Raw genomic sequence first — 57,671 nt, 5'->3', positions numbered from 1 at the left:
TTATGAAAAACTAGGTGTAGATGACCTTGCTATTCAACACTATTCCAAAACTGTGCATGAAGATCCATTATTAGATAAAGGATGGATAGCTATCACTGATTTCTACATGCGTAAACGTGATTATCAAAAAGCACTATACTATACAAACAAAGCTATAAACATCGATGGCGAAAATGTTTTATACTGGAAACGTTACGCAAAAATAAACAATAGACTTGCATTTTTTGAAGAGGCAGAACGAGGATATAGAAAAGCTATCGAATTAGGGAATTATGAACTAGAAACCTGGTTAAATCGTTCGGACATCCTTAGGTTTATAGGAGAATCAAATGCTGCAATACAAAATTTACACCAAGCTATAGAATTTTATCCCGATAATGCAGAAATTCAATATAGACTTGCTGGTTTATACTATGAACTACAAGATTATCAAAAAGGGGAGTATCATATAAGAAAAGCCTTAGATCTTGACTATGAATATCATATCGTTTTGGAAGAACTTTTTGAAAAGATTTTTAATCTAACTCTTGTTAGAAACATTATTTCTGAATACCAATAATTCTAAAAAAGACTGTTTTTTTTCTAATTGATTACATTGCAAAAATCCATACATTTGTTTTAACTTAAAACACCAAAAACAATAAGAATGCAAAGAAATCTTAAGGATTACCTTATCATCTCTGCAAAAGGATTAGCAATGGGAGCGGCAGATGTAGTTCCTGGAGTTTCTGGAGGAACTATTGCATTTATATCTGGCATATATGAAGAATTAATTGAAACTATTAATGGACTAGATCTTGGTTTTTTCTCGGTTTGGAGAAAAGAAGGATTTAAAACTTCCTGGAAAAAATATAATCTATCTTTCTTAACGGCCCTTTTTTTAGGTATTGTAACCAGTATTCTTTCTCTTGCAAAACTTATAAAGTGGTTGCTTCATAATGAACCTCTATTACTTTGGGGATTTTTCTTTGGATTAGTTCTTGCCAGTATCGTTTATATTGGAAAACAAATCACTGCCTGGAAACCAAAAGTAATCATTGGCATTATTCTGGCAGCAGTACTTTCTTATTTTATCACTATAGCAGAACCTCTGGCTTCACCAGATAGTAACTGGTATCTTATGTTTTGTGGATTCATTGCAATCATTGCCATGATATTACCAGGAGTATCAGGAGCTTTCATACTACTTATTCTTGGGGTTTACCAAACAGCTATTGATATTCTGAACCAATTACGTAATGGAATTGTACAAATGGATTTTGATATTTTGTGGCAGGCTATTTATAAAATATTAATCATGGCTATTGGTGCCGCTATAGGGTTGAAATTGTTTTCTAAAGCACTTAATTGGATGTTTAAACATCATAAAAATATGACTTTAGCTATACTTACCGGCTTTATGATAGGCTCACTAAATAAGTTATGGCCCTGGAAAAAAGTAGAATCCTGGAGAACAAACTCTGAAGGAACCGAAGTTCCTTTCATAGAAAAGAGCATTCTACCAAGTCAATTTGAAGGTGATGTTAAAATGATTTGGGTTTTACTTTTTGTAGTTATAGGTTTTCTATTAATCCTTATCTTAGAACGCCTTTCTGTAAAAAAACCAGACTAACCAATGCAACAAAGTACCCGAACCTTTACTGATAGACTTTTCCTTGTTATTAAAGGTCTTGCAATGGGTGCAGCAAATAAAGTCCCTGGTGTTTCTGGCGGTGTAGTTGCATTTGTTGCCGGGTTTTATGAAGAATTTATCTATTCTCTTCAGAAAATAAATTTTAAAGCATTTAAGCTTTTTATCAATTTTAGGTTTAAAAGCTTCTGGCGATATATAAATGGACGATTTCTTGGCCTTTTAATCTTAGGAATGTTAATTAGCTATTTTAGTGTTTCTAAAATTCTGGATTACCTTATTATTCATTATGAACTATATGTATGGGCAGCATTTTTTGGGATGATCATGGGCTCTATTTATTATATAGTAAAAGATTTTAACGATTGGAATAGAAGAAACATTTGTCTTATTATTATAGGTATCGTTGTTGGGGTTAGTATTAGTTTATTGGCTCCTGCAAAAGAAAATGACAATCTTTGGTTTGTATTTATCTGTGGTATTATTGGTGTATCAGGTATGACATTACCTGGATTATCTGGTTCTTTTATTCTTATTTTACTAGGTAATTACGTTCTTTTACTGGTTGATTCTGTAAATGCATTATATGATACAATAGCCGATCTAATACGCTGGGACCTTTCATTTATAGAAGATACTCACAGAATTAGATTACTAAAAGTACTTATTGTATTTAGTCTTGGTTCATTAACTGGTTTAGTTACCTTATCCCATTTTTTAGGATATGTTTTAAAACACTATAAAAATGCAACTTTTGCAGCGATCATTGGATTCATAACTGGTTCTCTAGGTGTCGTTTGGCCCTGGAAGAATAAAATTTATAAAGTTGATACTCTAGGAAACACACAAATTGATGCATTGGGTAATCCAATACTCGATAATTATGATCGCTATTTTCCTGATTTTACAACTATCGAAACTTATATTGGGATTTTTTATATTCTCGTAGGTATTGGCATCGTTTTATGGTTAGAATGGTATGGCCAAAAAACGCTAAAAACTTCAAAATGAAAAAAATTTACGGTTTATTAGGTAGAAACATCAGTTATTCCTTCTCTAAAGGTTATTTTTCTGAAAAATTTGAAAAAGAAAATCTAGATTGTGAATATAACAACTTTGATCTTACCCAAATTAAAGATTTTATTGAAGTTACCAAAGATCCTGATGTACAAGGTTTAAATGTAACCATACCTTATAAAGAAGAAGTAATTCAATATATGGATGATCTGGACCCAATAGCCAAAGAAATTGGGGCAATAAATGTCATAAAGTTTGATAAGGGTCAAAAATTAAAAGGATATAATAGCGATTATTATGGTTTTACAGAATCTTTAAAGCCTTTACTTAACAAAACGATAAAAAAGGCATTAATTCTTGGTACAGGAGGTGCTTCAAAAGCTATTGCTTATGCATTAAATCATTTAAATATCGACTATACATTTGTATCACGTAATCCTGATTTTAATGAACTAAGTTATAGCGATCTCGATGAAGATATTATACAAGCATACAAACTAATAATAAACTGTACCCCCCTGGGAACCCATCCGAATATTCATAATTACCCAGATATTCCTTATGAATACATTACCAAAAATCATGTTTTATATGATTTGATTTATAATCCAGATGAAACTACTTTTATGAGCAAAGGAAAAGAAAAAGGAGCTACTGTTTCTAACGGATTACAAATGTTAATACTGCAAGCAGAAAAGGCTTGGGAAATCTGGAATATGTAATTTTTGGCTCATTTTGTCATAAAATTCTTACCAAAACTCTTTTTAAGTAGTCTTAAAACCTTTCAATAACTTTGAGTTTTTCTAATATGTTAGTATCTTAGTCAGGCATTAAACTCAGACAAACAAAAACGCTCACACAATGTCCACACGTGATAACCTGCCTCAGGCAGATGGAAATGAAGAAAATAAGACTAAGATTTTAGATGTAAACTTAGAAACTGAAAATCTAGAAGCCGTTAAATCAGAAGATTCTGATGAAGTAACTACTGAAAACACAGAACATTCTGTAAATGAAGAATCTAAAACATCGGTTAATCCACAGATTACCGATGCCATAGAAGAAGATTCTGAGTCTGAAAACAGTAGTGCAACTACAGAAGAAACACTAGATGTTGATAATGCCGTACAAGAAAACGCGCCCACTGCAGATGAAGCTACCTCAGAAAATAATACAACGCCATCTGTAGACGAGAGTAGCAATACAACTACTTCACAAAAAGAAGAATCAAAACCTAAAACTCCAGCTGGTGAGGATCAAATTCAAGATCAAATGGATGAAGCTGTCGCTGAGCATAGCGAAGATGAGAGCACCATAGAGCGTCATAATATCGAGAAGAAGGATTATCATGCAATGAATAAAGAAGAATTGGTCAAAGAATTACGAGAGTTGATCAAAAATGAAAAAATTCAGGCAATTAGAGAGCATGTTGAGGAAATTAAAAGTGAGTTTAATGAAAAATTTAATGAAGAAGTAGAACAAAAAAAGGAAGAATTCTTGGCTGATGGTGGTGATATTATAGATTTCTATTATTCTACACCAATAAAAAAAGAATTTAATTCTGTTTATTTTGATTATAAAGAAAAACGAAATTCATATTATCAAAATCTTAAAAAAGATCTTCAGGAAAATCTAAAAAGAAGATTAGAATTGATTGATGAATTAAAAGGCTTACTTAATGTAGACGAAAACATAAATACAACATACAATCATTTTAAAAGTATTCAGGAAAGGTGGCGCAATGCGGGCCCTATACCAAGGGATAAATACAATACTGTATGGAATACCTATCATCATCACACTGAGAATTTTTATGATTTTCTGCATTTAAACAGAGAATTTAGAGATCTTGATTTTAAACATAATCTTGAGCAAAAACTTAAGATTATTGAGCGTGCCACAGAATTAGCACAAGAAACCGATGTTAATAGAGCATTTAGAGAATTACAGCTGCTTCATAAAATGTGGAAAGAAGACTTGGGACCTGTTGGAAAAGAATATAGAGAACCTATCTGGGAAAAATTTAGTGCATTAACCAAAAAAATTCATGAAAATCGCCAGAGGTATTTTAAAGATCAGGATAAGATCTATGAACAAAATCTAGAAGTTAAAAGAGAGATCATTGCAAAAATTATTGAAGTTAGCCAGGATCATCCTAAAAATCATAATGGTTGGCAGCAAAAAATAAAAGAAATTGAGGCGTTAAGAGATGATTTTTTTAAAGCAGGAAAAGTACCTTCTAATCTAAATGAACAAACTTGGAGTGAGTTTAAAACTGCTGTAAGAGATTTTAATCGTAATAAAAACGCATTTTATAAAGGCCTTAAAAAAGATCAGTTTGATAATTTAAATAAAAAAATGGAACTGATTCAGATTGCAGAAGATAATAAGGATAGTGATGACTTTACTGCTATTACTCCACTTATGAAAAAAATTCAATCTGATTGGAAAAAGATTGGTCACGTACCTCGAAAAGATAGTGATAGAATCTGGAAAAGGTTTAAAGACGCATGTAATTCTTATTTTGATAGACTTCATGCAGAGAGAAATGAAGCTAATAAAGAAGAGCTCATTTCTTTAGAAAAGAAACAGGAACATATCGAAGCTCTTAAAAAACTAGAGCTTTCTGGGGATACTGAAGCCGATCTTAAAACTATAAAAGACAACATTGCTACCTGGAAAACTTTGGGTAGAGTGCCATATAAAAAGAAAAACATAGAGGCAGAATATAATAAAATTCTGGATAGTTTCTTTCAGCAACTTAATTTGGGTCGTAAAGAAACAGAGCTCATTAAATACGAAAACAAACTAAATACTTTATCCGGTCAGAGTGATGATCGAGCTCTTAGAAACGAGCAGAGCTTTATTCGTAAAAAAATTGATGAAGTTAATGGTGAAATCCGCCAATTAGAAAACAATCTTCAGTTCTTTAAACATGCCAAAGATGATAATCCAATGGTAAGAGATGTACGAAAGAATATCGAAAAACATAAAGAAAACCTAGATGTTTGGAAAGCTAAACTAAACAAGATTAAGCAACTTTAATCATATATATGATTTTCTGTAATTTAGAAATCTAGTTATTCTAAAGACATAGGAACACATACATTCTTATTATAGCTAAACTTTTCTCTCTCTGAGTATAGACAAAAGCAGTAACCAATTGTTTCTAAATAACATCAATAATTCTGCTGTACATATTCTATCGACTTTAAGTTGTGGTGATATAAAAGGAATTTTCTCATGTAGATGCACCTTAACTTTTTGTAGATAATATAAAATATCGTTAGAATACTCTAAAAAGAATAAACAGATAAGTTAAAAAATAAATTACCCGCCAACCATGAGCTGACGGGTAATTTTGTTTATATAACAAACAGTGTATTTCCAATTAATAACCAGGATTCTGTTGTCCAGCTATAGTTGGATTTGCATTAATCTCTGCTGTTGGAATAGGGAACTGGAATCTAAAATCTCCTGCTGCAAGAGTTGGAGCTTCAGGAGCTGTTCCTGTACCATCAATAATATCACCTCTAGTTGCATTTCTAGATATGCTTTCTCCTCTTCTCTTAAGATCAAAGAATCTATGACCTTCACAAGCTAATTCAACTCTTCTGTTAAATTGGATAGCATCTTCAAGAGCAGCACCTGTTTCACCTCCGGTAAAAGAAGTAAAGCGCTCATTTCTTAACTCATCTAAAGTAGCTAATGCCTGAGCTCCCTGACCTAGTTCAAATTGTGCTTCAGCCTTATTTAAAAGAACCTCTGCATAACGAAGTACTTTTACATCTACTCTACCGTTAACCTGACCTTCTTCACCCAAAAACTTTTTGATTGCATTATAGTCATTACCTTGGTTTGTTCCTACAAATTGTAAAACATCTCTTCTTACATCATTAGCATCTATACTATTGAAGAAATCAAAATCTAGTACATATTCTGAAATAGTTGCAGTACTAGAAGATTGGCTGTAAAGAACTCCAACATTATTACCGTTAGATTCTGAAGTAGTATTAATAGAAAGTTCTATCACTACACCAGCATTAGTTTTATCGATATATACATCAGGAAGTTGTGCTGCTGTTGCCAATGTAGCAGAAACTGCATCAGCCGCATCTATAACTTTTTGATATTCTCCATTATATAAATATACTCTGGATAATAATGCATTTACACCATTTTTATTTAACCTGCCTTCACCATTATCATCATCTATTAGTGTCTTTGCACGTTCTAAATCACCGATAATTTCAGCATAATTTGACCCTACAGTTTCTCTTGCAGGTTGTGCAAACGGATCTCCTGTATCGCCATCTTCTACTTTAAGGTATACTGCACCTAATGAACCATTAGCATCACCACTTTGTGTTGGGATTTTACCAAAGATTCTTGCCAAATCAAAATGTGCCCAGGCTCTTGCAGCCAATGCCTGTCCAAGAATATTATCCTTTTCGGGCCCATCGTTAAGGTTATTTATTTGACCTATTACCAAATTGGCAACATTAACTGCCTCATACGCCTCACTCCAGTATAACGGAATAGGACCAAGAGTACTAGCTACATATCTAAGATCATGGTAATCATCATTAGATCTTCTACCAGTCTGTGCCTGTATTACATTATCAGAAACTATATCCGGAATTCCTTGCAAACCAGAGTTAGGGTTAGAATAATACAACCATAACTGTCGATAAATACCATCTACACCGTTTTGAAAAGCGGCTGGGCTATTAAAGAAAGTATCTGGATTACCTTCTGTAAAAGGTTGCGCATTATCTAATTCATCGTCGCAGGCAAAAAACCCTAACGATAGAAATAAAATAACTACTATATAAATTTTATTGTTCATCTCTCTTTTTTTTTAATTAAAATCCTACTTCAACTCCAAACGTGTAAGATCTCGTTTGTGGGTAACTAAACAAACTAAACTCTCCAGGAACAAAACCTGCGTTCCCTTGATCTCCTGATTCCGCAGAACCTAAACCAATTTCAGGATCGCCATTGTAATCTGTTATTGTCCAAATATTCTGACCAGTAACAAATAGCCTAAGTGATTCTAATTTTATAACATCCAAGAACTTTCTAGGCATATTATAATCAAGAGTTAATGTTCTCAATCTAATAAAATCACCTTTCTCTAAGAATCTTGTTGTTCCACCTTGATCTGCAGTAGCTTGAAATAATGGACTTGGTAATACATTTGTATCACCTGGTTGTCTCCAGTAGTTAAAAGCTTCTGTTCTTAGGTTTCTGTTAATATTTCCTATTGCGATACCTTGCTGACGTTGGTTGTTTAATATATAATTTCCTCCTCTGTATACAAAATCACCTCTTAAACCAAATCCTTTATATTTTACAGAAGTATAGAATCCTCCTTCATACTTAGCAATTGGAGATTTTCCTTCCTGAATCTTTTGGAAACTATCATTATATGTTTCTGTAACATTTCCATCAAGGTCTATATATTGTGGAGCACCATTTGCAGGATTCACTCCAGCATATTCTACTAGATAGTAAGAGTTAATATCTTGCCCTTCTCTAAGAATAATATTTCCAAAAGTACCTGTAACAATATCCTGACTATTGATTAGTTTATTAACTTTTGTATCCAACAGTGTAATATTTCCTCCCATAGATAAAAGGAAGTTCTCAGTTCTTATTACATCAGCATTTAAAGTGATTTCAAAACCACTGTTTTCTACCTCACCAATATTCTGGAAAATCGCATTATCTTCATCTCCAACAGTAAAAGAAATAGGTCTATTAAGAAGAAGATCTTTTGAAGTCTTCTTAAAGTAATCTACAACACCACTAATTCTATTATTTAAGAACGCAAATTCTAATCCAATATCCAAGATAGCTTGAGACTCCCACTGGATAGCTGGATTTGGTGCTCTTAAAGGTACAGCTGTTGTCTGACCGTTATACGTATTATTAAACCCAAGTACGGGTAAAAATTGGAAGTTTGGAATATTCTGGTTACCTGCTGTTCCGTAAGAAGCACGAAGTCTCAAGTCATTAAAAAATGAATCATCCATAAAACTTTCTTTAGCTATGTTCCAAGCTAAACTTCCACTTACAAAAGTACCATACTTATTGTCTGGTCCAAATCTTGAAGATCCATCACGTCTTACCGAAGCAGAAGCGATATATCTACCATCAAAATCATAATCAACAAATAATGCCTGAGAAAATAAAATTCTTCTATCTTCTTCTGATCCAGCAGCTGTAGCTTCGGCAGCAACATCTAAATATGGAATATTTGGAGAAGGAAACCCTCTAGCTGTTGCAAATAAATCTGTTCTGATATTTTCATTATATTCTAATAAGAAACTAGCAGATACATTATGTAGGTCATTAAAAGTATCGTTATAGCTTAGTAGGTTCGATACATTATATTCAAAATCAAGGGCAAAATTTTCTGTTTGAGTTCCAGGGAAATTAGCATCACCAATAAATCCTTGTAATACTCCACCTGCAATCGATCTATTTGTTCTGTTAAAACGGTTACTTACTAAACCAACAGCGAAACGATTTGAAAATTTCTCTGATAGCGTAAGATCTGCGCCTACATTACCTAAAATTAAAAAGTTACGATTGTTTTCTGGCTCTGTTTGTAAAGCTAAAGCAATCGGGAAAAATGTAGTTGTTGGATTATACACAGGATTTCCTTGAGAATCTAACAAAATACTTCCATCTGTATCTCTAGAAAAAAGTGGATCATAAGGGTTATAATCATACAATGCTCTAAATGGATTCTGAACATTGTTTCTATCTCTAGGAAGATCTGTAGTACTTCTTGCAAAAGAAACATTAGCATCTATGCTAAGCCAGTCTTTTGCCTGATATGTAGTGTTTAAACGAGCTGTAATTCGCTCGAAACCTTTAATTCTATCAATTATACCAGTATCCTTGTTATATCCAAGAGAGAAAAAATAGCTCAAACGATCACCAGCACCAGATATAGATAAAGAATTAGATTGGATTACTGATTTTCTTAAAAGCTCATCTTCCCAATTTGTATCTAAATCAATAAATGCCTGACGTTGCTCAGGAGTAGTAGCTGTAGCACCAGGTAAACTTTGTGCAGCACCAACACCTAAAGCAGCATATTGACGCTCTATTTCTAGCTTCTGAGCTGCATTCATTAAATCAAAAGAATCTGGAATACGCTCTCCGAAACCATAAGAAGAGATAAATTTAATTTTAGCATCTCCTTTTTTACCTTTCTTGGTAGTAATTAAAACTACACCATTCGCCCCTCTGGATCCATATTTAGAAGCCGAAGCAGCATCTTTAAGTATAGACAAAGATTCTATATCATTAGGGTTTAAGTTTCCTAATGGGTTAAAGTTATTATTTAAGGTATTATCTGTAATAGGAACAGGAACTCCATCTATTACATAAAGAGGAGTTGTACTAGCATTAATCGAACCAACACCACGTATTTGAACAAATGCAGTATTTCCTGGTCGTCCATTCGCAGCAGTAACCTGCACACCAGCAGCTTGCCCCTGAAGAATGTTATCAATACTTGTAGAAGGTACAAAATCTTGTAAATCCTGCGCACCTACTGTTGATATCGCAGAAGTTACATTTGATCTTCTAGAAACACCATATGCAGTAACAACAACTTCTTCTAACTCGGCAGCAGAAGTAGCTAACTGAATATTTATTGTAGTATTCTGAGCAACTACAACGTCTTTGGTTTCAAAACCAACATAACTAAAAGAAATTACAGCACCTCTACTAGCAGAGATTGTGTAATTTCCATCAAAATCGGTTTGAGTTCCGTTATTTGTATTTTTGATAAGGACATTCACTCCTGGAAGCGGTAATCCCTTATCATCTGTAACTGTTCCTGATATGCTTTCTCCTTGTGCAAAGGAAATACTACACACAAAGAAAAATAACATTAGAAACTTGTAATAATGTACTTTCATAGATAAAAAAGTTTTCAAAAAATTAATACTTAACATAGTTATTAGATATAACCATAAAAGGAAGGATTAGAATATTTTGATGGCTAACTCAAATTTACTTTCACAAAACTTGAACAAAGTTTAAATGGAAATAATACATTCATCCCTCCTATTTATGATTATAGCCCAAAGAAACATTTTACAGGCATAAAAAAAGGTAACCCCTATAAGCCTTTACCCTTTACCGAAGAAAATTTACCCGTATACAAAGCCCTTTACCTTTAGGATTTAACGTATTCTGATGGTGTAATTCGATTGTATTTCTTGAATGACTTATTGAAAGTCACTTTGTTATTAAAACCGACCTCATAAGCCACATCTATAATATTGAAATCCTCATATTGATGTTGCTTATTTTTTAATATTTTTTTTGCTTCTTCAATTCTATACTTATTAATCAATTCAAAAAAGTTAAGATTAAAGTGTTCGTTTATAATTTGAGAAGTATTATGTCTTGAAGTATTAAGTAATTCTGAAAGCTTTTGAAGACTCATATCATTTCTTCGATATATTTCATCCTTTTCTAATAATTCTAGTAACTTTTCTTTTAATTCTAGGGAAAGTTGTTCTGTAAGACCGGATTTTTTATATTTCTTCAATCCATTATTTAATCCTTTCTGCATTTCATTTTTAATCATTTTTAATCCACTAAATACACCTGGCTCAACAAATGCAGTATAGCTAATGTATAAGATCAATAATGCAATTGACAGAATTTGAAAATTAATAGGAAAATCATTGGCTACACGTCTTATCATCAGGATATCATAAAAAACATATGATATTATATGTAGTGAACATAAAATAATAATATTCCTATGCCAGTGATATTGTATTCTTGGTATAGCCATATTACTCTTAACCGATTTCATATATATTCTTATCACCAAAATCATATATATCAATAATGATAAAAGCTTAGAATCTGATATTAAGGTTATATACGGGCGTTTATCATTTAACATTACCCACAACTTCTCTTCTCCTGATAAATTATATACCGGCAGTAATAAAAGAAGAAGGAATAGTGTAGGAATCAAATGTGCCAAATCTATAGATTTAAACCTATATTTTTGAACTACTCTTTTAAAGTAAAAATAAATAAGTGGCCCATACAAAAATGAAAATAGCGTTGACAGATATAATGAATGCGGAAAATAAAATTCATAATTTGTAGGCAATAAGCTAATATTAATAATAAAAATTGAGTGTTGAAACAAAAAAACACTCATTAAGAGATTAGCTATTTTATCTGCGCACCTTCTAAAATTTAATACTATTGAAATAAACACACCTACAAATCCAACATATAAGCAAAACAGCCACCAAAAGTCAAATTTTTGATGGTATTTATCCTCTAATCGAATATAAGAATCTGAATCATGAATTAGATCAAAATTACTATGCTTTACAAAAGAAACATCCAGACTTATTTGTATGTACTTTTCTATATATCGGCAAGCTAATTTTGCTTTATTAGCTTTGGCGTAAGAAAATGCTAATTCTTTAAATAAAGCTATCGAATCAACATTTTTGTCTTTTGATATTTGTTGGGAGTTTAATTTATATGACTTTAGTTCGTATTTAGGAGTAGAAAATAAAGGGCTGTACTCACTAGTATCCTTATGTTTTATATTTATTTCTTCTGTATAACAATACATGTTTGAAGAAATAAGTAAAACAAGGACAATCCATACTAGAACCGATGTTTGTATTTTCTGAGTTAGCCGCATAATTATTCTCGAGATAATTATGATCAATATGGTATTATACGTTTTAAAACCTTATTAATAACTATAGTCGGTCTAAATCCATAAAAATTACATCCCCTGTATATTTAAAAACAATTTTTTAGGGTTATGACTACCTCTATCAATAACATCTATAATAGCAAAAACCATCAATTTTATTTTGAAATATAAGCAGATCATGAAATAGTCATCAAAGAAGTGTAAAAATTAAATTGCCCACCAATAGTATTGGTGGGCAATTTTACTTATATAAAATTAAGTGTATTATTCTATATTAAAAATAGTTTAATACCCTGGATTTTGCTCTAACAAATCATTTCTATCTCTTGCTTGTTGAGGCACAGGAAAAACCAATTTATTATCATTATAAGGTAATCCTCCTATATTACGCTGTGTTCTCTTGTAATCATGTAAAACAAACCCTTCAAAACCTAGTTCTAGTTCTCTCTCATTTAAAATTAGATCAATGGTTAAAGCACCAAGTGCAGGAGCAGAAGATCTTGCCCTTAAAGCGTTTATTTCTGCCAATGGAGCCTGGCCAGTAGATGTACCTTCTCTAAAGTTAGATTCGGCTCTTATCAAATGCATTTCTGCCAATCTGATCTGCTGCGTATTAGCAAACTGTCTTACAAACTTAGAGCTTAATGTTAATCCTCCGTCTGTATAGGTATAGTTTCTTCTTTCATCTGCGGCAGAATCAAACTTATCTATATAGGCTTGAGCAATCGATATATCTCCTCCTCTACCTCCTAAAGCTTCGCTTGCAAAGTGCACTACATGCCAATTGGTTCCTTCTTGAGTATTAACGACAAATGAAAAAATACTTTCTGCTGTGTTATCATCAGAATCAAAAACCGCATTAAAATCAGGCATCAAACTATGCCCACTATTTTGTATCACATCATCTGCGGCATCTCTTGCAGCGGCATAATTACCTTGTTGTAAATATACTCTAGCTAATACTGCCTGAGCTGCATATTTATCGGCTCTGTCTCCATTAGTATCAGGTAATTTACTATAAGCACTTGTTAAATCCTGAATGATTTGAGTATATACCTCTTCTACAGAATTTCTAGGAACTAATCGTTCAAGACTTGGAGGATCCAAAACAATAGGAACCCCGAGTTGAGTATTTCCGCCACCCGCATTATATTGTTGACCATACAAACGTATTATATCAAAATATGCGAGTCCTCTTAAAAACATTGCCTCTCCTTCAACTCTGTTTTTTTGATCCTCATCTTCAAACTTATCTAAGTTTGCCAATACTGTATTAACAGCACCAAATAACAAGTAAGCATCACGCCACATTCCATTAGCACTAGTATTAACATTATCCAGCTCTTTATTAAATAACTCTCTTAAGTTAGCAAATGTCCCATTCCATTCTATTTGATCTGTATTACCGTATAAGACAGCAATATTTGCCAAATCTCCATCATAATTTCCACCTCCAAAAGTAGGATCTCCACTTCTTGCAGAATCATAAGCACCAGTAAGAATTGCTTCAATATTTGCTGCTGTTGCTGTCGCTACTTCAGTAGAAACACTTTGTTGTGGTTCTATATCCAGTTCATTCTCGCACGATATATTACTGAATATCACAATTAATATCAAAAATTTCAAAAATTTCATAATCTATCTTTTTTTTAAAATGTTAAATTAACACCCAGTGTATATACTTTTGCCGGTGGTGCAGAATAAAAAGTACTACCTACATTAGTATTAGTATTAGCATCATCATTAGTTGATTCTGGGTCATACCCTCTAAAGTCTGTAAAAGTTAGAAGATTTAATCCAGATACATAGAGTCTTATTTTATTCATTCCTAATTTATCCAATGCGCTTTGCGGTAAGGAATATCCGAGTGTTATATTTCTCAATCTTATAAAATCTGCATCTTGCAAATATCTGGTACTATTAGAATGTCCATTATTTAAAAACAATCTTGCCTGAGGTACATCTGTTATATCTCCAGGGTTCTGCCACCTATTTTCATAAATATAGACATCTTGATTATCTAAACCGTTTCCGAAACCTGTTTCCTGGTATTGTCCAGCACCATTATATAATTGAGCTCCCCATTGTCCTTGAAAAGTAAAAGAAAAGTCAACTGTTTTATAATTCAGTGTACTTGTAAGACCTCCAAACAAATCTGGGTTAGGGTTTCCGACGATAATTCGTTCTGCCTGTGAAAAATCGTTAGTTCTACCTCTATTTATAGTACCATCAGCATTGGTTGTATTCAAAATATATTCTGCATCACCATTAGCTGGATTCACACCTGCATACTCTACCATATAGAAAGAATTAATAGGCTCTCCTTCTCTAAGAATATTTTGGCCTGTGATCAAATCATCACCATTTGGTAAACTAACAATTTCATTTTTATTTGTAGCAATATTAAAACTAGTTTCCCATGTAAGGTTATCTGTTTGAACATTTATCGTATTTAACACAAATTCAAAACCTTTATTTTCTAGATTTCCAATATTCTTAAGTATTCCAGCATTATTAGGAGCACCTGTTTCATATGGAAGTCGCTGATTAAATATCAAGTCATCTGTTTTCTTAATATAATAATCGATCTCACCAGTTATTCTATTATTTAGAAATCCAAAATCAAGACCAAAATTTTGCTGTGCAGTTTCTTCCCATTTTAAATCAGGGTTATCTATTTGCGTAAAAGCAATACCCGAAACACCTCCATAATTAGTACCTCCGTAAAGAGCCAAAGAACCAAAATTAGCAGTAGGAGTATTACCATTAACCCCCCAACTGGCTCTAAGTTTTAAATTTGATAATATACTAGAATCATGCAAAAAGTTTTCTTCAGACACAATCCAACCTACCGAAACTGCAGGGAAAAATGCATTTCTTTTATCTTTACCAAATCGAGAGGATGAATCATGACGAAGAGTAGCATTTATAAGGTATCTCTTTTTAAAATCATATGATGCTCTGGCAAAATAAGCCAGCTGTGCCCAATTTGTAAAAGTACCAGCACCAGCCGAAATGGTTGCTGCACTAGAAATAGATCTAAAACTATCGGTAGGAAAACCATCTCCAGTTACCGAATTAAATCTATTTTTTAGCCTAGTATACGTCATCCCTAAAACAAAATTTAGACTAGATGCTCCACCCGATGAATAGTCATAAGTAAAATAATTATTTGTAGATAGTATTTCTGTACCATCATCTGAAGCAAAACTTTGACCATTTGTAGATTGAAATGGCGCTAATCTACCTGTATTTCTATCCACTGTCTGATATAAATAGTCATAACCAAACTCTGATCTTAAGGTTAATGATGGTAAGATATCTATATCTCCAAATACCTTCGCTAAAATCCTTCTAATCGAAGTCTTACGGAAAGAGTGTTTATCTTGCAATAAAAAATTACTATATAGTGTTCTTGTACCTGTACCATTAGTTCCATTTGGCTCACCATTTAAAAGATAAGCTGGTGATGTAGGCACTTGCGCAATAGCTTGCATAGGAGTAACAAATGCATTATCCCCTGCTATTCTATTAATTATAGTACTCGAATAACTTGCATTCACACCAACGCTAAGGCTTTTGCTAACATTGTGATCAATATTTGCTCTCATACTATAACGATTTAAACCGTTACCTCTAATAATACCTTCTGAATCATTGGCCGATCCTGATATAAAGCTCACCGTCTTTTCATTTCCACCAGAAATAGACACATTAATATCATTAATATAGCTATCTTGAAAAGCTTCCTCTTGCCAATCTGTATCGAGAGTTCTCCAATCCTGATCTCCTTCATATCTTGGCAATCTATTGTCTACCCAATCATCGGCAACAACCTGATCTCCAAATCTGTTGAATGCAGATTCTCGAAGTAATTCTTCATACTGACTTGCATTTAGCCAATCTCTTTTATTTGTTGGTTTTCCAAACGCGGTAGAAAGATCTACAGAAACCTGTGATTTTCCCTCTTTACCTCTTTTGGTTGTAATCAATATAACTCCATTCGTTCCTTTTGCGCCATAAATAGCTGTAGCCGATGCATCTTTCAAAATATCAATTGATGCTATATCATTTGGGTTTACCGTTAATAAAGGATTCAAATTTGCACCAATCGAGGACGAATTTCTATTATTCATCTCAATTCCATCAATAACATATAATGGTTCTTGAGAAGCCGATATCGAAGAAAGTCCTCTAATAATTACCTTTACACCACCTTCTAACTTACCATTAATTTGTGTAATTTGCACACCTGGTGCCTTGGCTATTAATGCATTTTGTACACTAGGTGTAGAAATACCACCTATTTGACCTGCCTCAATTTTTGACACATTACCAGTTAGCAACCGTTTTGATTGGGTACCGAATCCAACCACAACTACTTCTTCTAATACTCCTACATCTTCTTTCAGCACTACATTAATTTCATTTTGTCCCGATACAGCAATCTGCTGGGTAACAAAACCTAAATATGAATACACAAGTACTTCGCCTATATCGGCATTAATTGTGTATTGCCCGTCAAAATCTGTTTGTGTACCTGTAGATTTACCTTGTATTATAATGTTAACCCCAGGTAATGGTAGCCCTCCTTCTCCCTGGACAGTTCCAGAGATTTGTTGTTGGGCAGACATCATGCCCGATACTAAAAAAGCGAGCACAAATAGTTTGTAATGATGTAACCTCATAAATAGAATTTTTAAAAAAGATTAAACTTAAATAGTTAGTTTTATCACAAAAGGAAGAAGAGAATTACATGTATAATTACGCTTACGTTTTTACGAATTGATATAAAATTTCATAAAAAAACAACATATACTCAATTTATCTATTCTTTTATTTATGATATCATAAATATAAGCATTGTTTATTAACAATCCTTAAATTTTTAAAAATACATCATATATTGAAAGTGATTTGAATACTAAAATCAACTTGTAGATTACATTTTTAACACAAAAAAGATATTTTTTTACAAGTAAAAAATCAATATTTTAAAAAAGATTAAAAAAAATGAATCATTTGATCTAAAAAAACGTAGAAAAGAGTAAATTCTAAAAAATAAATATCAAAATTTATGCCTTTTAAAGAAAACTAATATGCAAAATCAGGGCTATTATTTTCCTTTCTTTTATTCTAAATATCGATATACCCAACAGCATACCTTATTGGTTTTCAAACAAATAAACGAGTGCGAATAAAGATAAAACGCGTTTCTGAAAAGAAAAAAACTCGCCTCTGATCTAAGATTTCTTGCGCTATGCTATGCTACAAATCGTTTTAAATATTCTGAGGGAGTAATTTGGTTATATTTTTTAAATGATTTATTAAAGGTAACTTTATTATTAAAGCCTACTTCATAGGCTACATCGATGATATTAAAACCTTTATACTTTTCTCCTTTTAAAATTTCTTTGGCTTCTTCTATTCTATATTTATTAATTAATTCAAAAAAATTAAGTCCGAAATGTTCATTTATAATCTGAGAAGTATTGTGCCTCGTAGTATCTAGTAATAGCGAAACTTTATGAAGAGTAATATCATTTTGTTTATAAATTTTCTCTTCTTTTAGCAAATACAACAGCTTTACTTTAAGCTCTAGTGACAAACTAGGTGTTAGTCCTGATTTTTCGTATTTATTATTTTTATTTTTTAGTATTTTTTCTTCTTTTTCATCTTCCGACTTTACTATTCTCAATTTTCCGAATAGTGAAGGTTGAACAAATGCAGAGTAGCTAATATATAGAACCATAACTGCTAACGAAACTACCTGTACATTAAACAAAAACCCACTACCTAAATGCAATACATTTAAAAGTGCATATATCGCATATGACAATACATATACAGCACAAAATACCATTATGTTTCGCTGCCAATTAAGTAATTGTTTCGAAAAATACAACCTCTTCTTATCCCTTCGGACATAAACATTAACCATTAAAACACCATAAATTAACAATGATAATAGCTTAGAAATTGAAATCAAAGTAAGGTATGGTCGTTCATAATTTATGACCATTCTAAGTTTTTCTTCTGCTGGTAATAAATAAACGGGCAATAACAATATTACTAGAAAAATGGTAGGAATCAAGTGTAATAGGTCCAAACGTTTGAACTTATAGTTTTGTGATGCTCTTTTAAAATAAAAATATATAATGGGGCCATATAACAGCCCAAACGTAGAGAACATAAATAACGTATGCGGCCAATAATATTCATAATTCATAAAATACAATCCCAAATGGGCCATAAAACATGAATTCAGGAGTACAAAAATACTCATTAGTAAACTAGCAGCTTTATCTGTGCCTTTACGAAAATTTAATACTATAGTTATAAAAAACCCTACAAAAGAAATATAAAAACAAAAGAGGGCAAACCACCCAAATTGTTTTAGATACTTCTCTGCAAGTTGTTTATAGGATTCTGATGTGCTTATTTGGTCAAAATTACTATGATCAACAAAAGTTACATCAAGAGTTGATTTAATATACTTTTCGATAAACTCACACGCTAATTTGGGTTGATCAATTTTGGCATAAGAAAATGCCAGTTCTTTAAATATAGCAGTAGAGTCTGCTATCTTTTCTCCTACTATAGCTTGATCAGCTTCTGTAATATATACAAAATCTGCTCCATTAGAAAACTGATCTTTAGAAAATAACAGTTTATAGGAGGTTCCATCCTCATTTCTCTCACTTGTTTCAATAATGAAACAATATCCTTTTAAAGGAATGAACAAAATAAAGATGAAAAACAAGTATGTTAATATTGTTCTTCTTTGAGTTAGCCTCACGATTGATTGATTGATGATGAATTTAACCACTAATTTACGATTTCTTTCTGTTAAAAAATTGTTATAGAAGAGTATCCCGATAATATTTTACCTAAAAAACTAGTGTTTATAGGCTTTTCGGGGTAATAAAATAAGTGAAAACCATAAAAAAAAAGTGCAAAAACAGTATTCATAAATCTATTTATCATCAAAAAAAGCTGATTATTGCTATGTTTTAGCATACAAATAAAAACTTAGAAAGAATATATAAGATTAGATAATTTCAAAATCCTCAATTGAACGTTTTTATCCTCTAAAAAATGACATTTTTCTAAAAATTTCAACAAAAATTTCAATTTTGGTAAACTTTCTCATACTATATATTTTCTTCAATAATAGTATATAAGGTAACAAGCATAAATATGATTATAGCTTTTTTGCTTCTTCCCAAAAAACATCCATTTCGGCAAGTGTCATATCTCTAAGGCTTTTATTATTTTCTTTTGCTTTTGACTCTAAATACTGAAACCTCTTTATAAATTTTTTGTTCGTACGTTCTAATGAATCTTCTGGGTTTACCTTAAGAAAACGAGCATAATTAATCATAGAAAAAAGAACATCTCCAAATTCTGATTCTATTTTTTCCTGGTCCTCTACTTCTATTTCGTGTTGTAATTCATCAAGTTCTTCTTTAAGTTTTTCAAATACCTGATAAGGTTCTTCCCAGTCAAACCCTACTCCAGCCACTTTATCCTGAATTCTGCTTGCCTTTACCATTGCTGGTAAAGATTGAGGAACTCCTTCGAGAACACTATTTTTTCCTTCTTTAAGTTTTAAATTTTCCCAATTACGCTTTACATCTTCCTCATTATCAACAGTAACATCTCCATAAATATGAGGATGCCTATGGACTAATTTTTCGCAAATCTCGTTGGCTACATCTGCAATATCAAAAGCTTTTGTTTCGCTCCCAATTTTAGCATAAAACACGATATGTAATAACAAATCTCCAAGCTCTTTTTTTATTTCTTCCAGATCATTATCTAAAATTGCATCACCAAGCTCATAAGTCTCTTCTATAGTTAAATGTCTTAACGACTGAAATGTTTGTTTTTTATCCCACGGACATTGCTCACGAAGCTCATCCATGATAGTTAATAATCTATCAAAAGCTTGAAGCTGATCTTCTCTTGAGTTCATTTATCTTTTTATTTCAAAAGTAATGTTTTATCAAAAATTAGGTTTAGTTTTAATATATTATAATTTTACCCTCCTAAAAAAACATATCTTAATGACACTGATGTCTCAAAAAAAAATCCTTTTCGCATGTATACCTGCGGATGGGCATTTTAATCCTATGACAGCTATAGCTATTCACCTCAAAGCAAAAGGATATGATGTAAGATGGTATACTGGAGAGGGGTATAAAAATAAGCTACACCAAATGGGAATACCGTATTTACCATTTCGAAATGCACAGGAGCTTAAAATAGAAGAAATAGATCAAATGTATCCTGATCGAAAAATGCTAAAAGGAATTGCACACATTAAGTTCGATATCATTAATCTGTTTATTAATAGAATGAAAGGTTACTATGAAGATATAGCAGAAATACATGAAATTTTTCCATTTGACATTTTGGTATGTGACAACACTTTTCCCGGATCTATTGTTAAGAAAAAACTTAACGTGCCTATTGCTAGTATAGGGGTTGTACCTTTAGCACTTTCTGCGCCCGACATTCCCTTATATGGCATTGGTCATCAGCCTGCTACAACATTTTTCGGCAAGAGAAAACAGAATTTTATAAAGCTAATGGCAGACAAGCTTATTTTTAACGAAACAAGAGTTGCATATAATCAGTTATTGCGTTCATTGGATTTACCTGAAGAAGAAAACCTAACTATTTTTGATGTCGCCCCTTTACAATCGGATGTTTTTTTGCAAAACGGGATTCCTGAAATCGATTATCCAAGGTATAGTCTTCCGGCTTCTATAAAATATGTTGGTGTACTACAAGTACAAACTAACAATAAAAATCAAAAGGTAAAAAAAGATTGGAGCACTATTCTAGACACCTCTAAAAAAGTCATATTGGTATCTCAGGGAACTGTAGAAAAAAATCTAGATAAACTTATCATTCCATCTCTAGAAGCTTTTAAAGATTCAGATTACATAGTTCTGGTAGCCACGGGCTATACCAATACTAAAGATTTACAAAAACGATATCCTCAACAACATTATTATATCGAAGATTTTATAGCTTATGATTCTGTAATGCCTCATATAGATGTTTTTATTATGAATGGAGGATACGGCAGTGCCTTACTTAGCATTAAACACGGTGTGCCAATGATAACTGCAGGAGTTAATGAAGGTAAAAATGAGATCTGTTCCAGAATGGATTATTCTGGGATTAGTATCGATCTAAAAACAGAAAAACCTCGAGTAATTACAATACAAAATGCTACCGAAAAAATATTAGGAACAGATAAATATCTAGAAACGATACTGACCATACAGCAACGTATGAATTCTTATGATACCCTAAATATCTGCGAGCAACATATTACTTGTCTTATTTCAGAATGAAAAAAGATTTTTATAAGGAAACACCGTTCATTTTATGCTGTATAGTATTGAATTCAATTATCATATCTTCCAGTATAGCAGCTACTGGTTTAATGTCATGAATTAATCCTGACACTTGTCCTATCTCTAATTCTCCTTCAATTAGATCTCCTTCAAACATACCTCTTTTCGCCCGGGCACGCCCTAATAGTGTTTTTAACTCATCTACCGAAGGCGCCGTAGCATATAATGCTTCTACATCCTGATAAAATTTATTTTTAAGTAGCCTTACCGGGGCTAACTCCTTTAGAGTAAGTTGCGTATCTCCTTCTTTTGCCTCTACCACCATATTTTTAAAATTGATATGTGAAGATGCTTCCTCACTTGCCACAAAACGACTTCCTATCTGAACACCATCTGCTCCCAGAGCCATAACAGCATACATAGCCGCACCTGTAGCAATACCTCCGGCTGCGATTAAAGGAACATTTATTCTTTCTTTGACCATAGGAATCAATGCTAATGTAGTAGTCTCATCTCTTCCATTATGCCCTCCTGCTTCAAATCCTTCTGCTACCACTGCATCAACACCAGCCTCTTGTGCTTTTAAAGCAAATTTAAGGCTGCTTACTACATGTACTACTGTAATTCCTTTTTCTTTAAGGTAAGAAGTATATATTTTTGGATTCCCGGCAGAGGTAAATACTATTTTTACACCTTCTTCGATAATAATCTGTATAGCCTCTTCCAAATTAGGATATAACATCGGAATATTTACTCCGAAAGGTTTACTGGTTGCTTTTTTACATTTCTGAATATGCTCTCTAAGTACATCTGGATACATAGATCCCGATCCTATAAGCCCCAAGCCTCCTGAGTTACTCACTGCACTTGCTAACCTCCAACCACTTGCCCATATCATCCCCCCTTGTATTATTGGGTATTGAATATCAAATAGCTCTTTAATTTTGTTCATACTATATAAATATGTGTAGTTTAATTTTTATGAGATTACTCCAGACCCAACTAATTCATCTTCGATATACCATGCTACAAATTGACCTTCGGTTATTGCGCTTTGATCATTTTCAAAAACCACATATACTCCAGAATCAACCCTATACAATGTAGCTTTCTCTAATGGTTGTCTATATCGAATTCTCGCCATTACTTCTAGCTCTTCATCTATCATTAATTTAAGATCATCTCTCACCCAATGCAGCTCTTCTATAGCTATAAACAAAGCTTTTCTATATAATCCAGGATGTTTTTTTCCCTGACCTGTATAAATAGTATTCGTTTCTACATCGGTTTCTATTACGAAAAGTGGTTCTGGAGTACCTCCAACCGCCAAACCTTTACGTTGTCCTTTAGTATAAAAATGTGCACCCTGATGTTTTCCTACTACCTTACCATCATTAATATCATACGTATATTTGTTAGATAAAAACTCTAATTCGTCTCTTTTGGATACAAATTGAGGGCGTTCTCGTTGGTATTTTTTTTCTGAAGGAGATATTTCAATAATATTTCCTTGTTTTGGTTGTAATTTTTGTTGAAGAAATTCTGGCAGTCTAACTTTCCCAATAAAGCATAATCCCTGAGAGTCCTTTTTATTTGCAGTTGCTAAGCCTTGCGCTTTGGCAATATCTCTAACTTCGGGTTTCAGTAATTCACCTACAGGAAAAAGTGTTTTTGCCAGTTGTTCCTGAGATAGTTGACATAAAAAATAAGATTGATCTTTATTAGGGTCTTTTCCTTCTAATAAACGATATACTTCTTTTCCTTCTTTTATAATAGTATCTTTTCTACAATAATGTCCTGTAGCTACATAATCTGCTCCAAGCGATAATGCAATTTTTAGGAAAACATCAAATTTGATTTCACGATTACATAATACATCCGGATTTGGTGTACGTCCTTTCTCATATTCATTGAACATATAATCAACTATACGTTCCTTATACTCTTCACTAAGATCAACAGTCTGAAATGGTATTCCTAATTTTTCTGCTACCAATAATGCATCATTACTATCATCTAACCAAGGGCATTCATCAGATATTGTAACCGAGTCATCATGCCAGTTTTTCATAAACAAGCCAATAACTTCATACCCCTGTTCTTTAAGTAAATATGCGGCTACACTAGAATCAACTCCACCCGATAATCCTACGATTACTCTCTTCATCAAAAATGCTGTATTTAATCTTTAAAATTTTTATGCAAAAGTAATAAATAAAAAAAGCAATGCTAGTGCAATGCTTTATGGTTTTATCTATAATGGTATTTTATATATCAATCCTAAAACCCTCTTTTTTGAACCGGAAATAATTTTTGTTCAGAGAGTTTTCCTTCTTTATAGTAGTTCCACATACCATCTTTACGTCCTCTTTTATAATTTCCTTCGATAATCAATATTCCGTTTGTATCATAATACTTAGTAATCCCATGTAACTGGTCATTTTCATAGGTAAATTCTTTTATGATCACACCTGTATCAGAATACATAATTCTTTTTCCGTTTTGCTTGCCATTGATATACAGAGCTTTTTCGGTTAACTGGCCATTTTCAAAATAGGTAAGTTGTTCTCCTTCTAATTTTCCAGATTGGTATTGTTCGGTCATCATAATCTTATCAGATCCTTTATGGTAATATTTCCATATTCCTATTCGGTTTTTACCAATCATCTGACCCTCACTTATTACTTTCCCTTTTTGAGTAAAGTATTTAACGCCAACTGTATCGTTATCTTTTGAGAACGTTTTAATTGCAGTAGGAAACTCCCCATTAATAGGTTTGTAAAATTTAAATTCTCCTATTTCTTTTCCGTGATCAAATTTTCCTTCATAGCGAAGCTGGTCGCTATCTTTGTATTTTTTTTGCCATTTACCATGCCGTTTACCATTAGCATCAAATGCATTATATTTTTGACCTAAAACAGAGCAACATACAAGAAAAGATAAACTACAAAATAAAAATATACTTCGCATAACTACAATTTAATTTGGGACATTATTTCAACAAATCTAATCTCCAAAAAGTATACCAATAATATAAAATCAAATTCACAAAACGAAGGTTAAATTAAAAAAAAGCTCCTTATTCAGGAGCTTTTCTAAAATATATGAACATTAAGGTTATTTCTTTTTTGTCTTTTGTTGTTGTTCTGCCTGTTCCATTAATTCCTTCATTTTTTTCTGAAACTTACCTTGTTTCTTAGGTTTCTTCTTATTTTCTTGAATCTTGGCATGAATCTTATCTTCATCAATAATTACATTTTTAATGACTAACATAATCCCTATAGTAATTAGGTTAGAAATAAAATAGTACAATGATAAACCACTTGCATAGTTATTAAAGAAAAACAACATCATTAATGGAGATAAATACATAATAAATTTCATATTAGGCATCCCTGGTTGTTGTGTTTGCATTGTTTGCCCTGTAGTCATCATCATGTAGATAAAAATAGCTACCGATGCCAGTATAGGAAACAAACTGATATGATCTCCATAAAAAGGTATAGTAAATGGCAGCTCTGCTATAGTATCATAACTAGATAAATCATCTGCCCACAAGAAACTTTTTTGTCGTAATTGAAATGCACTTGGGAAGAAATTGAATAAGGCATAAAAAACAGGAATCTGCATTACCGCAGGTAAACAACCGCTCATCGGGTTAACCCCTGCTTTGCCATAAAGAGCCATTGTTTCTTGTTGCCTCTTCATCGCATTATCCTTATGTTTTTCGTTAATTTCTGTAATCTCTGGTCGTAAAACTTTCATTTTAGCCTGTGATAAATATGACTTGTACGTAACGGGAGATAAAATGATACGTACAATAATGGTCATCACAATAATAGCGATCCCATAAGGCAGAAAACCACTTAAAAATGCAAAAAACGGTATAAACAAATACTTATTTATTATCCCAAAAATTCCCCAACCTAGAGGTACTATCTCATCAAGATTACGCTCATAAGTATTTAAAATTCTATAATCAGTAGGACCATAATACCAATCCATTGAATAATTAAGTTCTCCTCCTTGTAGCTCTAAAGGCATAGAGGCAGAAAATTCTTTGGTTACTTTTATATCTTTATCATCCAACTCGCTTGAGTTTGCTATATTTTTAGAAGTAAAAGATGCTTTTTTGAATGGAGTATCTGTTAGCAGCACAGAAGTAAAGAAATGTTGTTTAAAAGCTATCCAACTCACATCTTGCTCTTCGTCATCTGCAAACTCTCCTTGCCCTAAATAGTCATCTTTATCACCATCATATTCATATAAAACCTCGGTATATCGATTTTCATATGTTGCGCTTTTAGCATGTCTTATCCCCTGAAGTTTCCAATCCAGGTTTACTGTTTGACTACTATTAATTACTTGTTGTAACCCTTGAGATCGAACTGTAAAATCAACCATATACTCATCTGGTTTCAGTTCATATCGATATTCTAGAAATTTGGTGTTCGAAACCTTTAGTTTCATAGATAAGATTGTATTCTCTCCATTTTTGGTTACCGTAGGTTCAAAGAATAAATCTTTTGTATTTAAGATTCTATTATCTGTAGTTCCAAAATTAATATTGAAAGAAGCATTTTTCCCGTCCTTAATCAGATAAACAGGAACCGAATCATAGGTTTTAAAGTTTTTTAATAATGCTTCAGAGATATACCCTCCTCTATTATTTACTTTAAGGCTCAAAACTTCATTCTCAATCTTGGTGAATTCATCTTTGGCCGAAGGTAAACTAGCAGAATACGAAAATGCTCCTAATTGCGATTTTGCATTAGATAATGCAACCGAATCTAATGGATTTGCTATGATAGCTTCGCTTTCTTTTACAAAATCTGTAGTTTTTTCCTTGTCTGTTTTTGTCTCTGACTCTAACTGTTCTTTTTTAGCTTTTTCTGCCTCAATTTCTTCTGGAGTTGGTTGATTTAGGTAGAACATCCAAACGATGATTCCAAAAATAAGTGCAAATCCAATTATCGAATTAAGATCAAATTTCTTTTCTTCCATGTATTGATGTATAAAAAGCCTTTATCTGATATCTCAGAAAGGCTTTTAGAATTATATATTGTTATTTTGTTGTCAATTATCTAGCCAATTACTATCCTTGTGACACTTTGGCACTCTTATCACTTTTTGAATATTCTACAGCGGCTCTTATAAAAGCAATAAACAAAGGATGTGGGTTTGCAACTGTACTCTTATACTCTGGATGGTATTGAACCCCAACAAACCAAGGATGATCTGGGATCTCTACAATTTCTACCAATCCAGTTTTTGGATTAACCCCTGTAGTACTAAGTCCTGCTTTTTCTAATTGTTCTTTATAATTATTATTATATTCATACCTATGGCGATGGCGTTCGGCTATCATAGATTTCCCGTATGCTTCAAACACTTTACTGTTTTCTTTCAATTCACAATCCCAAGAACCTAATCGCATAGTACCTCCCATATCGGTAATATTCTTTTGCTCTTCCATAATATCAATTACTGGATGTAGAGTATTTTCATCTACTTCTACAGAAGAAGCTTCTTTAATTCCCATAACATTACGAGAATACTCAATAACTGCCATTTGCATTCCTAAACAAATTCCAAAAAATGGGAGTTTATTTTCTCTAGCAAATTGCACTGCTTTTATTTTTCCTTCTGTCCCACGTTCACCAAATCCCGGTGCTACCAAAATACCATCTAAGTGAGCTATTTCATTTTCTATTGTATCGTTAGTAATATACTCAGAATGTATACTTACCACATTTACTTTCACTTCATTTTCTGCACCTGCATGAATGAAAGCTTCTAAAATCGATTTATAAGAATCTTGTAGTTCTACATATTTACCTATAAGTCCAATAGTGACCTGGCATTTTGGATTTTTATGCCTCTGCAAAAATTTATTCCAGTTTTCTAAATCCGGAGTATCATCATCTTGAAGTACCAGTTGTCTAAGAACTACTTTATCCAGACCTTCTTCTAACATTAGATTAGGTACATCATAAATTGTAGATGCATCTATAGATTGTATTACTGCTTCTTGTCTAACATTACAAAAAAGCGCTAGTTTTTTACGTAAATCATCAGAGAGTTCATGCTCGGTTCTACATACCAAAATATCTGCTTTGATCCCACTTTCCATCAATGTTTTCACACTATGCTGAGTAGGCTTTGTTTTTAACTCTCCAGCTGCAGAAAGATATGGAATTAAAGTTAAATGAATCACTAAAGCATTAGTATCCCCAAGTTCCCATTTTAATTGACGTACAGCTTCTATATACGGTAAAGACTCTATATCACCAACGGTTCCTCCTATTTCGGTAATTACAATATCGTAGGATCCGCTTTTACCCAGAATCTGTATTCTTTCCTTTATTTCGTTTGTAATGTGCGGAACAACCTGAACTGTTTTTCCTAAAAATTCTCCTCTTCTTTCTTTTTGAATAACACTTTGATATATTCTTCCTGTAGTTACATTATTGGCTTGAGAGGTTGGCGTGTTCAGAAAACGCTCATAATGCCCCAGATCAAGATCAGTTTCTGCTCCATCGTCGGTTACATAGCATTCACCATGTTCATATGGATTCAAGGTTCCCGGATCAACATTAATATATGGATCCAGTTTCTGAATTGTAACCCTGTATCCTCTTGCTTGTAATAATTTTGCCAGAGAAGCTGCTATAATCCCCTTTCCTAAAGAAGAAGACACACCTCCGGTTACAAAAACATATTTGGTATTAGCCATGTAAACTAAATATTTAGTAAGATTGTATTAAAATTTTGCGCAAAAATACAAAGAAGTCATCAAATCATACATCGAAAATCGATCAATATTATGTAACTTATCCATATTCCTTCAACAACTTAAAAATTTGAAAATGAATTCACAACATATATAAAAAAATAAAATCCTGCCTCACGACAGGATTTTATTATAAAAAATTATGTTCTTATTCTTCTTCTTCAGTAACTTTCTCTTCTTCTATTTCATCAAAATCTGTTAATCCTTTGGATTGTAAAATATTATACCATTGAATTACTTTTTTCATATCGCTAGCATACACTCTATCCTCATCATAATCTGGTAGCACTTCGCTAAAATAAGCTTCTAATTTGTCTTTAGATTCTTTGTGACTTATAGCTTTTTCGCCATTTTCTTTTTCAAAAATCTTTTTAAAGATTTCTCGTAAGGGAACTTCTTCTGTAAATGTATAAATTGCAATTTCGCTAAGCACACTTACATTGTGTCTTATACTTACCGATAACCTTTTTCCATCTAATAAAGATTCTGCTAAAAATCCACTTCGAGTTTGAGTTTTTAACTCATATAAACCAGGTTTACCCGAAATTGCTAATATTTTATCTAAGCTCATATATTTTTATCTATTTATGATATATTTCTTTTTAAAGATCAGACCTGTATTAACGCAGATCGATAAGGAATTTACACGCCAATTATTTCAATTACTATTAAAATTTTTAAAGCTTGTTCATCTTCCTCACAAAGTTGGCAAATATCAGTAGTTCGTTTTAAAAAATCAAACATTTAACCAACATAAATATTAAAAGTAGCCTGTGATTACCTACCTTTTTTTAGTAAAGGGAATCGCATTCTGTATTCTGAATTAATTTTCCCTTTAGAAATATTTGCCAGTTTCCCTTTTATTAAACGCTTTTTAAGGCTCGATAGTTTGTCTGTGAATAAAACACCTTCGATATGATCATATTCATGCTGAATTACTCTTGCTGCCAGCCCGCCATAAGTCTCGGTATGCTCTACAAAATTCTCATCAAAATAGTGAATTTTTATAGTTTCATTACGAAATACATCCTCTCGTATTTCAGGAATGCTTAAACATCCTTCGGCAAAAGCCCACTCCTCACCTGTTTCTTCTAAAATAGTAGCATTAATAAATACTTTTTTAAAATTCTTTAACCGATCTGCTTCTTCTTTAGATAATTCTTCATCTTCAGAAAAGGGTTCTGCATCAACAATAAATAATCGAATAGGAAGTCCAATCTGTGGAGCTGCTAACCCTACTCCATGTGCATTATACATGGTCTTAAACATATTATCCAGCAATTCTGATAATTTGGGATAATCTTTGGTTATCTCTTTTCCTTTTTTCTTCAATACCGGATCTCCGTATGCTACAATGGGAAGTATCATATTTTATTTCTTATTTCTAATTATTTATCGATTATACAAATAATCTTGCAGTATAATCGTCGCACTAATCTGATCTACTAATGCTTTATCTCTTCTTTTCTTTTTTGAAATACCACTAGCTATCATTGTATCAAAAGCAATTTTAGAGGTAAAGCGTTCATCAATTCTTTTTACAGGAATATCTGGAAGTAATTTATTCAATTTCTCTAAAAAAGGTAAAATTAACTGTTCGCTTTCTGAAGCTTCTCCATGCAACCTTTTAGGTTCTCCTACTATAAAAAGCTCGACCTCTTCCTTAGACACATAATCCTTTAACCATAACAATAAATCACCAGTATCGACAGTAGTCAACCCAGAAGCGATAATCTGCAATTCATCTGTAACTGCAATCCCGCAACGTTTTCCTCCATAATCAATCGCTAAAATCCGTGGCATTCCTTTTTTTTGCAAAAATATAATATTATTACAAAACGACACTTATTTATTAATGGTTTCCTAAAATATCTATAATAGATACTTTTTTCAAAGGAAGCTGTTATCTTTACCAAAATTTTTTATTCGATGAACCAACTAAAAGAAACCATAGAAAAAGCCTGGGAAAACAGAGAGCTTTTAAAAGAATCAAATACGCAAAGTGCAATACGTGAAATAATTAACTTATTGGACTCTGGAAAACTTAGAGTTGCAGAACCTGTAGAAGGTGGCTGGCAAGTAAATGAATGGGTAAAAAAAGGAGTAGTACTATATTTTCCTATTCAAAAAATGGAAACTCTAGAAGCCGGAATTTTTGAATATCACGATAAAATTCCATTAAAAAAAGGATATGAAGCCAAAGGAATTCGCGTAGTTCCTAATGCTGTTGCACGTCACGGTGCTTACATCTCTCCTGGCACTATCTTAATGCCTAGCTATGTAAATATAGGAGCCTATGTAGATCAAGGAACTATGGTAGATACATGGGCAACTGTGGGTAGCTGTGCTCAAATAGGAAAAAATGTTCATCTTAGTGGTGGTGTTGGCATTGGTGGTGTTTTAGAGCCATTACAGGCTGCTCCTGTAATTATAGAGGACAATGCATTTATAGGATCTAGATGTATTGTAGTTGAAGGAGTTCGAGTAGAAAAAGAAGCTGTGTTAGGTGCTAATGTAGTATTAACAGCGTCTACCAAGATCATTGATGTTACAGGAAATACTCCTGTAGAAAGAAAAGGAATTGTTCCTGCTGGATCTGTTGTAATCCCAGGAAGTTATACAAAGAAATTTGCTGCTGGAGAATTTAATGTACCTTGCGCTTTAATTATTGGAAAACGTAAGGAAAGTACAGACAAGAAAACTTCACTTAATGATGCTCTTCGTGAATATGATGTAGCCGTATAGTGTAAAGCATATAGAAAGAAACTTGAGCTTGTCTTCTCTTTTTTAAGACAAGCTCAATTATTTTGATCAATAGCATATGAAGATTTTGGTTATTCAACAAAAGATGATTGGTGATGTGCTCACAAGTACTATTATTTGTGAAGCATTACGAAAAGAACACCCTAATGCTACTATTGATTTTTTGGTGAACTCTAATACTAAATCTGTCATAACAGAAAATCCATTTTTTGATCATATCATAGAGTTTAAAAATGAATTTCAAAATGACAAAAGGGCTTTTTACACTTTTTTAAAAGAAATACGAAAGTCCAAATATGATCATGTAATCGATGTATATGGGAAATTAGAAAGCAATCTTATCACTTTATTTTCTGGTGCTTCAAAAAGAGTATCTTTCTATAAATGGTACACTCAGTTTTTGTATACCAAAACCATTAAAAGAAATCTTGTTCCTATTACAAATGCTAGTATAGCCATTGAAAACAGATTACGTTTGGTTTTTCCTGAAAACAGAATTACTTCTGAGATTACGAGACCAAAAATATTTTTAACTAAAGAAGAAAAAGAAAAAGCTCGTGAGTTTTTAGAATCTAATGGAATTGTTACCAAGACGCCATTAATAATGATTAGTGTTTTGGGTAGTGAAATGAGAAAAACACTTCCTTTCGAATATATGGCTGAAACTATAGATGCAGTTGTTAAGAATACAGGGGCAAATATTCTTTTTAATTATATCCCAAATCAAGAAAAAGATGCCCGCACAATCTACAACCATACCATGCCTAAAACACAGAGGCATATTCATTTTGATGTATTCGCCAAAAGTTTACGAGGATTCCTTGCAATTCTCTCTCATTGTGATGCATTAATAGGCAACGAAGGAGGAGCTGTAAATATGGCCAAAGCACTTGACATACCTACTTTTACTATTTTTTCTCCCTGGATTCATAAAAAACATTGGAATATGTTTGAGGATGGAGAAAGGCAAACATCGGTTCACTTATCTGATTATATGCCTGAATTATTTTTAAACAAAAACACTAAAGAACTCAAAAAGAAGTCCTTAGAACTTTACCCTTATTTCAAAACAGAATTGTTCATTAATCAATTATATATTTTTTTAAGTAAAAACTTGTAATTTGCATTTTTAAAACTAAACTATCATAGAAAAAGACGTTTTACATAGAGAAAAAATTACAGCTATAGTCCCATGCTATAATGAAGAACACAATATCAAAGATGTATTAGAATCAGTTTCATTTGCTGATGAAATTATGGTTGTTGATTCTTTTAGCACAGATAAAACGGTCGAAATCGCAAGAGAATATACAGATTTCATTATCCAAAGAAAATTTGATTATCCTTCATTTCAAAAAAATTGGGCTATTCCGCAAGCTACGCACCAATGGATATTATTAGTTGATGCAGACGAAAGAGTAACCCCTGAGCTTAAAAATGAAGTCTTGGAGGTATTAAAAGATCCCGGAAAAGATAATTATGTAGCATACTGGATAAAGCGAATGAATCATTTTATGGGAGAAAGAATACACTATAGTGGCTGGCGAAATGATAAAGTTATTCGACTATTTCATAGAGATAAATGTAAGTATGATGACAGGCATGTACATGAAGAAATTGTTACTCCGGGTAAAATAGGAATATTAAAAAACAAATTTTACCACAATACATATACTACTTTTGACGCTTATATCAATAAGTTAAACAGATATGCCTCTTGGCAAGCAGAAGATTATGACAAAAAAACAAAACGATTAACACCATATCATTTTGTTATAAAACCACTTTGGGCATTTTTTAAACATTACATTATACAAAGCGGATTTAGAGATGGTGTTCCTGGTTTAGTCATAGGTTATGTTCAGGCATATGCAGTTTTTATGAGATATGTAAAGCTTTGGTTATTTAGGAAAAATCGAAAATAACATGTAAAGGTTTCTCTATTTTTTCTCAGAAAAAAATTCTTCCTTTAAAAAAAACCAGGCTTATCAGGTTTTTTCGAGGTTCTTCTTTATTTTAGAATACATAGTATATAACAGATATAGTTTTGAATAAAAATTGTTTAAAACTATATCAAATATGAAGAAACAACTTGTATACCTATTTTGTCTATTTTACCTTGGAAGCTATGCTCAGGAAAAATTTTCAATAAGTGGATATGTAAAAGACAATCTTTCTGGGGAAAAACTACTGGGAGTTAATATTATTATTAATAATACTTACGGAACTACCACAAACGACTATGGTTTTTATTCTATAAATCTAAAAAAAGGCATTCACCAAATTGAAATTAGCTATTTAGGATATAAAACCATTAGTAAAGAGATTAGTATAACTGGCAATCAGAAAATAGACTTCGATCTCTCCGAAGAATTGGCAGAATTAGATGAGATTATAATTTCTTCTAATACAACCCGAAAGAATATCGAGTCGACTGAAATGAGTGTGATATCCTTAAAAGGAGAAACCATCAAAAAACTACCCGCTATACTTGGTGAGCCAGATGTACTAAAATCACTTCAATTATTACCCGGCGTATCCAGTGTTAATGAGGCTTCTTCTGGATTTAATGTAAGAGGTGGCTCTGTTGATCAAAACCTTATACTTCTTGACGAAGCTACTATTTATAATGCCTCTCATCTGTTTGGTTTTTTCTCTGTCTTTAATTCTAATGCTATTAAAAATGCAAAGCTATACAAAGGAGGAATCCCATCAATATATGGAGGTAGATTATCATCGGTACTAGATATTAAACAACGAGAGGGTAATACCAAAGATTTTGGTGGAGAAATAGGAGTTGGTTTAATTTCGGCAAAAGCACTTATAGAAGGGCCAATATTAAAAGGGAATAAAGAAGAAGCTTCTGGAAGCTATATGCTCGCAGGCAGAAGGTCTTATATTGACTTGTTTACTTTTCTTACCGATGATTTTAAAAATAGTTCGCTTTTTTTCTATGACCTCAACCTTAAATCGAATTACAATATTAATGCTAACAACCGTTTATTTTTATCAGGATATTTTGGCAGGGATAAATTCGAGCTAGATAAGTTTTTAGGAACCATATGGGGAAACACATCGGCATCCTTACGCTGGACTAGTATTCTTAACGAAAAACTCTTTTTGCAAACCTCTGCTATCTATAGCAATTACGATTACAACCTTGATAATTTGAGAACAGGATCTGAGTTTAGATGGAAATCCAGTATTACTAACTATAATTTCAAACCAAGGTTATCCTGGTTTATTAATAACAATAATACTCTTAAAACAGGTATCGATATTACATATTATAATTTCAAACCAGGGAAAATATCTCCTTTTAAAGGCTCTACTATTAATGAGGAAGAATTTAGTCAGAAATTTGGTTTAGAAAATGGTATTTATGCCGATTTAAAACAAAAACTTTCTAAAGATTTAAGTTTGCAATATGGAGTACGTTGGTCAAATTTCTCAAGGTTAGGAAAGGGAGACATTCGTGAATATAATACAGGAACTCCTCTTACCTATAACGCAGAACAAGATATTTATGAAGAAAATGAAGTTACACAGATCACAAATTATAGCTCTGGAAAACGCATTAAAACATTTAATGGTTTTGAACCTAGAATTTCTATTAGATACCTTTTAAACGAATCTAATTCTTTAAAACTAAGTTATAATAAAATGTATCAATATTTACATCTTATTTCTAATACTACTTCTCCTACTCCTCTAGATGTATGGTCGCCCAGTGGCCCGTATTTATCGCCACAATCAGCAGATCAGCTCGCACTTGGGTATTTTAAATCTTTTAAAAAAGGGAAATATGATCTAAGCCTTGAAACTTATTATAAAAAACTAAAAGATGTAACCGATTTTATTGACGGAGCAGATCTTTTATTTACTGAAGAAATAGAAACTCAGGTCGTACAAGGAAAAGGAAGAGCATACGGACTGGAAGTACAACTTAATAAAAACGAAGGCAAGCTTACGGGATGGTTGAGCTATACCCTCGCTCGCTCTGAAAACAAAGTACTGGGTATTAATAACAACAAATATTACCCCAGCAATAGTGATCAATTACACGAACTAAACCTGGTAGGTTTTTATAAACTTAATAATAGGTGGGATTTTGGAGTAAACTTCATTTTTGGCTCAGGAAGGCCCGTTACTTACCCTACAGGACGATATACACAAAGTGGACTAGTGGTAGCCGATTATAACAATAGAAATGGCAATCGATTACCTACATATCACAGATTAGATATTTCTGCAACATTAAATCCAAAAAAAGGTAAAAAAGGAAAATGGGTTTTCAGTATTGTTAATGTGTATAACAGGCAAAATGCAGCCTCGATCTATTTCAATGAAATTGGCGAAACTAACAACGTAGAGATAGCTACGGGAATGACACAAGCAACCAAATTATCATTCTTTGGGATCGTACCTAGTATATCATACGAATTCAAATTTTAAAAATTATTAGCATGAAAAATATAATCACCATACTGTTTACGTTATTAATTATAATCGTTTCTTCTTGTGAAACAGATGTTACCAACGATATCTCTCTAGTCGAAACACCACCTCAACTAGTAATTGATGGAGGTTTAGAACGAAATATCAAGGCTTCCGTTACCACACAACAAATAAGATTACTAACCACAGCACCCTTTTTATCTAATAAAGATTTTCCTTTTATTAGTGATGCTCAGGTTACTATATCTAACAGTGCAAATTCCTGGATTTTTGAACATACAAACAATGGATTTTATGAAAACTCAGACATAGTCCTGGAAATCGGAAATACCTATACTATCACAATCTTATGGAAAGGAGAAACATACCAAGGAACAGATACGCTACAGGAAGAAGTACCCAAATTCGATAAGTTTTATTTTGAGTTTGAAGAAGAAACCGTTTTTGCAGACGAAGGGTACTATATAAAGTTTGATACAACCGACCCTATTAATGTTCAAAATTTTTACCATTACAGACTCTTCAAAAATAATGAGTTCGTCACCGTTCCCGACCCGGGGAATAGCCAAGTATTAGTCGTATCTGATGAATTTTTTGATGGAAAACAACGTATTGGGGTTAAACCTAACGAAGATATCTTTTTTGAAATTGGAGATATTGCAACCGCTCAGCAATTATCAATATCAGAGCCTTATTTTGATTACCTTAAAGAATTATTTACTCAAACCGGAAACTTAGGAAATCCAATAGTTGGTAATCCTCCTCCGGCATCAATACGAGGAAATTTGATAAATTTAGACAATAGTAGCAATCGCGCCCTTGGGTATTTTTATGTAGTAGATGTAGAAGAAGATACTGTAACCATTACTGAAAACTAAAATAAAATAGTATACATTGAAAAGTAACAGAATATATTTTTATCTACTTATCATTCTTTTGTTGAATGCTCTTCATCTTATTAGTGAAATCTATACCGATGGTTTAGAAGAAGGTATCATTGAAACCTTAATTCTGTTACCAGTTAGTTTTCTTTTTACTTTATTTGTCTTTTGGTCAAGATTGTATATCAAAAACACTATTGCAAACAAAATTATAACAGGTAAAAACAAAATACACTTTTTAAGCTTCTGGGCTATAGTTATTACAATCAAAACCCTAGTATTAACTTTCGTTTTAAAAGGATTCAGCACTTACTTTTTTAATGATGATGAAGACCCCGAACCTTTCTTTGATTTAGCTTTTTGGGCAGTATTACTTGCCTGTTTCTCTATAATCGTATTTGTATATTTTATAGAGATCTTTCTTGAGTCTCAAAAAGAAAAACAAGATATTAAAGTAAAACTAACCCAGTACCAAAGTGAAAAATCTATAGCTCAATATTTGGCCTTAAAGAAACAATTAAACCCCCACTTTCTTTTTAATAGTTTTAATAGTCTTTTGGGTTTAATTAGTATTGACAGCAAAAAGGCTGAATATTTTTTACAAGAACTATCTAATATCTACAGGTATAATTTAACCCAAAGTGAAGAAGTTGTAGTAACATTAAGGAAAGAGCTTAAACTAATATACTCCTACATGTCTTTACAAAAAATAAGGTTTGGAGAACACATAACTCTTGAAGATCATATCGAAGAAGCTAAACTTAATTTTTTACTACCTCCTATGACTTTAGAGTTGTTATTGGAGAATGCCATAAAACATAATATCATCGAAAGTAATAAACCGCTAAAAATATCTATCATAAGTGAAGGGAATAGTATTAAAGTAATGAACAACTTTCAACCTAAGAATCATCATTACGAAAAGTCATTAGGAATAGGGTTAAAAAATCTAATCAATCAATATAAAATGCTGCATCCAGAAATTCCGCATTTTAAAATAATCAATGGTAATTATATTGCTTATATTCCTCTAATAGAGCCTGAATTATGATAAAAAGTATTATTATAGAAGACGAAAGTATTGCTGCCATTAGGTTACAGAACTTAATTCAAGAAGTTAATGAGCAAATTATAATCACAAAAGTACTTTCTTCTGTAAACGAATCTATACAATATCTATCTACAGAAAATCCCGATCTCATTTTTTTAGATATTAATTTATCCGACGGGTATTCTTTCGAAATTTTTAAAATACTAGATATTAATGTTCCTATAATATTTACAACCGCATACTCTGAATATGCTATCAAAGCTTTTGAACAAAATAGCATTGATTATCTTTTAAAGCCAGTTACCAAAGAAACACTACAACGTAGTATAAATAAGTTTTTTTCACTTAACAAAAAGCAGCTTCCGGCATATAAAGATTTGTTTTTGCATACCGGACAAGAATACAAAAAAAGGTTTTTAGTAAAGATGAACACCAGTTTAAAAACTATAGACATCAATCAGGTTGCCTATTTTTATACAGACGAAAAATTAACTTTCATTAAACTATGGGATGGTAAGAAAATACCAATTGATTTTTCATTAAAAAAACTAGAACAAGAGTTAAATCCTTTAGATTACTTCAGAATAAACAGAAAATACATTGTTCATTTAAAATCTATTGGAGAAATGTATTACTCTTCTAAGTCGAGGATAAAAATAGCTTTAAAACCAGCATCGCACGAAACTAATATATTTGTTGCTATTGAAAAACTAGGGAAATTTAAAAAATGGCTTTCGCTTTAATCATAACTGTTCATTTTTAATCTTCCCGATATTTTTTCTTCCAGAAAAAGATTTTTCTTTTTAACGCTATTTTATCATGATATTTCTTTTGAAATGCTTCAGTAAGTCCCCACATGTTTTGATATAGCATTGATTCATCCTCACCAGTTAACTTGGCATATTCATTAGACATAATTGCAACCATTTCCTTTTTGGGCGTTAATCTCGAAAAATTACGGATCCTGGTTTCTATATCTAAATCCCTAAACTCCATCCTATTAAGATCTACCAAATAAAAATCATACCCAGAGCTTGTTTTTACAATCAATGTATTCCCGGGAGAATGATCTAAAAACAGGATTCCCTTTTCATGAAGATCATACGTAAATCTTGTAAAAGCTCGTAAAATAGCTTCATGATCTGGATAATCTGGCTCATGTACTAATTCGCGATACGTAAGGTCATAATTGAGCAATTCACTAACATAATAGCTTTTTCTAAATAAAAAAAAGGTAGTATACAAATCATAGGCTAATGGGAATGGAGTTTTTATTCCCAGTTCTAACAACCTATTTGCATAATTATAAGACCTTTCTGCTTTTGATTTTCTAAAGAATCGATATACAACCTGATTTATAAAATTAGGAACCTTGAATGATTTGATAGTATATTTTTTACCTTCAATCTCTACAATTTTTATAACATTGCGTTCTGCATCTCCCAATATCTCATGATAATCATCAAAATGCACTATTGTCTTCTGCACTTCGGTTTCAACTGATTTGTATTTTGGGTGTATGATAAATTTACGTTGCATTCTTTATGTATAATAATCTAAACAAAAGTAACTTTTTGATACGGTTCCTCGGTAATTAGTATTTCGGGATAAGAAAAACTTATACACTTAGTATAAATTACATTAAGGATTTGTATATTTCATTGTATTCTAATGCTGCTGTTTGCCAACTAAATTTTTCTAATTGGGTTTTAATTTTTTCTTCCATTATAAGTCTATTAGACTCAAAATAGGTGATTTTTGTTAAAAATACATCAGCCATATATTCAGGTCCTAATTCTTCCCAATAAAAACATGCTTCACCTCCTATTTCGGGTAGTGACGTTTTATTATAAAGAAAAATAGGTTTATTAAAGTTTAATGCTTCAACTACTGGTAATCCAAATCCTTCTCTTGAAGAAGGAAACACAAAAGCAAAACAATTAGAAAACAGTTTAACTTTTGTTTCTTCGGATACAATACCTTTCAAAAAAACTCTATCTTCAAGCTTATTTTCTTTAATTACATTTTTTAAATGTAAAACATAATCACTACTACCTTTTCCTGCAAGAATAAGTTTAAATTTTTCTGGAATGTGATTCATCATTAAAATAAGCTTCTCCAGGTTTTTATAGGGTCTCATTTCCGTAATACAAAAAAGATAATCACCTGTGCTCTTTTCAGGATCAACTAATGAGGTTTCTTTTAAAGAATTACCATTATAGATTACTTTTTGTGTTTTTGATGCAATAACATTGAAATGCTTATTCACCTCATCTTTGGTAAAGTGCGATACAAAAACAAGTACTTGTGCTCTATCTATTTTTTTTTGAATAAAATCCTTCGTTTTCTGATCTACTGTATCCTCATACATAAAATTAATATCATGAATCGTTAAAACATATGGGATTTTCTTATTCGAAGGTTCAATTTTACTTAGTTGGTTAGTAGAATGAAATATATAATTACGACCAAAAACACCCAACTGGCGATGTATTGAATAATAGTATTTAACAAAAATATTTTTCTGATTAAATATTGATTTATAACCTCCTTTTTTGGGGGTATAAAAAACATAATTCAGATCGGTATCAATAGATGAAAAAGCTTTAGACAAATGATATGAAAATTGCCCAAAGCCTTTATTTAAGTTTTTTAAGTAATGAAAATCTACAAATACTCTTTTATTCTTCACCTTATTATAAATTTAGAATTCTCTTTATCCAATTATCTATCAGGTACTTTTGATAGATTTCATCTGGTATTTCTTCATATTTATTTTCAAAAAAAGATTTAGGAATTTGAATATCGTTTTTATCTATGATTAAGATATTATTTGGGTTATAAAAATCATAGCTAGCAATAGCTGCATTGGTAGTTATTAGTTTTTTGTTGTTTCCTAAACTTTCAAAAACTCTAAACGATAGTCCATCTTGTCCTTCTCTATGAATATCTAACAATACATTAGAATGAGCTACTAACTCATTAACCTCTTTCATATTTATTCGTTCTGTAACGTACTCTACACTACTTTTAGATTCGATTTTCTTTTTACCGAAACTAACAATTTTATAGGAAACCCCTAACTCATCTAATTGTAATGCAATATTATCTATAACTTTAGATCGTTTACTAAACGTACTTATATTAAAAACCTCTTGTTCTATCGATAGGTTATTTTTGTTTTCTTTAAAAATATAATTTGTTGCAAATTTAAAATTATGGTTTTTTGAATCATTGGGCTCAAAAGTATATACCTCATTAAAAAAAGGTGCTACTAGTAATATTTTTGGTATTCTTTCTATATTATCATTAAAAAATGCTGTCAAATCCTCTGTAAATGAACTTATATTTTTAATAATCTGAGGCAGTAAAAAATTAGCGTTAAGCATTAGGATTTTATCTTGTTTCCCTATTTCATTTAATCGCTTAAGGATTTCTTTATTTAAGTGATTCTTTTTTATATCATACTTAAAAAAAGTTTTCCCAATAAAATTAAAAATTCGATGAAAAACTGTAGGATACTGATACCTAAAAGTGTGAAAGTTTATATGATTAACTTCATATCCCTGCTTTTTTAGATTCTTGGCAATTTCATCGTTAATCCCCAAAACATCTAGACTAATCAGTGTTATTTTCATGTTTAAAATAATAATAGAGACAAACTTACTAAAACTAAAGAATCATATTGCTAAAAAAGTAATTTTTAAAATCAATACATTTGTCAGCATTATATTAAAATTATTATAATGAATTATCTATTTATCATTTTACTTATTGTGCTATTAGGGATTGCATTTCCTAAAATCCTCAAACTTATTAAGCATAAATCATTATATCCTTTTATGCCTTATAAATATAATTTTAGAAGAAGACGCATAACTTTTTCTAAAACATTACAGCTTTTAAATGAACGAAATGCAAAAATATTGGTAGAGACAGGAACTTCGAGAAACGGTCTTAAAGCGACTAAAACTGATGGCGGAGCAACAATCGTTTTTGGTAAATGGGCAAAAGAAAATAATGCAAAATTGCATTCTGTAGATATTAGCAAAGATTCTGTACAAGGGGCTCAGGAAGCAGTACAAGAAGAAAACTTACAAGATAGTACAACAGTATATCTAGGAGATTCTCTAGATTTCTTAAAGAATTTCAACGAATCTATCGACTTTTTATACTTAGACAGCTATGATTATTCAAAAACCGATATAGAGATTCAAAAGAAAAGTCAGGAACATCACTTACAAGAATTTATCCTGGCCGAAGATAAATTACATGATAAATCTATCGTTTTAATAGATGATTGCAGACTTCCCGGAGGTGGTAAAGGAAAAACAGTTGTAGAGTATATGCTAAAAAAAGATTGGGAGATTTTAATTAATGCATATCAAATTTTATTAGTAAAAAAATAATCCTGTTTATAAGGTTTTAAAAAATTATTACACTTCAATTACCTATACTAATTAATGTGATTTTAGTATAGATCGATATATTTGCATGATATTTAGTAATTGCATCCTAAAAATAAAGTGATAATTTCTATTCAAAATGTAATTGCAAAAATTATCATTAACTAAAAAACATTATAATAATGGATTATGACAATAAACCCGAGGGGTACTACAATAATATCAGAAATGAAATGTTTTCTTTTTTTCCAAAAGAAGCAAAAACAGTATTAGATGTTGGTTGTGGAGAAGGTACTTTTGCTGCTTTTATTAAAGAAAAACACAATACTGAAACCTGGGGTATTGAATTGATGCCAGAGCATGGAAAAAAGGCCGAAAAAGTGCTCGACAAAGTTTTTATTGGTGAATGTGAAAAATTTATTGATGAACTACCAGATAATCATTTTGACGCTATCTATTTTAACGATGTTTTAGAACATCTTGTAGATCCATATTGGGTGTTAGAAAAAATAAAAAACAAACTATCACAAAACGGTGTCATTATAAGCTCGATACCTAATATGAGATACCATAGTGCTTTAAAAAATCTGGTACTTAAAAAGAATTGGGAATATGAAGAACACGGTATAATGGATAAAACACACTTGCGATTCTTTACTGGTAAGAGTATTGCAAATATGTATACGAGATTAGGATATAAAATAGTACTTCATAAAGGTATTAATAAAACAAAATCTATTAAGCCATTTCTATATAATATTCCTTTTCTATTTACAGCAATGGATATGAGATATCTGCAGTATGCTACTGTTGTTAAAAAGTAAGATCTAAGAAAGAGATGAATAATCTGCTTTCTTTGGATAATAAGAATATTAAATTAACATATCACTTACTCCAAAATACAGAAGGCATTTTATATACAAATTAACAAAGGGTTCCAATATTGGAACCCTTTGTTTTTTTTAAATTCTATCTAATTTTAGCGTTTATCAAACTACCAATTAATTCGATCTCTCCATCGGTTACGTTCTACATCGCCATACATCTTCTCTGTTATGGTTCCGCTTACATTAATATCCCAATGAGCACCAGCTATTGGTCCCGGAGCAGTGACAGAATTAAGAAGTAATGTTTGATGGGTAGCACAAGAGGATGAAAATACAACAGAACGATTATTAACATCACTTGGATGAGGTGAAACCGGACCATTATGATTTCTTAAAAAAGAGTTATTACTTAAATTAATTGAAATTTCTCTTCTTTCCCCAGAAAGTCTCCATCTTCTACGTTTAGGGTTATATTCTAACTTTACTCGTAAGAATATTCTATAGGTATCTACCCGGAAAGGTCCTCCTGTATTTAAATGTTCTGCATAAACTTCATGCACATATTTAAAAGCTCGAGGAGAAGTTCCTTGAACGTTACCCGAACCGCAATTCTCAACATATCTTTGCTTTCTAAATTCATATTGATTATCCACAACAACTGTTTTTGCACCATCTACTCCTGTCTCATTACTAGGCACTCCTTTCGGATTAACTCGAGTGTAGGATACAGAACCAACTTCTTTAAGGTTTTCTATATTAGATTTTTGAATAGCAATTTCTCCTTCGTCAAGTTCATAAAATTTACCAGCATTAAACCAAACGATTTTTCCACCCAATTCAAACTCATTATCATTATTTAAAATCCCTTGAATTGCAGGTGAAACCTCTAGGTCTCTATCAAATGAGAAAAAAGAGTTCATTTCTAACTCTTCCATACCCAATTTTGAAAACTTAGAATAAAGATCATTAAATTCATTCCAATCTTTAAAAGAAAATCTATCCGTTTTTGATTCAATAATCGATTCGACACTTGCCTCTTGTTCAATAGAATTGACATCTCTTTTTTCACAAGAAATGATTACTGTCATTATGAACAGTAAAAAAATGATTTTTTTCATAATATTAAGGTTTTAAGATTATTTTTGCACAAAATAATTTCTGTCATGCATTCAGAATTTGTATAATGGAATTGGCCAATTCATAAATGAATGTTTTCAACAATAAGCATGTTACTGGCAAAAACAATAATTACAACTACTTTAACTTTTCTTACAAAAAAAGTTTTAAAGTAATACCATTTCATAATCATCTATTAATTCAAAACTAATGTCTGATCAAATCATAGAAACCCAAAATGCAATCAATACACTAAAAAAAGGAGGGATTATCCTCTATCCAACCGATACGATTTGGGGTATTGGTTGTGATGCTACTAATGCAGAAGCAGTTGATAAGGTATATGCCCTAAAAAAAAGGGAAGAAAGCAAATCTATGATCTGTTTGGTTAGTGATTTTAAAATGCTACAACAATACATAGAAGAAGTCCCAGAAGTAGCCTATGATATTCTAAAATATGCTACAAAACCTACTACTATTATCTATGACAGACCTCTGCGTGTGGCAGAAAATATTATTGCAGATGATAATACATTAGGTATTCGAGTGATAAGAGATCCTTTTTGCGGAAAACTAATTAGGAAGCTTAAACGACCCATCGTTTCAACTTCTGCTAACATTAGTGGTATGCCTGCTCCAAAAAACTTAAAAGAAATACCTGCTGCAATTTTGGAAGGCGTAGACTATGTCGTAAATTTGCCCCTACAAAAAAAAGGAGCTAAACCTTCTTCGATTATTAAAATAGGAGGCGATAGTACCGTAAAAATTATTAGGAAGTAATTGATTCATGTCGGAAATCAAAAATTATAAAGAAGCGTTACAACATCCAATTTTTGATACAATTGCCAAAGCATCAGCACATCTAAAATTAGACAGCTATGTTATCGGCGGATTTGTAAGAGATCACATATTGCAAAGAAAAACTGCCAAAGATATTGATATTGTTGCTATTGGCAGTGGTATAGCATTAGCCAAAGAAGTATCCAAACTTTTACCTGGTAATCCTAAAGTACAGGTTTTTAAAACCTATGGTACAGCAATGCTAAAAACTGAGGATATCGAGGTAGAATTTGTTGGAGCACGAAAAGAATCTTACTCTAAAAATAGTCGCAATCCCACCGTAGAAAACGGAAGTTTAGAAGATGACCAGAATAGACGGGATTTTACAATTAATACTCTTGCTTTACACCTATCACCAGAAAATTACGGAGAAATACTGGATCCTTTTAATGGTTTAGAAGATCTTAAATCAAAAATAATCCGTACTCCTTTAGATCCTGATATTACATATTCTGATGATCCTTTGCGAATGATGAGGGCTATTCGTTTTGCTACACAACTCAATTTCAAAATAGAATCCACCTCGCTAGGGGCTATTGCAAAAAACAAAGACCGAATTAAGATCATTACCAAAGAACGTATTGTTGATGAGTTACATAAAATTATGTTAAGTGATAAACCATCAACTGGTTTTAAATTACTAGAACAAACCGGTCTTTTGAATTATATTTTACCCGAACTTATTGATTTAAAAGGTATAGACGAAGTCGAAGGACAACGACATAAAGATAATTTTTATCACACCCTAGAGGTGGTAGATAATATTGCCCAAAACACAGATGATCTCTGGTTACGCTGGGCAGCTTTACTTCATGATATTGGTAAAGCTCCTACCAAAAAATTTAGCAAAAAAATAGGATGGACTTTTCATGGTCATGAATTTGTGGGTTCAAAAATGGTATTTAAACTCTTTAAGCGTTTAAAAATGCCCTTAAATGAAAAAATGAAGTTTGTTCAAAAAATGGTATTAATGAGCTCCAGGCCTATAGTGATTGCAACAGAAGTTACAGATTCTGCAGTTCGAAGACTGGTGTTTGATGCAGGAGAACATATTGAAGAGTTAATGACACTTTGTGAAGCCGATATTACTACCAAAAACCCGAAACGCTTTAAAAAGTATCACAATAATTTTAAGATTGTAAGACAAAAAATGATTGAAGTTGAAGAGCGAGATCATATTCGCAATTTTCAACCTCCTGTTACCGGAGAAGAGATTATGGATACTTTTAATATCAAACCCTCTCGTGAAATAGGAATCATTAAAGAAGCTATAAAAGAAGCAATTCTAGAAGGTGAAATTCCTAATGAGCATGAAGCAGCTTACGAGTATATGGTAAAGAAAGGTGAAGAATTAGGGCTAAAAAGTAACTAAGATTCTCTATATCAAAAATTTGTATTAGCAAAAAAATGAAAAAAGACAATAAAAAGGTAATATACTGGTTGCTCACAGGCTGCCTATTGATTTTTATTATGGTTGTTGTTGGTGGAATTACCAGACTTACTCATTCTGGGTTATCAATCTCTAATTATAAATTAATTTCAGGCACTATTCCTCCTATGAGTGAAACAGAATGGAATGCTGCATTTGACCTATACAAACAATACCCCGAATATCAAAAGATAAACCATCAATTTACTCTCGAAGATTTTAAAGACATCTATTTCTGGGAGTGGCTGCATAGAGTTATCGGAAGATTTATAGGTATCGTATTTATTATTCCATTCGTATATTTCTTAATCAGAAAGCAACTTACGAGACCCACCATAAAAAAATCTATAATACTTATGTTATTAGGAGGTTTTCAAGGGTTTCTTGGTTGGTTTATGGTAAAAAGTGGGTTAATCGACAGGCCCGATGTAAGCCATTATCGTCTTGCAATGCATCTTACTGCAGCATTCATAACCTTTGCATATACATTTTGGGTAGCTCTAGATCTTATATATCCTAACAAAAAGCAAATTGACATTAAATTTAGAAATCTAATCCGATGGGGATTGGCAGTTCTTTTACTTCAAATTATCTATGGCGCTTTTGTTGCAGGATTAGATGCTGGCTTGCTACACAATCATTGGCCATTAATGAATGACGGAACTTTAATTCATGAATCTGTTTATATAGAACAATCTCCTTTAATCAAGAATTTTGTAGAGGGAAAAAGCGGAGTTCAGTTCATACATCGCTATCTGGCTTATATCGTTGTAGGACTTATTGCCTTTATCTGGTATAGAAGTAAAAGAATTAAAAAAAATAATATTCAATCTAATTCATTAAATATATTAGTAATTATCGTATGTATCCAGTTTTTGCTAGGAATATTTACATTAATTTTTAGAGTACCCATAGTATTAGGGATATTACATCAAATTGTTGCTTTTTTCTTATTAGGGGCAATGACTTTTTCATTACACCGTTTTAGTAAATAACAATGCATTTATAGTATCTTTGCATTTTCAAATTAATAAATAATGATATACCGTTTCAGAATTATCCTGGATACAGAAGAAGATGTATTTAGAGATATTGAAATAGAACAAGATGCTACTTTAGAGCAGTTTCATAATGTAATAACCCAATCTTTTGGTTTTGATGGAACAGAAATGGCTTCTTTTTACATTAGTGATGATCAATGGAATCAAGGAGAAGAAATATCATTATTTGATATGAGTGATGGTAATCAACCTGTTAGATTAATGAATGAGACAACTCTTATTGATGTGGCTCATGAGGCTTCTCCCAAGTTAATCTATATCTATGATTTCTTAAGTATGTGGACGTTTTTGGTAGAACTTGCTGAAATTGCTGAATATGAAAACGGAAGAGAATATCCAAATGTAATGTATATTCATGGTCAAATACCTGATCAGGCACCTGATAAAGAGTTTAAAGCAGACGAATTAGACGACTTTAATGAAGAAGGTGAAAATAAAGATTTTATGGATCTTGATGAATATGAAGATTTGGGATTTGATGAGAATTGGAATTAAAATTTAACTATTAATTAAAAAGATCCCGGCTTTCGCTGGGATGACATACATGTCATGATCAACTTATATAGCACTCAAATCGAATCATTATCGGTTCACCGGGTTGGAAACAAGAATAAAAATGAAAATATATTCTTGTCAGAATCACCATATGTCCTTAATGATGAATTAACTGCACTTCTAAAAGAATATTTTTTTAAACCTTTTAGAGAAAAGGAAGAGAATTATTTTCAATTTGCTAATGAAGTAGATATAGAATTTAATCCACTGTTTAAAATTGTAACCGAAATTTTTGAACATCCTTCTTCAGTTCATGAAAAATCTAAAAGAATTGCTTCATTATTGTATGAACAATCACAACATCCACATATTAAAAGTGGCGAGGTATATGTCACTTATTTAGACAATGTGACTATCGATAATGAAAAAGTTGATGCTATAGGTATCTTTAAATCAGAATTAAAACATGATTTCCTTCAGTTTGAAGAAAAAGAAACTGATATCGAATTATTAATCCAACAAGGTGTAAACCTAAATAAGCTCGATAAAGGCTGTTTAATTTTTAACCATAAAAAAGAAGAAGGATATAAAATCCTTTCTATAGATTCTAACCGTTATGATACCAAATATTGGTTAGAGCATTTCTTAGGAGTAGAAGCTTTTGCCGATGAGAATTTTTATACTAAAAAGTATATGAAATTCTGCCAGGATTTTGCAAAAGATGTAGTACTCCCTGCCGAAGATAAAAAAGAAGAAGTGATGTTTATGAATCGTGCTGTAAACCACTTTGCCAAAAATGATGAATTTGAAGAATCTGCATTTTTAAATGATGTGATTGATAATCCTGATTTGATTCCAGAATTTAAGCATTATAAAGTAGAAAAAGCACCAAAATATCAAATCGAGGACCTTACCACCTTTCCTATCGCAAATAATGCAGTAACTGCTGCTCGCAAAAAGATAAAAAATGTCATCAATCTAGATACTAATGTGCAGATAAAGATGGATTTCATCAACCCAGAATCCGCAGAAAAATTTGTAGAAAAAGGATGGGATGAAGAAAAGCAAATGTATTACTATTTGGTATATTTCAATAAAGAACAAAAGACCTAAGAAAGCAAAAAGCTAATAACCATCTATTATGGATTTTATTCTGGTCGGTATTATAGCTTTATTAGGATCGGGATTAACATTTTTTTCTGGTTTTGGGTTAGGTACATTATTGATGCCTGTATTTGCTATATTCTTTCCTATAGATATTGCAATCGCTCTTACAGCAATAGTGCACCTACTTAACAATTTGTTTAAACTAACTCTTGTTGGTAAAAAAGCTAATTTACAAACAGTACTGCGTTTTGGGCTACCTGCTATTGTATTTGCCTTTTTTGGAGCATATACATTAGGAAAACTCACCTATATAGATCCTTTATTTAGTTATACTATTGCCAATACCCTATATGAAATCACAGCAGTAAAAATATGTATCGCAATAGTATTAATCTTTTTCTCTCTATTTGATCTCATTCCAAAATTGAAACGATTAGAGTTTGATATCAAATATTTACCCTGGGGTGGCGCACTAAGTGGCTTTTTTGGAGGATTATCGGGGCATCAAGGAGCATTACGAACAGCTTTTTTAATTCGGGCAAAACTTAGTAAAGAAGCTTTTATAGCTACAGGAGTTATTATTGCTTGCTTTATTGATATCTCGAGACTTACTATATATGCCAAAGACCTTTTACAATTAGGTGATCAACTTAATTATCCTATGCTTATAGTCGCAACATCAATGGCTTTTATTGGAGCTTACATCGGGAATAAATTTCTTAAAAAAATCACCATACATACGATTCAAATAGTGGTAGGAGTTTTATTAATTGTTTTTGCACTACTTCTGGGAATTGGTATTTTGTAATCTGAGTTCGACCAAAGCTAAAATATTATAAAAAGTGTCAATTCGAGTGGTTTTTCAGAATGACCTCTCGACTACGCTCGAGGTGAGGTGGAGAAAAACTGTATCGAGAATAGTTTTTTTGGATAGAAAACCACTATTCTCGACACAATCTTTTTACGTCAAACTCAGGTTTGTAAATCTGATCTTAGATCAAACGGCATAGGTCTTACGCTTTTTTCGTTTCTTACTCCTGTTCAGAGTACACATTTAAAAAAAGTGTGATTTCATTTTTGTTTCAATCGATGTTAATCAAATGGGTTATCAAAAGTATCTGGTCCTTTCTGATAGAAGAGTACTTCTCCTCCTACTTTTCTATTATCATTCCATACATCCCAATCACAATGAAATTCTATCCCCCTTACTCTTTGTTTAAACCACTTATTTGAAATATAACCAGACGACACCTGAGTTCGAGGTGAAAGAGTTATTTGTCTAATCTCTTTGAAATGATTTCCTTCACCTTCAGTTACACTAAACTTAACCTGTCTGTCATAATCACAGTTTCCAACCTTAAAGCGAAGTCCTCTGCAAGACTTCCTTACAGTCCAATTATTATGTGTATCTGGACCAGCATTCCAATTAAAAGGTGTATAATTAAAATAATACGCTGTACCTGAATTGGTTGAACTATTAACCCATACTCTTTTCCCTCCTGTAAGGAAGCTATTACATTGCGATAACTGAACAGGAACAGGTGAAGCAGCTCGATTTTTTAATTTTGACATCGTTGATACTGATATTTTTATGGGACTTTTATGATTCTCTATTATTTTTCTAGTAGAGATCAATTTTTGTACATCCTTAAAATCAGGTGAATCCATAAATGCTTTTGGTACTGCAACATGGTCTTCTGTAAGTAATAAAAATCGCTTAAGACAGCCATCGTTCTCGTCAAAATCAATTATTTCATTGTCCATCGAACCTCTTTCTTCGTAATAAAAACCCTCGCCGTTAAATTCGAATGTCACCGTATTGTTATTGGGCAGCTGTAATGTTGCCAAGGTTTTCCATCCTAATTCTTCAGTTTCAGGTTCATGCATAATCTCATCGTGATCTGTACAGCTTAACAGGAATAAACACACACTTAGGGGCAAGGTATTTTTAATTAATAATTTTCTCATAGTTTTACCATTGGTAAAGTTTAAAATGTTTGACAACATGATTAATTTTTTAAAATTAAAATCTCCTAAACTTTTATAGACACTCAGGGATATGTCTTTATAATTTTACTATTTCTTTTAAAGTAACATCTAGCTTTCTAATATTTGCCAAACCTAGGGCGCTATCGATATTATATTGTCCTGATTCTTTGAATTTTCAAGAAATAAGGACAGTTTTGTAAAATTTTATAAGGCTCTAGAGTGAGGTTACTGCAGTTACTTGGATAGAAGTTTTAAGATTGTTTAATTAATCTACTGGTTTCTCTCAACTCTATAAATTCATTAATATCTTGCAATTACAAATTACATTTATGTATATTTGTCCTTGAATTCCTACCCTATTACAAAATCAATATTTATTTAATTTTTAAACTATGAAGAAAAGTATATTTCTATCAGTATCTCTTGTATTGATATCATTCATCAGTACCGCTCAAAACAACACGTTTCCAACTACTGGTAATGTAGGAATTGGAACAACCACTCCAGACCAGGCTCTTGTGGTTAAAGGAAGTATTTCATTTGATTATGGTGACACAAAATCCTATAATGGTTTTCGACTTATTGGTCCTAAAACCGAATACTACAATATAATAACCGGTGGAACAGCAGTAATTCATGAATTTACCGGTTCACTTGGTTCTATTATGTCTTTAACAAATGACGGAAAAGTAGGAATAGGAACAACAACTCCATCTTCAAAATTGCATGTAAATTCTACTGAAAAGAATGCATTTAGGGTATATAAAGAAGGTGTCTCTGACAAGTACTTAAACGTCTGGCATGGAAGCTCTGGAGCCGTTATTGAACCTATTAAAGAAAACGGAGGTACTTCAGAATTATATATAGGTGGGTATGAAAACCCAACTAATTTATATTTATCCACTAATGGTGGCAACGTAGGAATTGGCACCTCAACTCCAGATTCAAAACTTGCAGTAAATGGTAAAATACACGCCAAAGAAGTAAAAGTTGATTTAACCGGTTGGCCAGATTACGTATTCGAAAATAATTACAACTTACCTACTTTACAAGAAGTAGAAAATCATATTGTAGAAGAAGGACATTTACCTAATATCCCATCTGCTTCAGAAGTAGAAAAAAACGGTATTCAACTTGGAGAAATGAATGCTAAACTACTTCAAAAAATCGAGGAACTTACGTTGTATATGATTGCACAAAATAAGAAGACAGAACAGTTACAAAAAGAGATAGAGTTACTCAAACAAAAGAATATAGAATTAGAAAAAAAGTAGTGTACTCTTTTTTCTAAAAAAACAACTAAAAGGTTTCTGATAGAATATCGGGAACCTTTTTTGTTTCTTTAAGCAGAATAATTCCGTAGAGAGTTATCAAAATAATTAGATAAAGATCAATCTAATTTAAATATGCAGTTTATAAGTATAACATCACTCTAATAATCGTCTCATATTCACATTTTCATAATTACGTCGTACAAAATCCATCGCCGTTTTAAGAACTTCACCCATAGATTTACTACGACGAAATTTTAAATCTAAAGTAAAATTATAGAGGTGTTCTCTAAGTTCTTTCAAGTTTTCTTGGGTAGAGATACGATCTGCACACATACATTCAACCAAATTTTCATAACGGGATCTCGATGTTAATACGCGTTTTGCCAAAATAGAACGCTCTTCTTTTTTATATTGTTCGATAGAACTTAGCTGTAACTTATTCATCACAATATCTACCATATCAAAATTCTCTTTAAAAAACTGGGGTTGATATACTTTTAGTTTTCCTTCATAACATTGCTGATCAAAATCAATAGCTCTTATCTTGTATTCTACATGATCAAAATCGTGAATAGGAATAATCACATAGTTATAAGATCTCATATCTCCTAGCAATCGCATTTGGCAACGCTCATTAAATTTCACAAATTCTTTAGCTATCTGTGACTTGGCCTGATCGCTTAAATCAGGTAAAAAATCTTTGATAAATACATCCCCAGGAATCCCGGCAATATGTTCTTCAATAAGTGTATTTTTATACACCAAAAAGTTAATTCTATTTGGTGAAAACATATGCTCTAATTCTAGTCCATAAATACGCGACGCATCAGCTTTTTTTACATAGATATATGTATAGTTATCATTAAGAATATTTCTAACTTTTATTCTAAAAGGCTTTGAGTTTCCAAAAGTACAATAGTCTATAGCATCAATATTAAGAAACTCAATAGCATCTTCATTACCATCAGAATGTAGGATTGTATATACTTTTTTAAGGCTGGATTCTATTTCTGGTCGCTCATGTTCTTCATAATACACCCGTACCCATAGCGTATCCTCATCCTTGCTATCATAAACAACTATAGAACCCGAAAACCTAAGTAAATCATCATAAAATACCGGAATCTTAATTTTACGATTACATTCTTTTAAATACGTATCCAGTTTATCGTTGATAGGATACGTTGGTTTTTTCTTCGACATTAATTTTTCGTCCATAGCAGCACTTTTTGTAAAAAAGCAATTTACAAATTTCAGATGTACAAATCACTTTTAAAAAAAATTGCTGAATACCGTTTAACAAACAATAATCCACAATAAAAAACATATACTTACATTCAACAAATAACCATCTACATCAGAAAACACGCACTTACAATCAACAACTATCAACTTTCTTGTAACAAAACCCTATACTTGTCGTCTTGTTTTATATAACCACCAAAAACAATTACAATTGGAAAATATCCTCACCTTAAACAATCTCACCAAAAAGTTTGGAGCACTAACGGCTGTCAAAGACCTCTCTTTTACTATAAAGAAGGGAAATGTGTATGGCATTCTTGGTCCAAACGGAAGTGGTAAATCTACTACTTTGGGTATCGTACTTAATGTTGTTAACAGTACCTCTGGTGAGTTTATCTGGTTTGATGGTAATACATCAACTCATGATGCACTAAAAAAAGTTGGAGCAATTATAGAACGCCCAAACTTTTACCCATATATGACTGCGGCCCAAAACCTTAAATTGGTATGCCAAATTAAAGGGGTGGACAGCAATAAAATTGACGAAAAACTTGAAGTTGTAGGGTTATTAGATAGAAAAGACAGTAAGTTTAGAACGTTCTCTCTGGGAATGAAACAGCGATTAGCTATTGCTTCTGCCCTGCTAAATGATCCCGAAATATTAATCCTTGATGAACCTACTAATGGATTAGATCCACAAGGGATACATCAAATTCGTGAAATCATCAAAAAAATTGCCTCTAAAGGAACTACTATTCTTTTGGCATCTCATCTACTCGATGAAGTAGAAAAAGTTTGTAGCCATGTAGTGATTATAAGAAAGGGCGTAAAACTATATTCTGGACCTGTAGATGAAATGAATGCTAGTTATGGATTTTTCGAACTGAAGAGCGATCAAAAATCTGCATTAACAGAGTGGTTATCTAAGCATAATGATTTTAAAAATTTCAAAGAAGAAGACGGTAAAATAATTGCATTTTTGGCACACGAGCTGGATGCAGAAAGTCTTAACAGGCAACTATTTAAAGAAGGAATAGTTCTTACACACCTTGTGAAACGAAAAGAAAGTCTCGAAGAACAATTCTTACAATTAACCAACAATTTAAACTAAAGCCATGTTACGACTACTAAATATAGAATTTCAAAAACTAAAATATAACAAAGCCGCAAAGGTAATTACGATAACCTACTTTATATTAATAACCTTTATCGCTTTAATCGCCTCGATAGAATTTAATTTTGCTGGTGTAAAATTTAGAATAGCCGATCAGGGGATTTTCAATTTTCCATATATATGGCATTTTAATACGTATATCGCTGCGTGGTCCAAGCTATTTTTGGCTATTGTTATTGTTTCTATGATGGCCAATGAATACAGTCATCGGACCTTAAAACAAAATCTAATCGACGGACTAAGTAAAAAAGAATTCATTAGTTCTAAGTTTCTAACCGTTGGTGTCTTTGCCCTGATCTCTACCCTATTTTTATTCGTAGTATCTATGATTTTGGGATTAAGCTTCTCTGATTATAATGAGTTTTCTATTATATTCTCTGATCTAGAATATGTTCTGGCGTATTTCATAAAACTAATTGGTTTTTTTGCTTTTTGTATGTTCCTTGGGATTTTTGTAAAGCGTTCTGCCTTCGCCCTTGGGTTTCTATTTATCTGGTGGGTTGTAGAAAATATTATATATGCATTGCTAAAGTTTAGGCTATTTAGAGGAACCGAAATCGCAGATAACATCGTACAGTTTTTCCCTTTAGAATCTATGGCAACTTTGATTAATGAACCTTTTACACGGTTAAATTTTATTCAATCGGCTGCAAGTCAATTAGGAGAAACTTTTCAAAGAGATTATACTGTACATTGGTATGAAATCTTAATCGTATTGGTTTGGACAGTTGTTTTTATATATCTATCTTATTACTTGCTTAAAAAGAGAGATTTGTAATATATTTGGGCTTCAGAGCTCAACTATGCGATACATCTATGTAGTTTTTTTTGCTTTATTCTTTCACTATTCATTGCTGTATAGTCAGGGAGAAGCTAATAGTTGGTATTTTGGTCAGAATGCAGGTATAAGTTTCAATACAACTCCTCCTACAGCACTTACTAATGGTAGAGTGAATACACTTGAAGGGTGTACTACAATATCTGATGCAACAGGAAATTTATTATTTTATACCGATGGCATTACCGTTTGGGATCGATCGCATTCTATTATGCAAAATGGTACAGGGTTAAAAGGTGATCCCTCCAGTACTTCTTCTGCACTAATTGTTCCTCAACCAAACTCTCCAAATCTGTACATCGTTTTTACTGTAGATGAGCCTCATCATGACAATGCTGATAATGACCCTACTACTTTTGATGGAGATGGGGTAAACGATGGATTTATGTATTCTATTGTAGATATGTCTTTGAATGGAGGAAATGGAGCTGTAGTTACAGGCCAAAAAAACATACCTTTAATTACTTACAATACTTCAAATGGCTTAGAGAGTCGATACAAATGTTCAGAAAAAATTACAGCTGTAAAAAGTGATGATTGTGATTCATTTTGGGTAATTACACATTTTGTAGATACATTCTATGCTTTTAAAGTTGATCAAACAGGAGTTAATACTACACCGGTTACTTCTCGCATTGGAGTTACTGTTCCTCTTTCTGGGTATCGGCGTAATGCTTTAGGGTATATTAAAGCTTCACCAGATGGTGATAAAATAGCTGTAGCACATTTTGGTTTTGCAACTGTCACGGCAGGTAATGGGCCAGGAAAAGTTTTACTTTACAATTTTGATAATACCACCGGAGCTATTAGTAATGAGGTCGAGTTAAGCAATAGCAATTCTCCCTATGGAATAGAGTTTTCTCAAACCGGACAAAGACTATACGCTACTTTCGATATTGGTGACGAAGGAAACGGACAAAGTTTTTTAATGCAATATGATCTCTCATTGCCGGATAATCAAATTGCAGCAAGCGGAACAAGGATTCTTAACCAAAATAATCAAAGCACTTTTTCTTTTGGTGCAGGAGCTATACAACTCGGTCCAGATGGTAAGATTTATCGAACATTATATGATTTCAACACCCAAATAGGCGATTATCTTGGAGTTATCCAAAACCCCGAAGCAGCAGCAGCCAATATAATTTATAACGAGCAAGGGGTACTTGTTAATACAGATGGTTCTAGAAGTGCTCTTCTTGGACTTCCTCCCTTTATTCAATCTATTTTTGCACAAAATATTGATATCATTAATAATGGAGATCCTAATAACGTTAATCTTGCTTTATGTGAGGGAGGTACATACCGATTGTCTTATCAAAATATCCCAGGTGCCAGCTATACCTGGTTTGTAGATAACAATCAGATTGCAAATGCTGTTCATTTTTTAGATATTACAATAACAGCCAACTACAGATTAGAAGTTGATCTTAATGATGGTAGCTGCCCTCTCATTGGCGTTGCTAATGCTACTTTTTTCGAAGTCCCGACTGCTATTGCTTCTACACTAGTACAGTGTGATGCGTATCAAACTATTGGAGATAATATTACCCTGTTTGATTTACATCTTGCAAACGATCAGCTTACTGGTGGAAATAATCAATACACAACCCAATTCTTTATAGATCAACCTTCTGCACAGGCAGGAACACCAAGAATCAGTAATGAAAATGCTTTTCAAAATACTCAAAATAATCAACAGGTATATGCGCGGGTAATTAATACCAACAATACAAATTGTTTTGACATTACAACTGTTACTTTAGAGGTGAGTTCTACCGATGTAAACGATGCCGAGTTACGAGTTTGCGATGATGATGGTACCGAAGATGGGTTTACCGTTTTTGATCTAACTGAAGCAAATCAACAGGTATTATCAGGAATTACCAACCCTGGATTAACGATTACATATTATGAAAATACAGAAGATGCATTATTAAACAGAAACCCTATTACAACCACTACCAATCGTACACAAAACACTCAAGGGGATGATATTGTTTATGCAAAAGCTGAAGAAAATGGAGGGGAATGTTTTGGAATAAGCAGTGTACGTTTATTTGTAGTCCCGTTACCCAATATCGAACCTGATTCTGAGTATTTCTTATGTCAAAACGAAACAAATATCGAAATCGATGCTGGCCTCCCTACCAATGGTAATCTCAATGATTTT

The 57,671-nt window shown here is 32.2% G+C and carries 45 protein-coding genes and 1 pseudogene (1 of these 46 running past the window's edge); 25 read left to right on the top strand and 21 right to left on the bottom strand.

The window, feature by feature from the left end; genetic code table 11:
- From Z053_RS0122835 to Z053_RS0122815, 5 genes are all read left to right on the top strand, one after another.
- Positions 1–559, top strand: partial view of a tetratricopeptide repeat protein gene (locus tag Z053_RS0122835; protein WP_025667285.1) — the final stretch only. It extends 833 nt beyond the left edge of the window; 559 of the gene's 1,392 nt are visible here — the last part of the coding sequence; the start codon falls outside the window, past its left edge; its stop codon occupies positions 557–559.
- 87 nt (positions 560–646) lie between these two features.
- Positions 647–1,612, top strand: coding sequence for a DUF368 domain-containing protein (locus tag Z053_RS0122830; protein WP_025667284.1), 966 nt, complete (start codon positions 647–649; stop codon positions 1,610–1,612).
- A gap of 3 nt (positions 1,613–1,615) precedes the next feature.
- Positions 1,616–2,641, top strand: coding sequence for a DUF368 domain-containing protein (locus Z053_RS0122825; RefSeq protein WP_025667283.1), 1,026 nt, complete (start codon positions 1,616–1,618; stop codon positions 2,639–2,641).
- On the top strand, positions 2,638–3,369 hold the full coding sequence (locus Z053_RS0122820) for a shikimate dehydrogenase family protein (RefSeq protein WP_025667282.1): 732 nt from the start codon (positions 2,638–2,640) through the stop codon (positions 3,367–3,369). The genes Z053_RS0122825 and Z053_RS0122820 overlap by 4 nt, the downstream gene beginning before the upstream one ends.
- A gap of 139 nt (positions 3,370–3,508) precedes the next feature.
- The gene (locus tag Z053_RS0122815) at positions 3,509–5,692 is read left to right on the top strand and encodes a DUF349 domain-containing protein (protein ID WP_025667281.1); all 2,184 of its coding nucleotides are present in this window, start codon (positions 3,509–3,511) and stop codon (positions 5,690–5,692) included.
- A 346-nt stretch (positions 5,693–6,038) separates the two neighbouring features.
- On the opposite strand, the gene Z053_RS0122810 is transcribed toward Z053_RS0122815, so the two are convergent.
- The 7 genes from Z053_RS0122810 to mazG form a co-directional block, all read right to left on the bottom strand.
- Positions 6,039–7,496 carry a RagB/SusD family nutrient uptake outer membrane protein gene (locus tag Z053_RS0122810; protein WP_025667280.1) on the bottom strand — a complete coding sequence of 486 codons (1,458 nt, stop codon included), beginning with the start codon at positions 7,494–7,496 and terminating at the stop codon, positions 6,039–6,041.
- Positions 7,497–7,512: 16 nt separating this feature from the next.
- Positions 7,513–10,590: a SusC/RagA family TonB-linked outer membrane protein gene (locus Z053_RS0122805; protein WP_025667279.1), complete on the bottom strand. Its 3,078-nt coding sequence runs from the start codon at positions 10,588–10,590 to the stop codon at positions 7,513–7,515.
- 260 nt (positions 10,591–10,850) lie between these two features.
- Entirely contained in the window at positions 10,851–12,290 is a 1,440-nt protein-coding gene (locus tag Z053_RS29200; protein ID WP_025667278.1) for a helix-turn-helix domain-containing protein, read from the bottom strand.
- Positions 12,291–12,665: 375 nt separating this feature from the next.
- Positions 12,666–14,015, bottom strand: a complete 1,350-nt coding sequence (locus Z053_RS0122795) for a RagB/SusD family nutrient uptake outer membrane protein (RefSeq protein ID WP_025667277.1) — start codon at positions 14,013–14,015, stop codon at positions 12,666–12,668.
- Positions 14,016–14,029: 14 nt separating this feature from the next.
- Positions 14,030–17,068: a SusC/RagA family TonB-linked outer membrane protein gene (locus Z053_RS0122790; protein WP_025667276.1), complete on the bottom strand. Its 3,039-nt coding sequence runs from the start codon at positions 17,066–17,068 to the stop codon at positions 14,030–14,032.
- A 575-nt stretch (positions 17,069–17,643) separates the two neighbouring features.
- A complete protein-coding gene (locus tag Z053_RS29195; RefSeq protein ID WP_152538378.1) occupies positions 17,644–19,179 on the bottom strand; it encodes a helix-turn-helix domain-containing protein in 1,536 nt (511 codons plus the stop codon).
- 405 nt (positions 19,180–19,584) lie between these two features.
- Complete coding sequence (mazG, locus tag Z053_RS0122780; protein ID WP_025667274.1) at positions 19,585–20,358, bottom strand: nucleoside triphosphate pyrophosphohydrolase; 774 nt, start codon at positions 20,356–20,358, stop codon at positions 19,585–19,587.
- 91 nt (positions 20,359–20,449) lie between these two features.
- Here mazG and Z053_RS0122775 point away from each other — a divergent pair, with 91 nt between their 5' ends.
- Complete coding sequence (locus Z053_RS0122775) at positions 20,450–21,751, top strand: glycosyltransferase (RefSeq protein WP_051476126.1); 1,302 nt, start codon at positions 20,450–20,452, stop codon at positions 21,749–21,751.
- A gap of 10 nt (positions 21,752–21,761) precedes the next feature.
- Here Z053_RS0122775 and Z053_RS0122770 read toward each other — a convergent pair whose 3' ends face one another.
- The 8 genes from Z053_RS0122770 to ruvX all read right to left on the bottom strand — a co-directional run bounded on the left by Z053_RS0122770 (position 21,762) and on the right by ruvX (position 30,350).
- Positions 21,762–22,706 carry an NAD(P)H-dependent flavin oxidoreductase gene (locus Z053_RS0122770; protein ID WP_025667272.1) on the bottom strand — a complete coding sequence of 315 codons (945 nt, stop codon included), beginning with the start codon at positions 22,704–22,706 and terminating at the stop codon, positions 21,762–21,764.
- Between the two features lie 27 nt (positions 22,707–22,733).
- Positions 22,734–23,921 (bottom strand): tRNA 2-thiouridine(34) synthase MnmA, encoded by a 1,188-nt coding sequence (gene mnmA / locus Z053_RS0122765; protein WP_025667271.1) that lies wholly within the window; start codon positions 23,919–23,921, stop codon positions 22,734–22,736.
- Positions 23,922–24,034: 113 nt separating this feature from the next.
- Positions 24,035–24,724 carry a toxin-antitoxin system YwqK family antitoxin gene (locus Z053_RS0122760; protein ID WP_025667270.1) on the bottom strand — a complete coding sequence of 230 codons (690 nt, stop codon included), beginning with the start codon at positions 24,722–24,724 and terminating at the stop codon, positions 24,035–24,037.
- A gap of 147 nt (positions 24,725–24,871) precedes the next feature.
- The gene (gene yidC, locus Z053_RS0122755) at positions 24,872–26,758 is read right to left on the bottom strand and encodes a membrane protein insertase YidC (protein WP_025667269.1); all 1,887 of its coding nucleotides are present in this window, start codon (positions 26,756–26,758) and stop codon (positions 24,872–24,874) included.
- Between the two features lie 91 nt (positions 26,759–26,849).
- Positions 26,850–28,490 (bottom strand): CTP synthase, encoded by a 1,641-nt coding sequence (locus Z053_RS0122750; RefSeq protein ID WP_025667268.1) that lies wholly within the window; start codon positions 28,488–28,490, stop codon positions 26,850–26,852.
- Positions 28,491–28,695: 205 nt separating this feature from the next.
- Complete coding sequence (locus tag Z053_RS0122745) at positions 28,696–29,118, bottom strand: DUF5606 family protein (RefSeq protein ID WP_025667267.1); 423 nt, start codon at positions 29,116–29,118, stop codon at positions 28,696–28,698.
- 206 nt (positions 29,119–29,324) lie between these two features.
- Complete coding sequence (def, locus tag Z053_RS0122740; protein WP_025667266.1) at positions 29,325–29,915, bottom strand: peptide deformylase; 591 nt, start codon at positions 29,913–29,915, stop codon at positions 29,325–29,327.
- Positions 29,916–29,939: 24 nt separating this feature from the next.
- Complete coding sequence (gene ruvX, locus Z053_RS0122735) at positions 29,940–30,350, bottom strand: Holliday junction resolvase RuvX (protein ID WP_025667265.1); 411 nt, start codon at positions 30,348–30,350, stop codon at positions 29,940–29,942.
- Between the two features lie 126 nt (positions 30,351–30,476).
- Here ruvX and Z053_RS0122730 point away from each other — a divergent pair, with 126 nt between their 5' ends.
- The 7 genes from Z053_RS0122730 to Z053_RS0122700 all read left to right on the top strand — a co-directional run bounded on the left by Z053_RS0122730 (position 30,477) and on the right by Z053_RS0122700 (position 38,443).
- On the top strand, positions 30,477–31,292 hold the full coding sequence (locus Z053_RS0122730; protein WP_025667264.1) for a 2,3,4,5-tetrahydropyridine-2,6-dicarboxylate N-succinyltransferase: 816 nt from the start codon (positions 30,477–30,479) through the stop codon (positions 31,290–31,292).
- A gap of 76 nt (positions 31,293–31,368) precedes the next feature.
- Positions 31,369–32,430 carry a glycosyltransferase family 9 protein gene (locus tag Z053_RS0122725; RefSeq protein WP_025667263.1) on the top strand — a complete coding sequence of 354 codons (1,062 nt, stop codon included), beginning with the start codon at positions 31,369–31,371 and terminating at the stop codon, positions 32,428–32,430.
- A gap of 25 nt (positions 32,431–32,455) precedes the next feature.
- Complete coding sequence (locus Z053_RS0122720) at positions 32,456–33,235, top strand: glycosyltransferase family 2 protein (RefSeq protein ID WP_035096597.1); 780 nt, start codon at positions 32,456–32,458, stop codon at positions 33,233–33,235.
- Between the two features lie 154 nt (positions 33,236–33,389).
- Positions 33,390–35,765: a TonB-dependent receptor gene (locus Z053_RS0122715; RefSeq protein WP_035096596.1), complete on the top strand. Its 2,376-nt coding sequence runs from the start codon at positions 33,390–33,392 to the stop codon at positions 35,763–35,765.
- Between the two features lie 11 nt (positions 35,766–35,776).
- Positions 35,777–36,646: a DUF4249 domain-containing protein gene (locus tag Z053_RS0122710; protein ID WP_025667260.1), complete on the top strand. Its 870-nt coding sequence runs from the start codon at positions 35,777–35,779 to the stop codon at positions 36,644–36,646.
- A 16-nt stretch (positions 36,647–36,662) separates the two neighbouring features.
- Positions 36,663–37,700 (top strand): sensor histidine kinase, encoded by a 1,038-nt coding sequence (locus Z053_RS29190; RefSeq protein WP_051476124.1) that lies wholly within the window; start codon positions 36,663–36,665, stop codon positions 37,698–37,700.
- Positions 37,697–38,443: a LytR/AlgR family response regulator transcription factor gene (locus Z053_RS0122700; RefSeq protein ID WP_051476123.1), complete on the top strand. Its 747-nt coding sequence runs from the start codon at positions 37,697–37,699 to the stop codon at positions 38,441–38,443. Before Z053_RS29190 ends, Z053_RS0122700 begins: the two co-directional genes overlap by 4 nt.
- Positions 38,444–38,459: 16 nt before the next feature.
- On the opposite strand, the gene Z053_RS0122695 is transcribed toward Z053_RS0122700, so the two are convergent.
- From Z053_RS0122695 to Z053_RS0122685, 3 genes are all read right to left on the bottom strand, one after another.
- Positions 38,460–39,239, bottom strand: a complete 780-nt coding sequence (locus Z053_RS0122695) for a lipopolysaccharide kinase InaA family protein (protein ID WP_025667257.1) — start codon at positions 39,237–39,239, stop codon at positions 38,460–38,462.
- Positions 39,240–39,336: 97 nt separating this feature from the next.
- On the bottom strand, positions 39,337–40,392 hold the full coding sequence (locus Z053_RS0122690) for a glycosyltransferase family 4 protein (protein WP_025667256.1): 1,056 nt from the start codon (positions 40,390–40,392) through the stop codon (positions 39,337–39,339).
- Between the two features lie 4 nt (positions 40,393–40,396).
- The gene (locus tag Z053_RS0122685; protein ID WP_025667255.1) at positions 40,397–41,338 is read right to left on the bottom strand and encodes a hypothetical protein; all 942 of its coding nucleotides are present in this window, start codon (positions 41,336–41,338) and stop codon (positions 40,397–40,399) included.
- Between the two features lie 108 nt (positions 41,339–41,446).
- Between Z053_RS0122685 and Z053_RS0122680 the strand changes: the two genes are divergently transcribed.
- Both Z053_RS0122680 and Z053_RS0122675 read left to right on the top strand, forming a co-directional pair.
- Complete coding sequence (locus tag Z053_RS0122680) at positions 41,447–42,109, top strand: class I SAM-dependent methyltransferase (RefSeq protein ID WP_025667254.1); 663 nt, start codon at positions 41,447–41,449, stop codon at positions 42,107–42,109.
- 179 nt (positions 42,110–42,288) lie between these two features.
- Positions 42,289–42,930 carry a class I SAM-dependent methyltransferase gene (locus Z053_RS0122675; protein WP_025667253.1) on the top strand — a complete coding sequence of 214 codons (642 nt, stop codon included), beginning with the start codon at positions 42,289–42,291 and terminating at the stop codon, positions 42,928–42,930.
- A 170-nt stretch (positions 42,931–43,100) separates the two neighbouring features.
- Here the strand turns inward: Z053_RS0122675 and Z053_RS0122670 are convergent, their stop codons facing one another.
- Positions 43,101–44,051, bottom strand: a complete 951-nt coding sequence (locus tag Z053_RS0122670; protein WP_025667252.1) for a hypothetical protein — start codon at positions 44,049–44,051, stop codon at positions 43,101–43,103.
- Between the two features lie 208 nt (positions 44,052–44,259).
- Here Z053_RS0122670 and Z053_RS0122660 point away from each other — a divergent pair, with 208 nt between their 5' ends.
- Genes Z053_RS0122660 through Z053_RS0122635 form a run of 6 tightly spaced genes read left to right on the top strand, consistent with a single transcriptional unit; the run spans position 44,260 to position 49,789 of the window.
- A complete protein-coding gene (locus Z053_RS0122660) occupies positions 44,260–44,829 on the top strand; it encodes an L-threonylcarbamoyladenylate synthase (protein ID WP_025667251.1) in 570 nt (189 codons plus the stop codon).
- 7 nt (positions 44,830–44,836) lie between these two features.
- The gene (locus Z053_RS0122655; RefSeq protein ID WP_035096595.1) at positions 44,837–46,261 is read left to right on the top strand and encodes a CCA tRNA nucleotidyltransferase; all 1,425 of its coding nucleotides are present in this window, start codon (positions 44,837–44,839) and stop codon (positions 46,259–46,261) included.
- A 35-nt stretch (positions 46,262–46,296) separates the two neighbouring features.
- Positions 46,297–47,313, top strand: a complete 1,017-nt coding sequence (locus tag Z053_RS0122650; RefSeq protein ID WP_025667249.1) for a COX15/CtaA family protein — start codon at positions 46,297–46,299, stop codon at positions 47,311–47,313.
- A gap of 42 nt (positions 47,314–47,355) precedes the next feature.
- Positions 47,356–47,874: an IS1096 element passenger TnpR family protein gene (locus tag Z053_RS0122645; RefSeq protein WP_025667248.1), complete on the top strand. Its 519-nt coding sequence runs from the start codon at positions 47,356–47,358 to the stop codon at positions 47,872–47,874.
- 54 nt (positions 47,875–47,928) lie between these two features.
- Positions 47,929–48,987, top strand: coding sequence for a nucleoid-associated protein (locus Z053_RS0122640; protein WP_025667247.1), 1,059 nt, complete (start codon positions 47,929–47,931; stop codon positions 48,985–48,987).
- 28 nt (positions 48,988–49,015) lie between these two features.
- Positions 49,016–49,789: a sulfite exporter TauE/SafE family protein gene (locus Z053_RS0122635; RefSeq protein ID WP_025667246.1), complete on the top strand. Its 774-nt coding sequence runs from the start codon at positions 49,016–49,018 to the stop codon at positions 49,787–49,789.
- Positions 49,790–50,073: 284 nt separating this feature from the next.
- On the opposite strand, the gene Z053_RS0122630 is transcribed toward Z053_RS0122635, so the two are convergent.
- Positions 50,074–50,949, bottom strand: coding sequence for a hypothetical protein (locus Z053_RS0122630; RefSeq protein ID WP_152538377.1), 876 nt, complete (start codon positions 50,947–50,949; stop codon positions 50,074–50,076).
- 413 nt (positions 50,950–51,362) lie between these two features.
- Here Z053_RS0122630 and Z053_RS30470 point away from each other — a divergent pair, with 413 nt between their 5' ends.
- A complete protein-coding gene (locus tag Z053_RS30470) occupies positions 51,363–52,244 on the top strand; it encodes a tail fiber protein (RefSeq protein ID WP_025667244.1) in 882 nt (293 codons plus the stop codon).
- A 153-nt stretch (positions 52,245–52,397) separates the two neighbouring features.
- On the opposite strand, the gene Z053_RS0122620 is transcribed toward Z053_RS30470, so the two are convergent.
- Positions 52,398–53,462, bottom strand: a complete 1,065-nt coding sequence (locus tag Z053_RS0122620) for a hypothetical protein (RefSeq protein WP_025667243.1) — start codon at positions 53,460–53,462, stop codon at positions 52,398–52,400.
- A gap of 238 nt (positions 53,463–53,700) precedes the next feature.
- On the opposite strand from Z053_RS0122620, the gene Z053_RS0122615 reads away from it, so the two are divergent.
- The 3 genes and pseudogenes from Z053_RS0122615 to Z053_RS29180 form a co-directional block, all read left to right on the top strand.
- Positions 53,701–54,600 (top strand): ABC transporter ATP-binding protein, encoded by a 900-nt coding sequence (locus Z053_RS0122615; RefSeq protein ID WP_025667242.1) that lies wholly within the window; start codon positions 53,701–53,703, stop codon positions 54,598–54,600.
- A gap of 4 nt (positions 54,601–54,604) precedes the next feature.
- Complete coding sequence (locus tag Z053_RS0122610; RefSeq protein WP_025667241.1) at positions 54,605–55,441, top strand: ABC transporter permease; 837 nt, start codon at positions 54,605–54,607, stop codon at positions 55,439–55,441.
- 25 nt (positions 55,442–55,466) lie between these two features.
- Positions 55,467–57,671 (top strand): annotated as a pseudogene (locus Z053_RS29180) (CUB protein); the annotation flags it as partial.

The organism is Aquimarina megaterium XH134 (assembly GCF_000520975.1).
Lineage (GTDB): Bacteria > Bacteroidota > Bacteroidia > Flavobacteriales > Flavobacteriaceae > Aquimarina > Aquimarina megaterium.
The sequence above is the reverse complement of the archived record's forward strand: the minus strand, read 5'-3'. Positions and strand labels throughout refer to the sequence as shown.

Excerpts from the sequence above, each read along its gene's own strand:
- Z053_RS0122795 (WP_025667277.1), bottom strand. The coding sequence starts at position 14,015 with ATGAAATTTTTGAAATTTTTGATATTAATTGTGATATTCAGTAATATA.
- Z053_RS0122645 (WP_025667248.1), top strand. The coding sequence starts at position 47,356 with ATGATATACCGTTTCAGAATTATCCTGGATACAGAAGAAGATGTATTT.
- Z053_RS0122695 (WP_025667257.1), bottom strand. The coding sequence starts at position 39,239 with ATGCAACGTAAATTTATCATACACCCAAAATACAAATCAGTTGAAACC.
- Z053_RS0122805 (WP_025667279.1), bottom strand. The coding sequence starts at position 10,590 with ATGAAAGTACATTATTACAAGTTTCTAATGTTATTTTTCTTTGTGTGT.
- Z053_RS0122745 (WP_025667267.1), bottom strand. The coding sequence starts at position 29,118 with ATGAGCTTAGATAAAATATTAGCAATTTCGGGTAAACCTGGTTTATAT.
- Z053_RS0122620 (WP_025667243.1), bottom strand. The coding sequence starts at position 53,462 with ATGGACGAAAAATTAATGTCGAAGAAAAAACCAACGTATCCTATCAAC.
- Z053_RS0122770 (WP_025667272.1), bottom strand. The coding sequence starts at position 22,706 with ATGAACAAAATTAAAGAGCTATTTGATATTCAATACCCAATAATACAA.
- Z053_RS0122715 (WP_035096596.1), top strand. The coding sequence starts at position 33,390 with ATGAAGAAACAACTTGTATACCTATTTTGTCTATTTTACCTTGGAAGC.
- Z053_RS0122725 (WP_025667263.1), top strand. The coding sequence starts at position 31,369 with ATGAAGATTTTGGTTATTCAACAAAAGATGATTGGTGATGTGCTCACA.
- Z053_RS0122760 (WP_025667270.1), bottom strand. The coding sequence starts at position 24,724 with ATGCGAAGTATATTTTTATTTTGTAGTTTATCTTTTCTTGTATGTTGC.
- Z053_RS0122730 (WP_025667264.1), top strand. The coding sequence starts at position 30,477 with ATGAACCAACTAAAAGAAACCATAGAAAAAGCCTGGGAAAACAGAGAG.
- Z053_RS0122635 (WP_025667246.1), top strand. The coding sequence starts at position 49,016 with ATGGATTTTATTCTGGTCGGTATTATAGCTTTATTAGGATCGGGATTA.
- yidC (WP_025667269.1), bottom strand. The coding sequence starts at position 26,758 with ATGGAAGAAAAGAAATTTGATCTTAATTCGATAATTGGATTTGCACTT.
- Z053_RS0122655 (WP_035096595.1), top strand. The coding sequence starts at position 44,837 with ATGTCGGAAATCAAAAATTATAAAGAAGCGTTACAACATCCAATTTTT.
- Z053_RS0122685 (WP_025667255.1), bottom strand. The coding sequence starts at position 41,338 with ATGAAAATAACACTGATTAGTCTAGATGTTTTGGGGATTAACGATGAA.
- Z053_RS0122825 (WP_025667283.1), top strand. The coding sequence starts at position 1,616 with ATGCAACAAAGTACCCGAACCTTTACTGATAGACTTTTCCTTGTTATT.
- Z053_RS29200 (WP_025667278.1), bottom strand. The coding sequence starts at position 12,290 with ATGTATTGTTATACAGAAGAAATAAATATAAAACATAAGGATACTAGT.
- Z053_RS0122675 (WP_025667253.1), top strand. The coding sequence starts at position 42,289 with ATGGATTATGACAATAAACCCGAGGGGTACTACAATAATATCAGAAAT.
- Z053_RS0122710 (WP_025667260.1), top strand. The coding sequence starts at position 35,777 with ATGAAAAATATAATCACCATACTGTTTACGTTATTAATTATAATCGTT.
- Z053_RS0122610 (WP_025667241.1), top strand. The coding sequence starts at position 54,605 with ATGTTACGACTACTAAATATAGAATTTCAAAAACTAAAATATAACAAA.
- Z053_RS0122820 (WP_025667282.1), top strand. The coding sequence starts at position 2,638 with ATGAAAAAAATTTACGGTTTATTAGGTAGAAACATCAGTTATTCCTTC.
- def (WP_025667266.1), bottom strand. The coding sequence starts at position 29,915 with ATGATACTTCCCATTGTAGCATACGGAGATCCGGTATTGAAGAAAAAA.
- Z053_RS0122680 (WP_025667254.1), top strand. The coding sequence starts at position 41,447 with ATGAATTATCTATTTATCATTTTACTTATTGTGCTATTAGGGATTGCA.
- Z053_RS0122810 (WP_025667280.1), bottom strand. The coding sequence starts at position 7,496 with ATGAACAATAAAATTTATATAGTAGTTATTTTATTTCTATCGTTAGGG.
- Z053_RS0122630 (WP_152538377.1), bottom strand. The coding sequence starts at position 50,949 with ATGAGAAAATTATTAATTAAAAATACCTTGCCCCTAAGTGTGTGTTTA.
- Z053_RS0122660 (WP_025667251.1), top strand. The coding sequence starts at position 44,260 with ATGTCTGATCAAATCATAGAAACCCAAAATGCAATCAATACACTAAAA.
- ruvX (WP_025667265.1), bottom strand. The coding sequence starts at position 30,350 with ATGCCACGGATTTTAGCGATTGATTATGGAGGAAAACGTTGCGGGATT.
- Z053_RS0122775 (WP_051476126.1), top strand. The coding sequence starts at position 20,450 with ATGACACTGATGTCTCAAAAAAAAATCCTTTTCGCATGTATACCTGCG.
- Z053_RS0122670 (WP_025667252.1), bottom strand. The coding sequence starts at position 44,051 with ATGAAAAAAATCATTTTTTTACTGTTCATAATGACAGTAATCATTTCT.
- Z053_RS0122640 (WP_025667247.1), top strand. The coding sequence starts at position 47,929 with ATGATCAACTTATATAGCACTCAAATCGAATCATTATCGGTTCACCGG.
- Z053_RS0122790 (WP_025667276.1), bottom strand. The coding sequence starts at position 17,068 with ATGAGGTTACATCATTACAAACTATTTGTGCTCGCTTTTTTAGTATCG.
- Z053_RS0122750 (WP_025667268.1), bottom strand. The coding sequence starts at position 28,490 with ATGGCTAATACCAAATATGTTTTTGTAACCGGAGGTGTGTCTTCTTCT.
- Z053_RS0122830 (WP_025667284.1), top strand. The coding sequence starts at position 647 with ATGCAAAGAAATCTTAAGGATTACCTTATCATCTCTGCAAAAGGATTA.
- mnmA (WP_025667271.1), bottom strand. The coding sequence starts at position 23,921 with ATGAAGAGAGTAATCGTAGGATTATCGGGTGGAGTTGATTCTAGTGTA.
- Z053_RS30470 (WP_025667244.1), top strand. The coding sequence starts at position 51,363 with ATGAAGAAAAGTATATTTCTATCAGTATCTCTTGTATTGATATCATTC.
- Z053_RS0122650 (WP_025667249.1), top strand. The coding sequence starts at position 46,297 with ATGAAAAAAGACAATAAAAAGGTAATATACTGGTTGCTCACAGGCTGC.
- Z053_RS0122700 (WP_051476123.1), top strand. The coding sequence starts at position 37,697 with ATGATAAAAAGTATTATTATAGAAGACGAAAGTATTGCTGCCATTAGG.
- Z053_RS0122815 (WP_025667281.1), top strand. The coding sequence starts at position 3,509 with ATGTCCACACGTGATAACCTGCCTCAGGCAGATGGAAATGAAGAAAAT.
- mazG (WP_025667274.1), bottom strand. The coding sequence starts at position 20,358 with ATGAACTCAAGAGAAGATCAGCTTCAAGCTTTTGATAGATTATTAACT.